42 protein-coding genes and 3 tRNA genes (1 of these 45 only partly in view) are annotated in these 57,671 nt (G+C 49.4%); 24 read left to right on the top strand and 21 right to left on the bottom strand.

The features are described from left to right. Window positions 1-32: 32 nt before the first annotated feature. From argF to B7991_RS04805, 4 genes are all read right to left on the bottom strand, one after another. Complete coding sequence (gene argF, locus B7991_RS04790) at window positions 33-989, bottom strand: ornithine carbamoyltransferase (RefSeq protein WP_088629838.1); 957 nt, start codon at window positions 987-989, stop codon at window positions 33-35. Between the two features lie 593 nt (window positions 990-1,582). Continuing rightward, the gene (dusA, locus tag B7991_RS04795) at window positions 1,583-2,620 is read right to left on the bottom strand and encodes a tRNA dihydrouridine(20/20a) synthase DusA (protein ID WP_088629839.1); all 1,038 of its coding nucleotides are present in this window, start codon (window positions 2,618-2,620) and stop codon (window positions 1,583-1,585) included. 30 nt (window positions 2,621-2,650) lie between these two features. Next, window positions 2,651-4,342, bottom strand: coding sequence for a sensor domain-containing diguanylate cyclase (locus B7991_RS04800; protein ID WP_088629840.1), 1,692 nt, complete (start codon window positions 4,340-4,342; stop codon window positions 2,651-2,653). A gap of 43 nt (window positions 4,343-4,385) precedes the next feature. Then, window positions 4,386-5,939, bottom strand: coding sequence for a sugar ABC transporter substrate-binding protein (locus B7991_RS04805; RefSeq protein ID WP_088629841.1), 1,554 nt, complete (start codon window positions 5,937-5,939; stop codon window positions 4,386-4,388). A gap of 122 nt (window positions 5,940-6,061) precedes the next feature. Here B7991_RS04805 and B7991_RS04810 point away from each other — a divergent pair, with 122 nt between their 5' ends. From B7991_RS04810 to B7991_RS04840, 7 genes are all read left to right on the top strand, one after another. Next, window positions 6,062-6,439, top strand: a complete 378-nt coding sequence (locus B7991_RS04810; protein ID WP_088629842.1) for an NUDIX domain-containing protein — start codon at window positions 6,062-6,064, stop codon at window positions 6,437-6,439. A 100-nt stretch (window positions 6,440-6,539) separates the two neighbouring features. Then, entirely contained in the window at window positions 6,540-6,977 is a 438-nt protein-coding gene (locus B7991_RS04815) for a DUF3332 family protein (RefSeq protein WP_088629843.1), read from the top strand. A gap of 185 nt (window positions 6,978-7,162) precedes the next feature. Then, the gene (locus B7991_RS04820) at window positions 7,163-7,837 is read left to right on the top strand and encodes a lipopolysaccharide assembly protein LapB (protein WP_254917847.1); all 675 of its coding nucleotides are present in this window, start codon (window positions 7,163-7,165) and stop codon (window positions 7,835-7,837) included. Window positions 7,838-7,848: 11 nt separating this feature from the next. Next, complete coding sequence (locus B7991_RS04825; RefSeq protein ID WP_088629987.1) at window positions 7,849-9,018, top strand: protein kinase; 1,170 nt, start codon at window positions 7,849-7,851, stop codon at window positions 9,016-9,018. Window positions 9,019-9,045: 27 nt separating this feature from the next. Next, window positions 9,046-10,500 carry a sigma-54-dependent Fis family transcriptional regulator gene (locus tag B7991_RS04830; protein WP_088629845.1) on the top strand — a complete coding sequence of 485 codons (1,455 nt, stop codon included), beginning with the start codon at window positions 9,046-9,048 and terminating at the stop codon, window positions 10,498-10,500. 43 nt (window positions 10,501-10,543) lie between these two features. After that, window positions 10,544-11,059 (top strand): hypothetical protein, encoded by a 516-nt coding sequence (locus B7991_RS04835; protein WP_088629846.1) that lies wholly within the window; start codon window positions 10,544-10,546, stop codon window positions 11,057-11,059. Window positions 11,060-11,083: 24 nt separating this feature from the next. Continuing rightward, window positions 11,084-12,307 (top strand): hypothetical protein, encoded by a 1,224-nt coding sequence (locus B7991_RS04840; protein WP_254917848.1) that lies wholly within the window; start codon window positions 11,084-11,086, stop codon window positions 12,305-12,307. Window positions 12,308-12,382: 75 nt separating this feature from the next. Here the strand turns inward: B7991_RS04840 and B7991_RS04845 are convergent. The 10 genes from B7991_RS04845 to B7991_RS04890 form a co-directional block, all read right to left on the bottom strand. Further along, window positions 12,383-12,455: transfer RNA gene (locus B7991_RS04845), tRNA-Ala, on the bottom strand. A 94-nt stretch (window positions 12,456-12,549) separates the two neighbouring features. Then, window positions 12,550-13,137, bottom strand: a complete 588-nt coding sequence (locus B7991_RS04850) for a zinc ribbon domain-containing protein (RefSeq protein WP_088629847.1) — start codon at window positions 13,135-13,137, stop codon at window positions 12,550-12,552. A gap of 48 nt (window positions 13,138-13,185) precedes the next feature. Further along, a complete protein-coding gene (locus B7991_RS04855) occupies window positions 13,186-13,818 on the bottom strand; it encodes a GyrI-like domain-containing protein (protein WP_088629848.1) in 633 nt (210 codons plus the stop codon). Window positions 13,819-13,968: 150 nt separating this feature from the next. Next, window positions 13,969-14,334, bottom strand: coding sequence for an ACT domain-containing protein (locus B7991_RS04860; protein WP_088629849.1), 366 nt, complete (start codon window positions 14,332-14,334; stop codon window positions 13,969-13,971). 17 nt (window positions 14,335-14,351) lie between these two features. Then, window positions 14,352-15,536 (bottom strand): hypothetical protein, encoded by a 1,185-nt coding sequence (locus tag B7991_RS04865; protein ID WP_254917849.1) that lies wholly within the window; start codon window positions 15,534-15,536, stop codon window positions 14,352-14,354. Between the two features lie 89 nt (window positions 15,537-15,625). Next, entirely contained in the window at window positions 15,626-16,249 is a 624-nt protein-coding gene (locus tag B7991_RS04870; protein WP_088629851.1) for a CatA-like O-acetyltransferase, family 2, read from the bottom strand. Between the two features lie 31 nt (window positions 16,250-16,280). Further along, a complete protein-coding gene (locus tag B7991_RS04875; RefSeq protein ID WP_088629852.1) occupies window positions 16,281-16,802 on the bottom strand; it encodes a GNAT family N-acetyltransferase in 522 nt (173 codons plus the stop codon). Then, on the bottom strand, window positions 16,789-17,382 hold the full coding sequence (locus B7991_RS04880) for a TetR/AcrR family transcriptional regulator (protein ID WP_088629853.1): 594 nt from the start codon (window positions 17,380-17,382) through the stop codon (window positions 16,789-16,791). Before B7991_RS04880 ends, B7991_RS04875 begins: the two co-directional genes overlap by 14 nt. Before the next feature lie 115 nt (window positions 17,383-17,497). Continuing rightward, window positions 17,498-19,222, bottom strand: a complete 1,725-nt coding sequence (locus tag B7991_RS04885) for a SpoIIE family protein phosphatase (RefSeq protein WP_088629854.1) — start codon at window positions 19,220-19,222, stop codon at window positions 17,498-17,500. Between the two features lie 161 nt (window positions 19,223-19,383). Further along, window positions 19,384-19,459, bottom strand: a tRNA-Asp gene (locus B7991_RS04890). Between the two features lie 172 nt (window positions 19,460-19,631). On the opposite strand from B7991_RS04890, the gene uvrA reads away from it, so the two are divergent. From uvrA to B7991_RS04905, 3 genes are all read left to right on the top strand, one after another. Continuing rightward, a complete protein-coding gene (uvrA, locus tag B7991_RS04895; RefSeq protein WP_088629855.1) occupies window positions 19,632-24,923 on the top strand; it encodes an excinuclease ABC subunit UvrA in 5,292 nt (1,763 codons plus the stop codon). Window positions 24,924-24,990: 67 nt separating this feature from the next. After that, window positions 24,991-27,420, top strand: a complete 2,430-nt coding sequence (locus B7991_RS04900) for an SUMF1/EgtB/PvdO family nonheme iron enzyme (RefSeq protein WP_088629856.1) — start codon at window positions 24,991-24,993, stop codon at window positions 27,418-27,420. Further along, window positions 27,420-28,010, top strand: coding sequence for a hypothetical protein (locus B7991_RS04905; RefSeq protein WP_088629857.1), 591 nt, complete (start codon window positions 27,420-27,422; stop codon window positions 28,008-28,010). Before B7991_RS04900 ends, B7991_RS04905 begins: the two co-directional genes overlap by 1 nt. Window positions 28,011-28,138: 128 nt before the next feature. Here B7991_RS04905 and ychF read toward each other — a convergent pair whose 3' ends face one another. Further along, entirely contained in the window at window positions 28,139-29,236 is a 1,098-nt protein-coding gene (gene ychF / locus B7991_RS04910) for a redox-regulated ATPase YchF (protein ID WP_088629858.1), read from the bottom strand. A gap of 168 nt (window positions 29,237-29,404) precedes the next feature. Here ychF and B7991_RS04915 point away from each other — a divergent pair, with 168 nt between their 5' ends. Beyond that, on the top strand, window positions 29,405-30,727 hold the full coding sequence (locus B7991_RS04915) for an MATE family efflux transporter (RefSeq protein WP_254917850.1): 1,323 nt from the start codon (window positions 29,405-29,407) through the stop codon (window positions 30,725-30,727). 324 nt (window positions 30,728-31,051) lie between these two features. Here B7991_RS04915 and B7991_RS04920 read toward each other — a convergent pair whose 3' ends face one another. Both B7991_RS04920 and B7991_RS04925 read right to left on the bottom strand, forming a co-directional pair. Next, window positions 31,052-32,587 (bottom strand): hypothetical protein, encoded by a 1,536-nt coding sequence (locus B7991_RS04920; protein ID WP_088629860.1) that lies wholly within the window; start codon window positions 32,585-32,587, stop codon window positions 31,052-31,054. A gap of 1 nt (window position 32,588) precedes the next feature. Next, window positions 32,589-33,419 (bottom strand): DUF4423 domain-containing protein, encoded by an 831-nt coding sequence (locus B7991_RS04925; protein ID WP_015731755.1) that lies wholly within the window; start codon window positions 33,417-33,419, stop codon window positions 32,589-32,591. A 297-nt stretch (window positions 33,420-33,716) separates the two neighbouring features. Between B7991_RS04925 and B7991_RS04930 the strand changes: the two genes are divergently transcribed. The 8 genes from B7991_RS04930 to B7991_RS04970 all read left to right on the top strand — a co-directional run bounded on the left by B7991_RS04930 (window position 33,717) and on the right by B7991_RS04970 (window position 40,214). Continuing rightward, window positions 33,717-34,607, top strand: a complete 891-nt coding sequence (locus B7991_RS04930; RefSeq protein ID WP_217898041.1) for a hypothetical protein — start codon at window positions 33,717-33,719, stop codon at window positions 34,605-34,607. After that, window positions 34,604-35,704, top strand: coding sequence for an asparaginase (locus B7991_RS14970; protein WP_254917851.1), 1,101 nt, complete (start codon window positions 34,604-34,606; stop codon window positions 35,702-35,704). Before B7991_RS04930 ends, B7991_RS14970 begins: the two co-directional genes overlap by 4 nt. A 149-nt stretch (window positions 35,705-35,853) precedes the next feature. Then, window positions 35,854-36,291 (top strand): D-aminoacyl-tRNA deacylase, encoded by a 438-nt coding sequence (gene dtd, locus B7991_RS04945; protein ID WP_088629862.1) that lies wholly within the window; start codon window positions 35,854-35,856, stop codon window positions 36,289-36,291. Between the two features lie 154 nt (window positions 36,292-36,445). After that, window positions 36,446-37,273 carry a hypothetical protein gene (locus B7991_RS04950; RefSeq protein WP_088629863.1) on the top strand — a complete coding sequence of 276 codons (828 nt, stop codon included), beginning with the start codon at window positions 36,446-36,448 and terminating at the stop codon, window positions 37,271-37,273. Between the two features lie 21 nt (window positions 37,274-37,294). Beyond that, the gene (gene asd, locus B7991_RS04955; RefSeq protein ID WP_088629864.1) at window positions 37,295-38,152 is read left to right on the top strand and encodes an archaetidylserine decarboxylase; all 858 of its coding nucleotides are present in this window, start codon (window positions 37,295-37,297) and stop codon (window positions 38,150-38,152) included. Next, complete coding sequence (locus B7991_RS04960) at window positions 38,153-38,983, top strand: hypothetical protein (protein WP_088629865.1); 831 nt, start codon at window positions 38,153-38,155, stop codon at window positions 38,981-38,983. Between the two features lie 21 nt (window positions 38,984-39,004). Continuing rightward, a complete protein-coding gene (locus B7991_RS04965) occupies window positions 39,005-39,862 on the top strand; it encodes a hypothetical protein (RefSeq protein ID WP_254917852.1) in 858 nt (285 codons plus the stop codon). A 16-nt stretch (window positions 39,863-39,878) separates the two neighbouring features. After that, complete coding sequence (locus B7991_RS04970; protein WP_088629867.1) at window positions 39,879-40,214, top strand: GerW family sporulation protein; 336 nt, start codon at window positions 39,879-39,881, stop codon at window positions 40,212-40,214. Between the two features lie 905 nt (window positions 40,215-41,119). On the opposite strand, the gene serC is transcribed toward B7991_RS04970, so the two are convergent. Together serC and B7991_RS04985 are read right to left on the bottom strand one after the other, a co-directional pair. Continuing rightward, a complete protein-coding gene (gene serC / locus B7991_RS04980; protein WP_073425102.1) occupies window positions 41,120-42,226 on the bottom strand; it encodes a 3-phosphoserine/phosphohydroxythreonine transaminase in 1,107 nt (368 codons plus the stop codon). Window positions 42,227-42,375: 149 nt separating this feature from the next. After that, complete coding sequence (locus B7991_RS04985) at window positions 42,376-42,900, bottom strand: hypothetical protein (RefSeq protein ID WP_235002840.1); 525 nt, start codon at window positions 42,898-42,900, stop codon at window positions 42,376-42,378. A 304-nt stretch (window positions 42,901-43,204) separates the two neighbouring features. Between B7991_RS04985 and B7991_RS04990 the strand changes: the two genes are divergently transcribed. From B7991_RS04990 to B7991_RS05010, 4 genes are all read left to right on the top strand, one after another. Then, window positions 43,205-47,107: a hypothetical protein gene (locus B7991_RS04990; RefSeq protein WP_088629869.1), complete on the top strand. Its 3,903-nt coding sequence runs from the start codon at window positions 43,205-43,207 to the stop codon at window positions 47,105-47,107. A gap of 21 nt (window positions 47,108-47,128) precedes the next feature. Beyond that, window positions 47,129-49,375: an OmpA family protein gene (locus B7991_RS04995; protein ID WP_088629870.1), complete on the top strand. Its 2,247-nt coding sequence runs from the start codon at window positions 47,129-47,131 to the stop codon at window positions 49,373-49,375. A gap of 241 nt (window positions 49,376-49,616) precedes the next feature. Continuing rightward, window positions 49,617-53,780, top strand: coding sequence for a hypothetical protein (locus tag B7991_RS05000; protein ID WP_254917853.1), 4,164 nt, complete (start codon window positions 49,617-49,619; stop codon window positions 53,778-53,780). Between the two features lie 18 nt (window positions 53,781-53,798). Then, window positions 53,799-56,084, top strand: a complete 2,286-nt coding sequence (locus B7991_RS05010) for an OmpA family protein (protein ID WP_088629872.1) — start codon at window positions 53,799-53,801, stop codon at window positions 56,082-56,084. Window positions 56,085-56,321: 237 nt separating this feature from the next. Here the strand turns inward: B7991_RS05010 and metF are convergent, their stop codons facing one another. Beyond that, window positions 56,322-57,212, bottom strand: a complete 891-nt coding sequence (gene metF / locus B7991_RS05015; RefSeq protein WP_088629873.1) for a methylenetetrahydrofolate reductase [NAD(P)H] — start codon at window positions 57,210-57,212, stop codon at window positions 56,322-56,324. A 185-nt stretch (window positions 57,213-57,397) separates the two neighbouring features. Here metF and B7991_RS05020 point away from each other — a divergent pair. After that, a tRNA-Arg gene (locus tag B7991_RS05020) sits at window positions 57,398-57,471 on the top strand. A 75-nt stretch (window positions 57,472-57,546) separates the two neighbouring features. Here B7991_RS05020 and B7991_RS05025 read toward each other — a convergent pair. Then, a protein-coding gene (locus B7991_RS05025; protein WP_088629874.1) for a TlpA disulfide reductase family protein crosses the window boundary here: on the bottom strand, window positions 57,547-57,671 show its 3' end. 418 nt of this gene lie beyond the right edge of the window; 125 of the gene's 543 nt are visible here — the last part of the coding sequence; its start codon lies beyond the right edge, outside the window — the gene reads right to left on this strand; its stop codon occupies window positions 57,547-57,549.

Raw genomic sequence — 57,671 nt, forward strand, 5'->3', positions numbered from 1 at the left:
AATGCCGGGCGAATTTCATCAAGACTTGACGCTTACTTGTTGAACGGCGTCATCACTTGCCATAGGACTGCTTTGTGAGCGTGCAGGCGATTTTCTGCTTCTTCGAAGCTCATGTTCACGTCGAGATTGTCCATCACGGAGTCCGTGATTTCTTCGCCACGGTGAGCCGGCAAGCAGTGGCTGACCTTGCAATGAGAAGGAGCGAGCTTCAAGAGTTCGTCGTTGATCTGGAACGGCAAGAAGTGGCTCTGCTTTGTAGCCTTTTCGCCTTCCTGACCCATAGAAACCCAAACGTCGCTATAGAGAATGTCGGCGTCCTTGACGGCTTCCTTCGGATCGTGGAATACGCGGTACTGACAGCCGTGCTTCTTCAAGCCGGCCTCCGCTTCTTCGACAACCTTAGCGGGCTGTTCAAAGCCCTTCGGGCAGGCGAGCGTGAAGTTCATACCGACTTTAGAGCAAAGGGCAAGGAAAGAGTTCGCGACGTTGTTGCCGTCACCGATGAAAGCGACCGTTTTCGGCTTGTTGCCGTTCTTGAATCCGCCGAGATTTTCCTTGATCATCTGTGCAAATGCGATAGCCTGGCACGGGTGGTAATCGTCGGTCAATGCATTCACGACCGGGATGGAACCGTATTCAGCGAGTTCTTCGACGAGCTGCTGCTTGAAGCAACGGACCACAATGGCGTTGACCCAGCGGCTGAGGCAGCGGGCGACATCCTTGACGCTTTCGCGCTTGCCAAGACCGATAGAATCTGGGGAGAGGAGCACGGCGTGGCCGCCGAGCTGGTTCATGCCCACCTGGAAAGTCGTAATAGTTCGCAGCGACGGTTTTTCGAAGAACATGGCGATGTTCTGGCCGTGGAGTCGGTCAGAGACCTTACCAGCGTGAACTTCAGCCTTGAGACGCGAGGCAATCTCGATGGTTTCGAGAACTTTTTCTTCACTCCAGTCCATGAGGCGGAGGAAGTGTTTGTTGCGATCTATCATTTGGTTTCCTTTGGGGGTTATCCCTATTTATCGTTTGATTTGTGAATCAACAGATGTCTTTTTGTCGCTAAAATTGGTCACTTTTCTAAATGAAAAACGAAAAAACGGAGCTTTTACACTCCGTCTTTTACAGGAAATCACAAGAAAATGCTAACGGATATTAGCGAAGTTTCTTTTTGTGACGGTCACGACGACGGCGCTTCTTACGCTTGTGAGTCGCAATCTTCCTGCGCTTTCTTTTCTTTCCGCAAGGCATGTTGTATCTCCGTTAAAGGTTAAACTTAAAAATACGCCACCAAATAGAGAAAAATTTTATCCGCTTGTCAAGGGGTGAGTCTTAAGTTTTAACACTAAACTTAAGGCTTTAAAAAGCATTGAAAATGTAATAATGTACGTCATGCGGGCGGGGCCCCAGCTCGGAAAAACTTAAACCCATCCTGGCGCAAGCGCCAACCTTACGGCTCGACCATGACCATACAAGTATGGTCGCGGCACTCGCCTTTTAAGGTTGTGGCCGACGCTTTATTCTCTCAACGATTTTTATAAGACTAAAGTTAAGTCATTAGTCTCGCTATTAACGATATTTATTTTCTCTAGTCTCTAGTCTCACCGACGAGTTCCATTGCTTTTCGGATGAGGGCGGCGGCGCCTCCGTAAAGGTGGGCGCGGGGGCTCTCGTTGCTGAGCGTGGCGCGGAATTTGCGGGCGCCCGGGAGTCCTGCAAAAAGCCCGTAGAGGTGCTTCACGAGAATCGTCGCGGGGCAACCTTCGGCAGTCTGCTTTTCGACGTAGGGGAGGTAGGCTTCGAGGAGCGCTTTTCGCGTGGCGGGGCGTGCATTCCCGGCGATGATTTCTGCCGGGTCGTTGCTTTCAGGGCGGACATCCCCGAAAATTCTTGCATCGGCATCGTGCAAAAACCACGGATTCTCGTATGCTTCGCGACCGACCATCACGCCGTCCAAATCTTTCAGCTGTTCTTCGATCTGGTCGAGTGTCTTGATGCCACCGTTAATGCTCAAGTTCAGCTCCGGCATCTCCGCCTTGAGGCGGTGGACGAACTCGTAATGGAGCGGCGGCACTTCGCGGTTCTCCTTAGGCGAGAGTCCCTTGAGCCACGCCTTGCGCGCATGCACGATGAAAATTTTGCAGCCTGCATCACGCACGGTCTGGATAAAGTCTGTGAAAAATTCCCAGCTGTCCAGATCATCGACTCCAATGCGGCACTTGATAGAAACCGGAATCGAAACGGCGTCCTGCATTGCCTTGAAGCAATCGGCAACGACGTTCTTCTCTTTCATGAGGCATGCGCCGAAGTTTCCGTTCTGCACACGGTCCGATGGGCAGCCGCAATTCAAGTTGACTTCGCTAAAGCCTGCGGCTTCCACAAGTTTCGATGCGGCGGCAAGATCTGCTGGATTGCTGCCGCCGAGCTGTAGCACAGCCGGGTGCTCGAACGGTTCGTGCCCGAGGAACAAGTCCTTGTTCTCGCAATGCAGAAGCCCCGTAGATACGACCATCTCGCTGTACAGCAAAATATGCTTAGAGAGCAAACGCAAAAAATAACGTTCGTGGCGGTCCGTGCAGTCAAGCATCGGAGCGATGGATAGTCTACGGTTGAAGTCGATGTTCATGAACGCAAAAATAGAAATTTTGCGGAGGTGTTACGTTTGCGCGTTTTCCACGGGCTTGTCGTCTGTCCAAAGGATGACCTTGTTTCTGCCGTGTTCCTTGCCTTCGTAAAGAGCCTTGTCGGCAAGCTGGATGCACTTTTCTGCGCCCTGGCTGCTATCGAACTGGGCTACGCCAAGCGTAATGGTGACCTTGATTTCCTGGCCGCCAAAGAAAATCGTCTGGTTTTCGATCTGCTTGCGGAAACGTTCAGCGACGTGTGCAGCATCTTTTAATTCTGTTTCTGGCAAAAGCGTCAAGAATTCTTCGCCGCCATAGCGGGCGAGCACATCGTACTTGCGCAACAGACTGCGGATGGTGCTAGCAACGGACTTGAGCACGGCATCGCCTGCGGCGTGTCCGTATGTATCGTTCACATCCTTGAAATGGTCGATGTCGATAAAGATGATGCTGAATGACTTTCTGAAGCGGTTCGCGCGGTCGACTTCCTTTTCAATCGTCCTGTGCATATCGCGGCGGTTCGGCAACTGCGTGAGCTCATCGGTTCTCGAAATCAAATCCAGCTTCTTGTTAGCTTGTTCGAGCTCGTAGGTGCGTTCTTTGACTTCTTTTTCGAGCAATTCCCTGTGCGCGTTCAGCTCTTGAATCTGTCGCTTGATCGTCGAATGCATTTGGTTGAAGACCTGTGCAAGTCTTCCGATTTCATCCTGGCTGCTTTTGGCCTTGAATTCACCAATGTTGAGGTTCCCTTCGGTAATCTGGGAAATGTGGTCAATCAAGTTGTTGAGCGGTCTACAGACAATCAGAATCTGCCAAAGAGACACGAGCAAGATGGCGATAATCGAACTGAACAAAATGATTTGGCTGACATGGTGAACCGACGAAACCATTGCATCAATTTCTGTCTTTGGCTGTAAGGCGATAAGACCAAGGTCGTAAGTCGGGTTGAAAGTCCTGTTGATGAGGTAGGACTTTCCGTTGTCAAGCGTCAAAAATTTGATGGTGCTGTCTTCGTCCTGCTTGATGTTCATGTCGCCAAGGCCGAGTTCAGAAATCTTGTGGACTCCGTCAAGCCACGTTCTCATATCCGGGTGGTAAAGGATTTCGCCTTGACCATTGCAGGCAATGAGGATGCCGTTCTGCCCTACTTTGTATTCTGAGAAGTACTTCCAGAGACGGCGAATCGAAAAATTCGAAACGAGTCGACCATCGCCCATAGCTCGGTCCGAAACGACAACGCCAAAGGCTCGCTTGGGGGTTCCGTCTGTGTCGCGGTACCATGGGGAAATTGTCGGTCTGTGCGGCGAAATCCTATTGAATTCGATGGGGTAGGTTATCTTTGTTGACCCCAACATAGAGTTGTTGCAAATGAGGTTGTACTTTCTGTCAAAGAGCGATATGGATTCGCCCGAAATGAATAGCGACGATATGTTGAAGCTTTTGAGGTATCCTGCCGCCGTGAGCTTATCCATGCTTTGGATTTCGGAAGTCTTCGCCAAAAGCGAGAGGCGACTGGCGAATTGCTCCATTTCATTGTTGGCGGTGTTAGCGAGCTGCTGTAGCTGGGTTTCGTTGGTATCGTAACTCAGCTTGAGTGTCGTCTTCATCTGTTTTTGGGTAAAGACGTAGGTTCCTATCATCACAATGACAAGCATCGAAACAATCAAGAGCAACAAACTCTTGATGATGATGCTATTCGTGATGCTAGAAATTTTTAAACTCATGACGGACTTTTATTAGAAATATAACTAACGGATTGATAATTGGTTAGCGTTTCTTTCTGCGAGTGAACGCAAAAACGAACCCGAGGAGCACGGCGATGGCAAAAATCCACGGGGTGCGGCTGAAACCAGTGTCGATTTCTTCGGTCGGTTTCGGTTGTTCAGTGATATGTCTGTTCGGACCACCGTCCTTGATGCCCAATGCCTTATGCCAGGTTTCGCGGAATTCTGCGAATGTGAGGTCACCAGAATTGGAGTGGTTCAGGCGCTTATTGATTTCCTTGGAGTAGGTCGTGAGGATTTCATAAATCTTTTCTTCGGAGTAAAGCGCCGGGATTTCGAGATGGTCCCAAATGGCACTGAACATGGATCCGAGAATCTGTTCAATATCGCCCCATTCTGGAATGGCTGTGTAGGCACGCCCTGTGCCGAGCATAGGAACAAGCGTCTTGTAGTCGTCGTCCTTGGACCAGTTGGCAAGAACCTTCTTCGATGCGGGGAGCATGCCTATTTGCTTTGTATATGCATCCAAGTTTTCATCGTTGGTGAGATAAAGTAAAAGATCCAAAGATTCTTGCTTTTTGTTGCCTGTCGGGATGGCGAGGTTACTTCCGCCGATAAAGCTGACAGAACCTTCCGTGCCTGTCGGGATGGGGAGTGCCGTCACGCCGTCCTTGCCAATCTTTGTATTGATGAGGCCTCCCTTCGCACCATCGAAACGTGTCTGCATGATGACTTCGGATGTGTTCACGATAAAGGCTAGTTCACCTGCATTAAAGTGTTGCACAATCTGGGCCGTATTCATCTGCAAAGCATCTGTACTTACAAGCGTATCAAGCACAAAGCTCAAGTACTTTGCGATACCGTAAATGGTCTTTGGGGTGAGGATACTCGCTTTCCATTTGCCATTAGCGTCTTTTTCGATGAAATTGCCGCCATTGCTCCAGATCCACGGGGCGAAGTTGTGCGGGATATTCCAGTCGTTCTTTCCCGGGAATGCAAATGCGCGGACCTTGGTGCCGTCATCGAGTACTTCGTGGGCGTTGTTGACCTTGCGGACTGCTTTGACGAAACCTTCAAATGTTGCGACGTCTTCAGGTTGGATATTGTGTTTTTTGAGAACACGCTTGTTGGCGAGAATCGGGCGGATATCAATAAACCACGGCACGGAATAAATAGTTGTGTCGGAATCGATACGGGTCGTGTTCCAGCTGACAGGGACAAATCGGGAGGAGTCGATTTGCGGAAGCCATTCGTTCAAAGCCTTGATTTCACCACGGGAAGCAAAGTATGGGATCCAGGTGGTGCCGAGCTGCAATACGTCCGGAGCGTCAACGCCGGTGGCAAGTGCCGTCGTGATGCGGTTCCAGGCTTCACCCCAGTCCAAGACGGCGACTCTGGTCTTGATGCCTGTTTTCTTGGTGAAAAGGTTGAGCCTCTGTTCGAGCTTTTCTTGAGGCGATGCGCCGTTTGGCATGATCCAGACGGTCAGTGCTTCTTGTTGTTTGACGGCGGGCTTTGCGACGGGTGCCTTTGCTGCAAAAATGGATGAAACTGCAATAGCTGTAATAATGCTGGTCACTTTAGATATCGCATTCATGGTACACCTCCTTATTCCAAAACTTCAAAATGTATCAAGTATGTATGATATTTGTAGATTTATTAAAAAAATAAAAGAAAATCAAGAGAAAAGTTGTGATTGATATCGCAGGAGGGGGCTAAATGCTGGCTGTTTGTGGGATTGTACGGCGTAAAGGGCGGGTTTTGATGTGTCGTCGATCATCAAGTGTGCCGTTCCCGGGACGGTGGGAACTGCCGACGGAGACGCTGGAGGATGATGAACCCGCTGAAAATGCTCTGGAAAGGGTGTTTTTTGAACGTTTGACGGTTGTTCCAAAGACTTTAACCCCTCTTGGGGCTGTTGATTTTACTTTGGGAGAGGGTGGCCGCATGTTGGCCTACGGGGTGGAGCTTTATAAAGATTTTGTCCATATATATGGATACGATGATTTCCGGTGGGTTAAAGTTCGCGACCTGAAGCGGTTCCGGGCTCTTGAACCGCATGTGACTCTCCTCACGGGGTTAAATGGCGCATTGTAAATTTATGATACACAATGATACGTTCCTCTAGCAAATATTATGGTTCTTTCTTATATTTTTGGCAAAAACAAAAACACTTAAATATAAGGAGTTTGTAAACATGAAAAAAGCAATCCTCGCCCTTCTTTGCGCAGGTATTCTCGTCCTTTCTGGCTGCCATGGTAGCTATGGCCTTACCAAGAAGCTTCTTCGCTGGAACGGCACTTTGGGTAACAAGTGGCTCAATTCCTGCGTCCACTTCTTGCTCTGGGTTGTTCCGGTTTATGAAGTCAGTATCGGTCTTGTGGACTTCCTCGTCCTCAACACGGTTGAATTCTGGACCGGTTCCAATCCGCTTGCTGCAGACGACTCCTACTACCAGAAGGACGAACAGGGTAACTCCGTTGCCGCAGTGAAGAACGAAGACGGCTCCCTCTCTGTGCAGTACACGACATCCAAGGGTGAAACCACGAATCTCACTCTCCAGCGCGATGAAAACGTCGTCCGTGCTCTCGATGCTGAAGGCAACCTCGTTGCTCAGTACGAAATCGAAAAGTAATCAATTTATCGATCTAGTCTTTGGACGCTCTCTGGAAATCCCGGAGGGCGTTTTTTGTTTGGTCTTGACAGATTTACAACAATCTTTCGTCTCTCGTCTTGCGTCTTTCGTTTCAAATTTTATATATACTTACTACCATGTTAAGCCGGGTTGTCCATAATCGTTTGTGTAGCGCTATTGGAGCCTTGTTCGCAATTTTTGTTGCGGCGGTTCTTTGTGCTTGCAACGGGAATGACCTGAAACGTGGTGACGAAGCTCTCCGCATTGGCGATTACGACCGTGCTGTAGCGAACTTCTCGAAAGTACTTGATGCTGAACCTGCAAATCGCGATGCTCGCTATGGCCTTGCTATTGCCTACTATGCCGTTGCCGAAGACAAGGAACGTTTGAAGGAAAGTACGCTTGCGCTCTGGGAACGCACTGTTCGCGAATTCAAAATTTTGTCTGTGGTGGATTCGAGCGAAAAGTCGAAGCCTATGTATTCGACAGCGCTATTTTACCTTGCCCGCGCGATGCTTGCCGAGAATGCCCAGGCGAAGGTGATGGCGCTTTTGGACCAGTCTATTCAGCTGGATCCGGAAAATTACTTTAGCTATAATCTGAAGGCTCTAATCATGGCTGGGCATGGCGATACCAATGGTGCCAAGAAAATTTATGCGTACATCGTGACGAAGGAACCGAAATTTGCATCGGCGTATGTGAACCTCGGAAATCTCTACTGGAACGCTCATGACTACGAATCCGCATGGGATATCTGGTCGATGGGGCATGAGGCATTGCCTCAAGATGCGGTACTTGCCAAGTGGACGCGCATAGCCGAAGACTCGCTCAAGGCGATGGTTTATTCAGGTAAACTGTGAGCGGGCGTGCCATGAAAAAATCTGGAACATCGTTACTGGACTCCGTGAAGGGAGCCGCCTTGCTGCATCGTGGTGGCGAAGCCTCGATTTACCTGTTGAACGTGGGCGGCGCTCCGTATGTGCTCAAGTGGTATAACGATGGATTCTCGTTTGACGAAAGCGTTGTGGAACGTGCCTGCAAGGTGCGTGAGCCGGGGCTCTACCGCATTGAAGAATGGGGTAATCGTGATGGAACTCCCTACCTGATTTATGATTATATAGATGGCGAATCTTCGGAAACGCTTGGACGTATGATGGTGCCGGTGGCGCTTGTGGCGCTGAGGCAAGTGGCATCGGCGCTTGCGGCGTTGCGCAAACAGGGCGTGTCGCATGGCGACTTGAGCCCTGCTAACGTGATCTTTGCAGTGGATGGCGAGGGTCACGGAAACACAGATTTGGGACTGCGCACTGTGTTGATTGATTGCGGCATTGTAGGGCCGGGTGCGCTTGCTTATGCGGCTCCGGAGCGCTTTCAGGGCAAGATTGCGGATGAAAAAAGCGACTTGTTCAGCCTTGGGCTTTTGCTGTATCGCTGGATTGCGGGCGAGGATCTGATTACTGCTGATGGCTATGAGCAGTTTGCCGAGCAGATGGCGAATGTGCAGGACTTGAATATCTCGGAAAAGCTTTATGCGACGGGCGCCTTTGATTCGCCCGAAGGTGCGCAACAGCTTTCGGCGCTGGAGCCGCTTTGGTCAGGACTTCTCTGTGCGGACATCTCGGACCGCGTCGAAGACTTTGACGAGCTTGATGAAATCTTGGAAATTGCACTTGATAAAGTGTCGCATGGGGAAATTGCGCTCGCGGGTTGCGTTACCCAATATATCCAAACCCTAAAAGTCTCGGAATGCAACCTGAATGTGGGGCGAAAAGTTCCGGTGACCCTCGAAAAGGGGCTTCCATTTGTCGTTTGCAAGAAAAATAATTGGCTAAAATGGGCCGTTTTAGGCGTTTCGGGACTTATATTACTCTTGATAGTGCTGTTGCTTACGAGTGGAACAATGAGTTTCGGTATCGATGCGACAGGGGACCGGCTGTTAAAGCGGTCGAGGAACATTGAGCCGTCTGTAGAAAGCGAGAAAGCCCCGAATTTGAAGGTGGATAGCTTGCTCATGGAGCTCCCGGTGCCCTCTGCCGAATAGCAGCGTAAAACGCAAAAGGGCTTTGTTATGAAATCGGAATCCATGCTCGCTACAGAAAAGATGCTTGATGTGGTCAAGACTCTTTTAGATGAGGAACAGCCGGAGGCTCTTTTCCCGAAAATTCTCGAAGTGGCTAAAGGCGTTTTGCATGCCGATGCCGCTGTGTTGGATATTGGTGGCGAAGAACCGCTCCATTTCTCGAATCCGGAAAAGGTCTCGATTTCGATTTCGGCGGTTCGACTTGCGAAAAACGAAAAGCGTGCTGTGGTGTGGAACCAGCTCGATGACGAGTCGGCGGATTTGTCCAAGTCGATTGTGCAAAACCAGCTCACGAGCATTATGGTGTCGCCATTTAGAACGCCGGAATCCGAGGCGGGTTATCTCTATTTGCAGCGTGCCGCCCGCAAGGAACCGTTCACCGATGAAGATAGCGCTCTGTTTGATTCGTTTGTGGCGGTCTGTGAAAAGTTTGCGTTTGCCGCTTACGACCGTTTGCGCGACAAGGAATCGCTCGATACGCTTAAGAATGTTGTCCGCAAGGATGGGATTGTCTATTCTTCGAAGGCGATGGTCGATGTGATTGCGATGGCCGATAAACTTTCGCCGCTCCCGCTTCCGGTGATTATCCGTGGCGAGACGGGGACGGGCAAGGAAGTGATGGCGCGTTACATCCACAAGCATAGTCCGCGTGCCGAGAAGCCGTTTATTGCGGTGAACTGCGGTGCCATTCCGGAACACTTGATGGAATCGCTCATGTTCGGGCATGCCAAGGGTTCGTTTACGGGCGCCATTGAAAACAAGAAGGGTTTTTTCGAAGAAGCCGATGGCGGTACGATTTTCCTCGATGAAATCGGCGAACTCCCGCTCAATATGCAGGTGAAGCTTTTGCGCGTGTTGCAAGAAAAGCACATCACGCGTGTGGGCGACAATCGTGAAATTCCGGTGAACGTGCGCGTGATTAGTGCAACGCATGTGGACTTGGAAGAGGCCGTGCGCGAAAAACGCTTCCGCGAAGATTTGTATTTCCGTATTCAGGTGCTGCCGCTTGAACTCCCGCCGCTGCGCGATCGCGGCCAGGATGTGGTGCTCTTGGCGGAGAATTTTATCCAGCGCTATGGTGCAGAATATGGCCGTGGAAAATTCCACTTGAGCCGTAACGCCGAAAAGGCGCTGCTTGGTTACCACTGGCCGGGCAATGTGCGCGAACTCGAAAACCGCGTGCAGAAAGGCTTGGTGCAGGCCGTGCATGGCGTAATCCAGCCTAAAGATTTAGGACTTGATGACATGCAGGGGCAGGCGAAGGAATCGCCGCGCACGCTCAAGGAAGCCCGCGAAGCGGTCGAACGCGAAGTCATCTCTCGCGCACTCAAGGACACGAATGCAAACCTCACGCTCGCTTCTACGATTCTTGGTATTGACCGCAAGGTGCTCCGTGAAATCATGGAACGCCTGGGCTTGAAAAAAGAAGACTTTAAGGTATAGGGATGTTTTTAAAATGCTGAAGCTCAATTTAAGGAGACTCACCATGAAGAAGATTGTAATGGCATCCGCTGTGATGGCGGCGACCGCCATGGCAGGCGAAATAGATTCTCGCCCAGAAGCAAGCGTCCCGACGCCAGTCGAGGCTCGTGAAACTTTGGACAAAGTTCCGAAAATGTCTGAAAAGGAAAATGTGGACTGGCAGAAAATGCGTGAAGAACGCCGCCTTGCCCGTGAACAGATTCTCAAGGATTTGAGGAACAATTCGGTGGCCGAAAAGAAAGAGTTGCGCAATGAACTTGCAAAGCCCGCTGTTGCGGAATTGCCGCCTGTTGCCGAAAAGCAACAAGAAAAGGATGTCGTAAAGCCCAAGGACGAGCTTGTCCGCGAAAAGAAATTGGACGAAAAGGAACAGCACAAGGGACCGCAGGGTGGTATGAATCCGTTTGTCCCAGGTCGCATGGAACCGATGCGCCCGTTCGGTCCTCGTCCGATTGAACGAAATCCCTGGGAAAAGCAGAACCCGCATGAATGGGAGAAGGGACCTTTCCCGAAAAAGTAGATGATCCGTTGGTTTGGTTTGATAATGTTTGTGCTTGCAACTGCGCTCTATGCTGAGACGCAGGAGGATGCGTATTACCGAGCGATGAAGCTTGAGGAGGCTGGTGATATTACATCGGCTCTCAAGGCTTTTGAAGAGGCGGTTGCGTTGCCAGGTGAGTACACGGATGAAATTCAGGGAATTATCCGCGATTACAAATCGGCACTTGGCTTAGCGGATGGCAAAAATTCTAGTGCTGCAAGTGGGGCAAGTCCGTGGGAATTCCATTTGGCTGGCGAACTTGGGCTTTACGGCATGCACTACAAGGAAACAGGTCTAGAAGATGCCGAAAAAGGCGGTGACCTCTTCTTGAATGTGAACCCGTACTTTGATTATACAACGGCGACCTGGTCGCATACGTTTGCCGCTTCAGTGCAGGGCGATTATTTCTTGAATAACGACGAAATGTCGGTTCTTGATACGAACGACTGGAACCTTGTGCTGGGCTTGGAATACACGCTGATGGGGCATGGAATGCTCCTGGATGCGGGTTACGATTTCAATATCGAGGGCAAGGAACTTTCTTCGGATTTTTATCTCTGGTACGAAAAAGATTTGTTCCGCTTTGAAAAGCAACGTGTCGGTGCGGTGGCTTGGGCGTATTACCAAACGTCAGGTCCGATGTCGCTTGCGGCTTATGCGTCGTGGCACAGGACTGTTTCGGAAGGTTTGAATGGAACGGTTTATGTCGGGGCAAAATTTGAAGCGGATTCCGCTTTTGACTACAAATCGTTTATGGAATCTTATGCGACCTACAAACAATCTGTTAGTGCTTATAATGAATACTGGCAGTATTTGAGTGACCATGGCGCCGAAATGACCGATGATGAATATGAAATGTATGAGGCGAATTCTCCTGCGGAACCTTCTGTAGAAAGTATTGTCTACCGCCAGACGATGGGCAAATGGTTTGGTCCGGTTTTCCGTTCTAGAATTTCGTATAAGTTTAAGAACCGCTTTTCCGTTGAAGCGAAAATGAATTTGTTCTATGGATTCGCTGTTGGCGGACCGGACGAGGATTTCAAAAAAATCAAGAAGTTCAATGGCACTTGGGGCGGTTCAGCTTCGTGGAAATACAAGATGATGACTTTTTATTTAGGGCTCGAACGCAACTACAAACACATGGATTTGCCCAATTTCTACAAGGGATTGTACCGCGAAAGCACTGTGCTCACGCAGCTTAAGCTTGGGGTAAAATGGGATATTTAGGCGGCTTTGACGTTCATTGAATTTGGTAATATGGAGTTAAAAAAAAGAGGCAAGCGAAAGCTTGCCTCTTTTACGTGGAGATAGTGGGAGTCGAACCCATGACCTACAGATTGCGAACCTGTCGCTCTACCAACTGAGCTATATCCCCATAATTGGATGGTGGGCTGAATATAGCTAAAGTAAGACTATTTGGCAAGTGAATGGGCTAGGATGGGCGGACTTCTACTGGAGGTGGATGGCCTTTACCTCTTCTTGAACACGATGATTTCTGCATCGGCACCGTTCTTGCCGTATTCGCTCACGAGAATGTAATGTTCGTCGCAGGCGATACCGAAGCATCGGCCTTCGGCTCCCAGCTTTTCGACTTGGTTGCCCCAGTAGCTAGCGTTATCGTCCAAGAGCTTGACGCTATTGCCGTTGATCTTGTATTCCTGATTGATGAATGAACCTTGCAGAACGAAGAGATTGTCGATGGTTGGCATGTCTTTGATGTTAAGAGCATTGACTTCTTCAATGAACTTCTGCTTCATGGGCGAGGTGGCGTGCGGAAGTTGGTCCGCGGGGAGGCGCCAGCGCTTGAGTGTCGGGAAATACTTGCGAAGCTCCGCCTTATATTCTTCGCGGGTGAGGCTCTTGCCGGTGTTCTTGTTGAATTCATCGACGAACTGCGAGCAGAATTCGACCATCTGTTCCATGTTGAAGTCGCCGGTGAACGCGCCGTCCTTGTAGCAGTAGATGCAGTATTCCTCGTTCTTGCTACCGTCGGCGTTTGTGCCGAGGATTTCCGGTGTGAGCGGCATTCCGCAGCTCTGACAAAATTTCATTTCCATGATTTCTCCTTTTAGATTGTTATGCCCGTTGGACGGGCGTCATTTGTATTAGATCTTTTTAATTGGGTGGCGGATGACGGTCTTTAACTTTTCTGGGGCGACTTTGCGTGCGTCGGAAAGGTAAATCTCGTGGTGGCGCCTTGTGTCCGAAATGTCGTTTTCGTAGCCGTTGTCGGCGATAAATTTGTCCATTGCAGCGACAGTTGCAGGCTCATCGTCGTATGAGCCGGAATGCATGCATTGCACGCAAAGCCCTTCTTCAAGTGATAAAAATTCCACTTTCGAAAAGTCCATTTTCTTTTTGCGGGTCGCTTCTTCAGTTGCCCATTCGAAATCGGCTTTGGTGACGAAGTCTGGGAGCCGAATGACGGAAATCCACTGGAAGTTTTCCTTGTGGCTGTAATCGATTCCGTCAACATTTTCTTGCCACCAGAATCCTTCAAGCGGCGGAACCACGTAATCAAAGTAACCTTCAATTTTATGATCCCCTTTTTTGCTCATCTTGATGGTGTAGGCTATGCCGTACAGAAGTTCGATGGATTTTTTGTATTCGCCCTCTTCTTCATTCGGGTTGCCTTTGCCACGTACTGCGATGTAGTTCATCTTTGGGACTGTGACGATTTCGGGTTTGCCTTTCGGCATGTAGAATTCTTTATATTCTTTTTTAAAGTCAAAAGGCATGAAATCTCCTTCTTATAACACGTGTACAAATGTACACTATTTAGTGATTCTCGTCAAGTCCTATTCGCTCTTTTTTTTCAGAATTTGTTAGTATCGGTTTCCATATTCCTTTCGTGCTTCTGTTATGCGCTACAAGGAAGATTCTGGTAATCACACTACATCATACCCCGCATCTGACAACACTTTCAGCGCCTTCTCAAAATTCTCCGCTTTCACAAGAATATAATCCGTATTGAAAGTGGATATCGCAAAAATTCCGATGTCATTTTCAGCAAGAATAGCTGACAACTTTGAAAGAATGCCTATAAGAGAAAAATCAAGTACTCCCTGAATGCGGAAACCTCGCCATCCATCATCTCGTTCAGTTGTATTTGGGGGAGTATCATCTGTTTTGCATACGAGGGATATTTCTTCGTCGGTTTTTCCAATGAAATAGAAATCCTTGCCCGTATCAATATCTTTAATGTCCGCTACTTTACAGACGGTTAGTTTGTATTCCAATTTTTTTAGTTTCATTAAGTTGATCCTTTGTTTTAATATGGTTTACGGTCTAGCGGTTCTGTGCAGCCCCATTCCTGCGCGATCCGCTCGAAATTCTTTTTGACGATGCGCTTGAAAATGAGGTTGAAAAGCAGGATTCCTATTTTTGGATTTTTTTCGAAGCCTGTAAATTTCTTTGCTTCTGAACTTGAGAAGCTTCCGTTGCGGGCGAAAGATTGTCCCATGGCTGTGTAAGAGGCGAGCATCTTGTCGGTCATCTTTTTGATGTAGCTGTTTTCGCGATTGCGTAGCAAGAAACTGCCGCCTTTCACGAGGACGCCACCGCTGGTGCATCCGAGCTGAGCCGGGAGCGACTGCAAGAATTTTTCACCGAGTCGCAGCTGGTGACCTTCGTCAAAACCGCCGTGGAGAATGAACGAGAGTTTTGCTGGTTGCTTGCGTTCCGTGGGGAGTGTACTTAAGAATTCAAGCGACAAACTCGGCAGACATTCTACAAAGAGCGGCACGGCAATGATGATGTTGTCATTCGTCATGAATGCTTCGCGGGCTTCGTCCCATTCGGCATGGTTCGAGAGTGAATAAAGCTTGTGCGTGAATCCCGCTTGTTCGAGCCCTTCGGCAAAAGCTTGGATAATCTTATTCGTGTTGCTGTTCTTTTTGACGCGCGGGCTTCCGTTAATTATGATGATTTGTTCGGCTGAAGTGGGCGCGACGCATTTTGCAGAAGGAACTGCGGCGTTTTCGCAAGCCTCATCCTTGTCTAGCGAGATTACGCCGAGCGAATGCCCTGCCATATTTCTGGCGACTCTCATGCTCCACTCTTCGAGCAGTTCTCGGTTGCCGTCGCCCTTGTAAATGAAACCGAAATTCAGCGGGTGATATCGCAACTGATGACGTTCCCAACCGTCGCGGATTTCGATGTACATATTTAGCATCGGGACGATGCGATCCAAGACTCGCTTGCCGCGATAGTCAATAAAACCAAATTTTGTGTCTGCCACAACCCAGAAGTTCTCGGCAGCGACCAATTTTTTGAGGATGATTTCGTAATCGTCTTTGATGCTGCAAATGCCGGGAGTTTTCAGCCAGCAGTTGTTGCAGCCCATGCAATGCATAATTTTTAAATCAGCAGTATTGATGATTTCTATTTCTTCGTTCTTGCCCGCAAAAAGTGCTTTAATCTGTTCCGAGCAATCGCCTGATTCCAATGTATTCAAAACTAAAGTCATTTTAATGTTGTTCTCGCGACGGCGAGAATCTCCTTTTTATATATAACACTTAAGGTCTTTAAAAGTGTTACCGAATTTTATCGAAGTTCCTCAATTGCTTGTTGCAAGTTCGCGAGGAACTTCCCGGCGTGAGCCCCGTCCATTTGTGTGTGGTGGAATTGGAACGAAACTGGCAATTCATAGCGGAAAAGACGTTTCCTGTAACGTCCCCAAATCATAAACGGGTTGTTGAAAATGCCGGAATTCATGCCGACAGCTCCATCGATTTCCGTATCGATAATAGCCGATGTTCCGATGACCATACTGTTTTCGGACAAGTCCCAATCTTGGCAACTTTCCGCCACGATTTTTGTGTACTTGAGGTAGTCACGATTGAATGTCGCCAAATCTTCGGAATACGGGATATCGCAAGAGCTGACTTCGCCTTCGTCGTTTTTCACGATTGTGTTCACCGCAATCGAATCGTATTGCATGAGCTTGCCGTTGACCGGGAGCATGTAAAATTCCTTAACGCCTGCCGCAGCCTTGCCGATGCAGTAATCCATAAGCATATTGAATTTCAAGCCGCGCTTTTTGCTCACCTTCACGAGTCTTGTGACGTTCAGCGTTTTGAAAAATGTCACCATCGGATTCGGAGCTTGCATCCAAAACTCAAATGCTTTTGCTCTGGTTGTGCTTTTCGGATCAATTTCTTTTGCCATTTTTTGCCTTTAAATATGTTCACCGATGACTTTATCCGTTTCGACAGAGTCTCATCACTTTCACGGGGCACTTGCTGCCGCCATAAAGATTTTCGCAGTAGCGCATTTCGCCGGTTTCGCGGAATCCGCATTTTTCCATCACGCGTCCGGAGGCGGGATTGTCGATGAAAAAGTCGCTCCAGAGAACATCAATGTGTTTTTCGTTGAAGCAATAGTCTATCATCAACTTCAATACTTCAGTACAAATTCCTTTGTTCCAGTAAGGCTTTGCAATCCAGTAACCAGCTTCAGCTTCGTTCTCGCCGATGTCGATGTTGCTTTCGCCTTTGAGCAGGTAGCCGATGCAACCGATGGGTTCTCCCGTCTCTTTCAGCTCGATGGCCCACATGTGATCACCGCCGAAAATCGTGCGGATGATTTGCAGGCTTTCTTCTACGGATTTGTGCGGTTCCCAACCGGCGCGTGGCCCGACATCTGGATCGGATGCGTACTTGAACAAAGCTTCGGCATCACATTCGCGCCACGGGCGCAGTAAAAATCTATCGGTTTCCATTTGCGTATGTCTTGAAAAAATGTTGTAAGTGTTTCTCGATAAATTTGAGTGCTTCTTTTTCGCATTTTGGTTGGCGATCGACTTTAGAAATCCATAGTGCCACGGGCGCGGTGATTTCTGTTGCGAGCATTTCCGGGTCGTCCTTGACGATTACGCCTGCGGCCATCAAAGTCTCGAGAATCCTCTGGTACATTTGCAGAAGCCCGTCCACCTGATGCCTTGTCGTGATTTCGGCGAGGCGCTCGCTGCGGAACTGTTCCTGCACCAAGAAAATACGCATTTTCTTTATGATTGGGTCGCTCATTGTAAAGCGGATTTTTTTCATCGTCTCGTGGATGAATCCGTCGATGTTTTCGGGGATTGTGCCGACTTTTTTCGCGGAGCCGAACGATTCCTCGTAACGTGCTTCGGCGATGTCGATTAGCGAATTCAGAATGTCTTCTTTGCCCTTGAAATGCTTGTAAAGCGACGGCGCCTTGATGCCGACATCCTGGGCGATTTGCTCCACGCTTGTGCCGTCGTAACCGTTTTGGGCAAATAGCGTTAATGCGGTTTCTAGAATTTTTTCTTTTGTGGACATGACGCCTCTTGTTTTTGGAGTTCGCGACTTTTGCGATATTTTACAGTGGCTAATATCTGTTAGCTAAAATAGCTAATAGATGTTAGCCTGTCAAGAGGGCCTAAAACTTATCCCTTTACTTCATCTTGAACGCAAGCATCGTGATGTCGTCGAATTGCGGGGCGTTCCCGCTAAATTCCTTGACCGCCATGCGGACTTTACGGCACAGGAGGCGGATAGAATCGTCCTTGGATTCGTTCAGGACTTTTTGCAAACGTTCCATGCCGAATTCTTCGTCCTTTTCGTTTGTTGCTTCGGGGACTCCATCGGTGTAGGTGAAAATCGTGTCGCCTGGCTGAAGCTGTACTTCGAATTCCTGGTACTTGTAGCCTTCCATGCCGGCGAGGACAAAACCGCTTTTGAGGGTGGCGACTTCGAAATCCCCGTTAGCATGCTTAATGAACGGCTTTTCGTGGCCGGCGTTGGCGTAGATTAGGTGGCCGGTCTTGATATTCAACACACCGCAAAGGCATGTGACGAACATGTCGTGGACGTTGTGCTCGGCTAGTTCATCGTTTGCGCGGCTTAACGCTTCGGCTGGCGAGAGGCCGTGTTGCAAGTTGTGCCTCAACACGATCTTGGAAACCATCATAAAGAGCGCGGCAGGGACGCCCTTACCCGAGACGTCTGCAATCACGAGTGCCAAATGGTCGTCGTCAATCATGAGGTTGTCGTAAAAGTCACCACCCACTTCAAGTGCTGGGCGCATCATGGCGTAATTGTCGAAACCATCCACTTCTACGGGCTTCGATAGCGATGCTCGCTGGATAGTCGTTGCAATGGAAAGTTCGGTATGGACCTTCTGCTGCTTGGCGGTGGCTTCGGTCAAGTTCTTCACGTAATCGTCCAGTTCCTTGGCCATTTCTTCGTAGGAACGTGCGAGTTTCCCGACTTCGGAGGTGAAGTAGATGTACTGGTGGCATTTTTGCAGCGTATTGTGGATTCTTTCGTAAATATCCTTGTTCTGCCCAAAAGTCTTTGCGATTTCACTCATGCTTTCGATGGGCTTTGTGACGGTGCGTTCCATGTAGTAGAGGAACCCGAGTGAAACCCAGATGCCGATGTTCAGCAATGTGCCGATGTAAAAGTAAACGTAATTCCAGAGGTAAAGATTGTTCTCGCCGTATTTAAGTGCGATGCTTGGGTAGCTTGTAATCCCAAATGCTACTGAAATGATGATGCTTGTGGCGAGGAAAAACAAAATGAATTTTTCGTTGAGCGAAAAAGAAAAGATGAACTTTGTGGATTTTTTTTGCATTTTGCGCATTTTTCGCTGGCAAATGAGCGAGGCGCAGATTAGATACGGAAACCCTATAATCACCATCGTGATAAATTGATTGAAGAAAATGTTTGCCGAGAGCATCGAAAAATAGTGTTCGTCAAATTTTAGTTTGATGACGCTTACGACCATGAACGCTGCCGCAAGCGAATCTAGGATGACGATGAGCATGTACTGCACGTTCTTGTAAATCTTGTCGAGCTTGAACTTGTTCTTGTCATTGCGGCGGAGATAGTTCCAAATCACGGCAGGGACGTAACCGTAAATAATCTGAACGAAAAATCCTGGAATGAAAATAATCGCGTCATAACCCGACATGATATCTGCAACGAGGTTCGCGATGGCACAGCCGAGGACGCCTGCAAATCCAAAGGAAATACCGAAAAGCAGGGGGAGGGCCGCCACAATGCGGACTTCGGTCGTGTCGGAAATCCTGAAAAGTTCTCGACAGGGGTAGCCGAGAATAAAGAAAATAAGCCCGCAGATTAAAACGATAAGTATGTATTTATGAATGTTCTTCATAAAAAACTCCTTCTTAATTTTTAATATAAACATTTTTCTTGTAAGGAGTTGAAATGCCATCTTCCAATTGCGACTATGATTTAAGATGGCTTTAGGAGGGCGAAAACGGCAAAAAATGCGAAAAAAACGAAAAGCACTTCTCAGAGAGAAGTGCTTTATCGCGGGATAGACGAGGCTTGAACTCGCAACCTCCGGCGTGACAGGCCGGTGCTCTAACCAAAATTGAGCTACCACCCCAAGTGGTTCGACTGATTTCTCAATCGGTGAACCATATTTAAAAACTTGTTTTGATTCAGTCAAGGCCTTTTTGCAAAAAAAAGTGAAATTTCTTTTTAAAATGGGAATGTTTTCTATCCAAATGTTCACTATTTTTTAGACAATTTGGCGGTCTTTTCCTATATTTGCGGTCATGACGAAATCTATTGAAATCCGCGATGCTCATGAACACAACCTCCGCCATGTCGATTTGACGATTCCCCGCGACTCGATTGTCGTGGTGACTGGCGTTTCGGGCTCGGGCAAGTCGAGTTTGGCGTTTGATACGGTGTTCCAGGAAGGGCAGCGTCGCTTTGTGGAGTCGCTTTCGGCGTACGCACGCCAGTTTATTGGGCGCATGAAGCATCCGGATGTGGAAAGCGTTCGCGGGATTTCTCCGACGATTTCGATAGACCAGAAAACGGTGAACCGTAACCCTCGCAGCACGGTGGGTACGGTGGTCGAGATTTTGGACCATTACCGCTTGATGTTTGCTCGCCTCGGCGTTCCGCATTGCCCCAAGTGCGGCAAGGTAATTCAGGCGCAGTCGGTGGATCAGATTGTCGATAATTTGTACGCTAGCGACGAGAACAAAAAGATTTTGGTGATGGCGCCGATTGTGCAGGAGCGCAAGGGCGAATACCGCAAGGAACTCGCGGAGCTCAAGGAAAATGGATTTGTCCGCGTGCGTGTGGACGGAACGATTTACAGACTCGAAGACGTGCCGCTGTTGGTGCGTTACGAGAAGCACACGATTGAAGTGGTGATTGACCGCTTGACGCTGGAACGTAAGAACATGAGCCGCCTGCGCGAGGCGATTGAAGGTGCGCTCAAGCTCACAGACGGAAAGCTCGTGTCGTTCTTGTTGACTGCTTCGGAGGTGGACTCGGATGGTGCTGCGAAGGAAGAATACCGCTTGCAGGGTACGCAGCTTGCTTGCCCAAAGTGCGGAATTTCTATCCCGGAACTTGAACCGCGATTCTTTAGCTTTAATGACCCGAAGGGTCAATGCCCCGCCTGCAAGGGTCTTGGCGAAAGTTGTGAATTTGACGTTAACTTGATTGTGCCAAATCCGAATTTGTCACTGAAAGAGGGCTGCCTTGCCCCGCAAAAGAAGGATGACGGCTGCATCATCTTTAGCGATTTTGGTTGGCGCAATTTGCGCACGATTGCAAACGAAATGCACTTTTCGCTTGATACGCCGTGGAACAAACTCAAGAAGGCGCAACAGGATGCCGTGCTGTATGGAACTCCGAGCGGGAGCGAACGCGGCGTGGTGACAATCATGCAGGAACTTTGGGACATGTGGCATATTTATCACTTCCGAAAGTACATGCAGATTGGCGTTTGCCCGGAATGCCACGGCACGCGAATCAACCGCATTGCCGCCGCTGTCGATTTCCACGGTCATAACATTTGCGAAATGACGGAATGGTCCGTCGAAAAGTCCGTTGAGTTTTTTGACAAGCTCAAGCTGAGCCCCAAGGAACAGCGCATCGGTCGCGAAGTGCTGAAGGAAATTCGCGGGCGTCTTGGATTCTTGAAGGCGGTGGGCCTTGGTTATTTGGACATTAGTCGTAAGGCTTCGACTTTGAGCGGTGGCGAGGCGCAGCGTATCAGGCTCGCAAGCGCCGTGGGGGCGGGGCTCCAGGGCGTGCTTTACGTGCTTGATGAACCGAGTATCGGGCTGCACCCACGCGACAACGATAAGTTGCTCGAAATGCTCGAACGCTTGCGAGCCCAAGGCAACAGCCTTCTCATCGTGGAACACGACGAGGATACGATGCGTCATGCGGACTGCGTGATTGACGTGGGCCCTGGCGCGGGTGTCGAAGGCGGTCGCATTTTGGCGGCAGGCACGGTCGAAGAGCTGGAAAAGAACAAGTCTTCGCTCACGGGCGCGTACTTGAGTGGTCGCAAGTCGATTGAAATTCCGTCGCAGCGCTTGAAGATTGATGCAAAGACGCCGAAGCTTAAGATTTGTGGTGCTTGCGAAAACAATCTCAAGAATGTCGATGTCGAAATTCCGCTTGGCGGGGCGTTTACCGTAGTCACGGGCGTTTCGGGCTCGGGCAAGAGTACTCTCATCAACCAGATTTTGCGCCGTGAACTGGCTCGCGTGTTCTACAATTCCGAAGAACCGGTCGGTAAGTTTGACCATTTAGAAGGTCTAGAAAACATCGACAAGGTCATTGAAATTGATCAAACGCCGATTGGACGCACTCCGCGTAGTAACCCTGCTACTTACACGAAAATTTGGGACGATATCCGTGACCTCTTTGCAGGCATGGAAGAAAGTAAAGTGCGTGGCTACACGAAGAGCCGCTTCAGCTTTAATGTGAAGGGTGGCCGCTGTGATGCTTGCGAAGGCGCTGGCGTGAAGGTCATCGACATGCATATTTTGCCGAGCGTGCAAGTCACTTGCGATGTGTGCGACGGCAAGCGCTTTAACGAAGCGACTAGAGAAGTTTATTTCAAGGGTAAGAACATTTCTGAAGTTCTTGACATGAGCATCAGCGAAGCTGCCGAATTTTTCAAGGACATTCCGAAAATTGCAGAACCGCTCAAGCTCCTTTGCGAAGTGGGTCTTGGATACCTAACGCTCGGTCAGCCTTCGACGACTTTGAGCGGTGGCGAAGCGCAACGCGTGAAAATTGCATCGGAATTGCGTCGCCCGGGTACGGGCAAAACGCTTTACTTGCTCGATGAACCGACAACTGGTTTGCATTTTGAAGATATCCGTCGATTGCTCGAATGCTTGAATCGCTTGCGCAGTCTCGGCAACAGCGTTGTGGTGATTGAACACAACCTTGATGTGATCAAGTGTGCGGACTGGATTATCGATTTGGGTCCGGATGCGGGCGTGAATGGCGGCCGCATTATCGCGACGGGAACACCCGAACAAATTGCCAAATGCAAAAAGTCGGAGACGGGGCGTTACTTGGCTCCGGTCTTGGCGAAAAAGCATGGCGAAAACAAACATTTTGAACGCACGGATGAAAAGGGCGAAGATTACTCGCTCGATATCGAAGTTCACGGTGCTCGCAAGCATAACCTCAAGAACATCGATGTCACGATTCCGCGCCATAAGCTTACGGTGATTACGGGCGTTTCGGGCTCGGGCAAGTCGAGCCTTGCATTCCATACGCTCTTTAGCGAAGGCCAGCGTCGCTTTGTTGAAACACTCAGCACTTACGCTCGCCGATTCTTGGGACGCCCTGACCGCGGTAGCATTGATTCTATTTCGGGCTTGGCTCCTGCGATTGCAATTGACCAAAAGAGCGCAAGCAAGAGCCCGCGCAGTACGGTCGCAACACTCACGGAAATTTACGATTACTTCCGCATTTTGTGGGCTCGCGTGGGTACGGCTCATTGCTTGCATTGCGGAAAGCCCATCAGCTCTTATGCCACTGGCGACTTGATGCAATTTGCATTTGATCGTGATTTGAACAAGATGGTGACGGTTCTTGCTCCGTTCGAAATCAAGGACGAAATTAAGTTGTCCAAGATTTTGACGGAGAAGGGTTACCGCAAGGCATATCTCGGCAAAAAGCTCGTAGAACTCCCGCTGCCGAAAATGCCCACGCGTGAAAAGCAGTTGCTCGCCGTGGTCGATTCTGTAGTGGTCAAGGAAGAAAACCGTGCTCGCCTCGTCGAAGCGTTTGAACGCGGCTACCGCGATGGTAACGGAATCCTTTACGTGGATTGCGATGGCGAAGAACGCCTTTCTGCTAGTGAAAAGCCGGGTTGCCCGGAATGTGGCTGGTACATGGATTCTGCACTCAACCCGAAACATTTCAGTTTCAATACGCATTGGGGCGCTTGCGAAACTTGCCTTGGCCTTGGTCATTTTAAGGATGGCGAAGAATGCCCCGATTGCCATGGCGAACGCTTGAAACCTGAATATCTTGCGGTGCGCATCTTAGGCAAGAACATCATGGATGTGCATCACATGAGCATTGCCGAAGCCCGCGACTGGTTTGCGAAAGTCGATTTTGCAAACGAAGAAAATGCAACTTCTGCATCCATCCAAAGCAAGACGACAATTGCCGCTCCGCTCCTCCGTGAAATCATTGGCCGCTTGGACTTCTTGATTAGTGTGGGACTTGGCTACATTGGCCTTGACCGTGCGGGCGATACGCTTTCGGGCGGTGAATCCCAGCGCATCCGTTTGGCTAGCCAAATTGGTAGCGGCCTTGAAGGCGTCTTGTACGTGCTTGATGAACCGACCGTCGGCCTCCACGAAAGTGATACTGCAAAGCTTTTGGATACGCTTTACCGCTTGCGTGATTTGGGCAATACGCTTGTGGTTGTGGAACACGACATCAAGATGATGCAGGCTGCAGACCACATTATCGATATGGGCCCGGGTGCTGGCGATTTTGGTGGTGAAGTCGTTGCCGAAGGAAGCCCGGCAGAACTTGCAAAACCGTATGCGTTGCAACAGTTCCCGCGTAGCGAAACGGTCAAGTTCCTCACGTATTCCACTCCGGTGGCAAACCAGCTGGAACCCGTGCGTATTACGGACGATACGGAATTCTATGAATTCAAGAACCTCAAGGCAAATAATCTTAAAAACTTGTCTGTAAGGTTCCCGAAAAAGGCGGTCAGTGTTGTCTGTGGCGTTTCGGGATCGGGCAAGAGTTCTCTCGTTGTCGATGAGATTTTCCCGGCGCTCAAAAAGCAGTTCCAGGCCCGTGGTCGCAAAAAGCAGAGCGGCGAAGTCTTGTTGGTGGACCAGAGCCCGATTTCGGGAACGCCACGCAGTACGCCGGCGAGCTTTACAGGCGTCTTTGATGATATCCGCAAGCTGTTTGCCAAACTCGAACAGTCCAAGATGAAGGGCTTCGATTACGGTCGCTTTAGCTATAACCTTGCGCGAGGCCGTTGCCCCGCTTGCGAAGGCCGTGGTGCCGTCGCTGTCGAGATGCACTTCCTTTCGGATATTTGGGAAACTTGCGAAGTCTGCGGTGGCAAGCGTTACAATCAGGAAACGCTTACCGTCACGTTCAAGGGCAAGAACATTGCCGATGTGCTTGACATGCGCATTGTCGAAGCCTGCGAGTTCTTCAAGGACCAGCCGAAGATTTTGCCGAAGCTCGAATGCCTCCGCGATGTGGGCCTCCCGTATGTGAAACTCGGTCAACCTGTGACGACGCTTTCGGGTGGTGAATCCCAGCGCTTGAAGCTTGCCGCGGAACTTTGCCGCCGTCCGGCGACGGAAATGGTCTACTTGCTCGACGAACCGACAACAGGCCTCCATTTGAAGGATATCCAGATTCTTTGGAACCTCTTGCGTAGGCTTTCTGCCCGTGGCGATACGGTCATTGTCATCGAACACCATCCCGATATTATCCGATTGGCCGACTGGAAGGTGGAATTGGGTCCTGTGGGCGGTGCAAATGGCGGTTATTTGCTCGAAATGGGGGCAAATTCGTCAAAATAATAGAACTACTTTTCATGGAAGAAATTATTTTTCTAGAAAAGAAGGTTCTTTAAAGACAGGAGAGCTTATGACATTTTCCCGACTGCTTCCGCTTTTGTTGCTTGTTCCGGCACTTTCCATGGCCGACGAAGACCGCAACTTTAAATTGAATCCGGATAATTTTAAAGTCGGCAATGTTTTGGAGCATGCGGTAAACTTTGCTATCGTACTCGATAGCTCTGTTGCGATTTCGCAGGAACCAGTTTTCCCGTTGCAGCCCAACCGCCTCTATCTCCGCCACAAAAAATCGGCGAAGGAATATTTGTGGTTCTCGGGCGAAGCCAAGCCGGAAGAATATAAAAAGCTCCATGCCTTTAGCCTTAAGGATAATCACTTAGGTGCTCGCGAAGTACTTGGAATGCGTCTGTACGCCTCTCGTCAGTACAAGGCCTTCCAGGACGAAGCCGACATCTATTTTGATGCCGAATACGTTTATTCTCCCCGTGTTGCAAAGCTCCTGTTCATGAAGAATGGCAAGTGGCAATTTTTGAAGGAAAGCAATCATCCGGGCTTGGTACAAATCCAGTCGGACGAAAAGAACCTTGAAATTGTGTCGCTGAATTCGACGATTAAGCCGGGGACTAGGGCTCTCTACCCAGTAAATAACGGCGTTTATGTATTCTCGTTTAGTGCTCCGGACAAGCTGCCTTATGTGGATGCTGGAGTGCTCAAGCCGGGTGATGTACTCGTTTTCAATGTGAACTTCCCAAATCCGGATTCTGTTGTGGCTGCATCTAGCTCAAGTGAAGCGGCTCCGATTGCTGTTGTCGCTAGCTCAAGTTCTAGCGAAGCCGCTCCGGTTGCAGTTGCCTCAAGCTCAAGTTCAAGTGATGCCGCTTCGGCCGTCGCTATTGCGGGCTCTAGCTCTAGCTCGGGAGTCGTTATCCCTGATTTCGATGCTGGCGTTTCTAGCTCAAGTGCCGTTCCGGTTTCTAGCGCCGCCTCTTCTGATTCGAAAGTTTCGACTCCGGCAAAACAGTCTGTCACGCTTGAACAAGTGCTGGCTCTTAAGACGCTCGAAGAAACTGAATCCCTTTATGATGCATTCTCTGCAGATGTCGATAAGAATGTGAACCGTGTGGATACGACGGAATTCTCGAATTTCTATCCGGCAATCAAACCTGCGGATTCTCTTGGACTTGCCGAAACGGATAAGGACTATCGTGGCTACGTTTCTCACTACAATCTCAAGCGCAAAGAAGCCCAGACGTTGTGGCGCAACAAAAAGCTTGGTGCCATTAGCGAGATGTATAAGGCATTCCACGCAAAACTCGATAGCTTGCAGTCGTTGCCAGCTCAGGTTAATGTGCGCCCTGTTGCAATTGAAAAGATTATGAAAGCCTCCGATTCGAGCAAGGTTGATTCCTTGAACATCCGTTTTGGTGCGGATCATCAGCGAATTGAAGTGTCTTGGAAGGGCGTTGTTGATAGTGTCTCTATGGATACACTTGTGAAAAAGATGGCTGAGGGGGATTCCTCTTTGGTGACGACACTTTTCCTTGTGAACGATAAGCCTGTGTGGGTCTTTAAGGAAGGAGCCCTTGTTGGGCGTTATCATTATCGCTATGACAAGCTTGGCTTCCGTATGGGCGAAAAGCTCTATTTCGGAAAGGGCGAATTTACTTTGCCAAAGCACATTGCCATCGAACCGGAAGTTGTGGAGTGGCTTAGGAATCGAGTTCCTGCATCATCCTCTTCTTCTGTTATTGCAAGTTCTTCTTCTGTGGAACCTGCTAAGACGGTGGCTGGCGCCAAAATTATTGAACATGCTACCCGCGGGACTGTCGCTATCATTGATTCTGGAACGTTCCGTTATCGCGGCAAGGTTGTTTCCATGTCGCCGTATGCCATCCAGACGACTGAAGTGACTCAGGAATTTTACCATAAGATTATGGGACTTCTGGATTCTGCAAAACGCCATGAGGATAGGTCCGTATTTAAGAACCCGAAAAAACCGGTTCACAATATCACTTGGGAACATGCTCAGTATGCTTGCAAGGTTCTTGGTGGTGATCTGCCGACCGAAGCCCAGTGGGAATTTGCCGGCCGCGCAGGGAGCAACGAAGGTGTTCTTTGGACATCGGACGATGTGATGAGTGTTGGCAAGTATGCCGTCTTTGCAGAGAACTCGCTGAAGACGGGTAAGAAGGACGCCGCCTATGGTCCGCATGAAGTGGCAACTAAATCGCCAAATGCATGGGGCCTTTACGACATGTCGGGTAATGTTGCCGAATGGACTCGCGACAATTACTTTGCCATTACGTTTACAATCGAAAGCTCTAACCCGACGGGATCTTTCTGGGGCACAAGTAAAGTGCTGAAGGGCGGTTCCTGGAAGGATAAGGTAAAGAAGCTGAACATGACGTATCGCGATGATGAAGATCCGCGTTACTGGTCTGACGGAATTGGTTTCCGTTGCGTGTTCCCTCTTGATAGAATTATTCAGGATAATAAATAATGAGTAGTAAATCCGATAAGGAAAAGAATCTTTTCAAGAAACTGACGGCATTGCCGTATTTGCTGGTTTTGCTTGCATTGCTAATGCCTTTGGCTAATGTCTCGTGCTCGGCGAAAGACGATAGCAAGCCGATTGCCCAAATGACGTTATATCAGATTGCATCGGGTGTTAACTTGGATGATGCCATTGAGTCTTCTGCGCTGAAACAGATGAATCGCATGGTCAAGGAAAACCCGAAAGTCTTGGACCACTTCAAGACGCAAATGCCGAATTTCCCAAAGATGGAACCTGTTCATCATTTGTACGGCATCATTGCTGCTGTCGTTTTGGCCGCTGTGTTTGCTTGGATTGTTCCGCTTGCATCAACGGTGATGGGGCTGTTGTCCATGGTCTCGTTGTGGTCGCTGTTGATGAAGCTTTCGCAAATCGGTGGAACTCTTGGAATCCCGCTACTGAAAGTTGAAGGTGGCGTTGGGCTTTACTGTGCAAGCTTCCTGATTTTAATTGGAACGGCGATGAACATCGCAACGCTTGTGCGGCCGATGGTGATTGCCCGCCGCGAACGGAAGAAAGCTAAAGCGTCATCTTGAGTGAAACGTAGTGAAGTTTAAAAAAGAAGGTCGCGATTGCTCGCGATCTTTTCTCTTACATACGCTAGACTTGACTGGATCCTTCGACTACGAGGCTTCGCCTCTCCGCTCAGGATGACAATGCTGTTTTACACGTTGAACAGGAAGTACATGATGTCGCCGTCCTGTACGAGGTATTCCTTGCCTTCCGTACGGACGAGACCTGCTTCCTTGGCGGCGTTCCAGCTGCCGTGCTTGAGGAAGTCGGCGTAGCTCAAAGTTTCAGCGCGGATAAAGCCACGTTCGAAGTCCGTGTGGATGACGCCTGCGCACTGCGGTGCCTTGAAACCTGCGTGGAACGTCCAGGCGCGGCATTCCTTTTCGCCTGCGGTGAAGAACGTGCGGAGACCGAGGATTTCGTAACCCTTGCGGACAACGGAATCGAGTCCGGATTCCTTCATGCCGAGTTCCTTGAGGAATTCGATCTTGTCAGCCGGTTCCATGGCGGAAAGTTCTTCTTCAATCTTGCCGCTGATGACAATCACGTCGTGGCCATGCTTGGAGGCATATTCCTTGAGCTGGTCCACGTAAGCGTTACCGGTGAGGATGTCGTCTTCTTTGACGTTTGCGCAGTAGAAGAGCGGCTTTGCGGTGAGGAGGCCGAGGTCTTTGACGATGAGTTCCATTTCTTCACTGTCGTGCATCACAGTGCGGGCGGCGCGGCCTTCTTCCATCGTCGTCTTCAAAAGTTCGCAAGCGGCGAGGCGAGCCTTGGCTTCGGCGTTGCCGGTACGAGCACTCTTAGCTTCGGTAGCGAGGCGCTTTTCGACAGTGTCCAAGTCCTTGAGGATGAGTTCCGTTTCAATCACTTCGACGTCGCGGATCGGATCCACAGAACCGTTCACGTGAATGATGTTTTCGTCGTCAAAGCAGCGCACCACTTCCATGATGGCTTCGCATTCGCGGATGTGGGTGAGGAACTGGTTGCCGAGACCTTCGCCCTTAGAAGCACCCTTTACAAGGCCTGCAATGTCCACGAATTCTGTAACAGCCGGGACGATGGATTTCGGGTTGTAGACCTTCACAAGTTCATCGAGGCGGGCATCCGGGACATTGACCATGCCGACGTTCGGATCGATGGTGCAGAACGGATAGTTGGCGGATTCTGCGCCTGCGTTAGTGATTGCGTTGAAGATTGTGCTCTTGCCTACGTTCGGGAGGCCTACGATGCCGCATTTAAAACCCATGATAATCTCCGATTTGTGGCGCTTGTAATCGCTTTATCCTATAGCGATTCTAGTCACCTGATTTTTGCGATGTAAAGGTAGAAAATTGCCCTTTAAGCTTAAACGTAAAAATCTAAATTTGCCGCGGTTTTAAGGTGCTGTATGGCAACGGATGCGTTAAAGACGAATATGGATATGTTGAACGGGCCTCTCGGTCGTAAGATTCTGAGGTTTGCCGTTCCGCTTGCGGCGACAAGCATTTTGCAACAGCTGTTCAATGCGGCCGACATTGCCGTGGTCGGACAGTTTGCGGGCGATAAGGCTCTGGCGGCTGTCGGTGCAAATACGTTCGTGATTAATTTGCTGATAAACTTGTTCGTTGGCATCTCTGTTGGCGCAAATGTTGTCGTCGCCAATTCCATCGGCGCCCAAAGTTACCGTGCTGTTACTCGCAGTGTCCATACGTCGGTGATGGTCTCGTTCTTTAGCGGAATTCTGCTTTCGTTTATCGGTGTCTTTTTTGCAAGGCAAATCCTTTCGGCGATTTCAACACCTGAGGATATCTTGGACATGGCGGTGCGCTATCTCCAGGTTTATTTTGCGGGGATTCCGTTTGTCATGCTGTACAATTTTGTAGCGGCGATTTTACGCGGTAAAGGCGATACAAAACGCCCGCTTTATGTGCTCCTTGCGACGGGTGCTATAAATGTTGCCTTGAATGTTCTTTTTGTTGCGGGCTTTGGCTGGGGTGTGACGGGTGTCGCTATTGCAACTGTAATTGCAAATGCGTTGAGTGCCGGTACCTTGTTCTACTTTATGCTCCACGAGGTCGGACCGTTCAAACTTGAATTCTGGAAGTTGAGAATCACGCCTGTATTTCTCGGGCGCATCATGCGCGTGGGGCTCCCGGCGGGGCTTCAGGGCGTTGTGTTCTCGTTTAGCAATGTGTGCCTCCAGTCGGCCATTAACAGTCTCGGTTCTGCGACCGTTGCGGCTTCTGCGGCTGCACTCAATTATGAGTTCATTGTTTATTACTGGCTCAATTCCTTCTCGCATGCATGCGTGACGTTCGTGGGGCAGAACTACGGTGCGAAAAACATAGCGCGTTGCCGTAGTGCGGTCCGTTGGACCATTTTGCTTGCGACAACTTCGACGTTTGCGTTGAGCCTGCTCTGCTGTCTCTTTGCCAATCAATTGCTTTCTGTGTTTACGTCTGATCCCGAAATTATCGCGACTGGTTCTATCCGCATGAATGTCGTAGTCGGCGTGCTGTTCATCAATGTCTTCTTGGATGTGTTCTCTGGCGCGTTGCGTGGCATGGGGCAATCTTTGGCTCCGGCGCTCACTTGTGTGGTAGGTGTTTGCGGTATCCGAATCCTCTGGGTGATTTTTGTATTCCCGATGTACCAGAACTTTACCTCGTTGATGGTGGTTTACCCAGTGAGCTGGATTGTCACCATAATGGTCCTTGCCGGAATTTACATTTACAGGGTAAAACACACCCATTTTTAATGTAAATGTTTATTATCTGATTCGCCCATACGGGCGCTATTGCCAATTATTTGACATTTTGTCAACGGATGTAAAAAGGCCTTTTGAGAAAAAGGCCTTAAATAAAGATAATTTACGGGTATCCTAAAACTGCCGATTTGGGATTGGATTCAAAGGCATCAATTAGTGTTGGAGAATTGGTGCTTCTGTATCGGATGGAGACTCGGATCACTATTCTTCATGATACAAAACGTAGTGACCTTGACCGAACAGAGTTTTCAATCCCAAACGGCCTTTTTTTTGCCCCCTTTGAGGGGGCTTTTTAATTGCCTTGGTGAATGCTATTTACAGCAAGTCGTCTAAATTGATTCCGTACATTCTGACGTTATCAATCCAGATATCCGTGCCGTTGTACACAAAGATGGTAAAGCGCGTAATCTTGTTGCGAGTCACGTCCCAGCCGTGGTAGCTTTTTTTGTCCGGATTTGTGAAATCGGATGGCTTGATGGCGACACGAGTCCATTCTTCGTTGACACTTCCTTTATACGAGGTCTTGTAGTTTGTATCGGATTCTACAATCGTCTCGAGGAATACTTCGAAATCCCCGCTGCCCTTGAGCCAAACTTCCACGGAGTCGAGTCTGCTCAAGTCGTGCTGGTGCGCGGCTATGCGCGTCCCGATGACAACGTAGCGTCCGAGCTTGTTCGCCTGGTACTGCACATGCAGCATGTTCTTGCCGAAGATGGTGCTGTCTGCCTTTTCGATGCCGTTGGTCGGCTTCTGGTCAAGGTTGTTCTTGACCGTTGCACTATCGTGCGGTTGTACGTACCAGTTGTAGTTAAGTGGCGCGGGCAGTGCGTTTAAGTCGGTGCCTGCTTCGAAATTCAAAACCTCGACGCTGTTGAGAGCCTTCACGAGTGAATCGCTGAGCCCTTCCCAGACATCGACGTCTTCAATCTTTTTGGCCTTCTTGTCGCCCCACATGAGCATCCACGGCCTGACTGTATCGGCGGCGCTTTCGACGCGGATGTTGATCGTTGCGCTATTGATGGTCGTGTCCCAGCCGTCGATTTCAAACGGAATGAGGTTGTTGCTTCCGTCGTAGAGGCGAATGTCACTTCCGTCCTTTTCGGCCTTCGAGAAGTCGAAGTTCTCTTCAGTCAGGCGCAGGACGAGTACGGTCGGGAAGCTGAGCGGACGCATCCAGTCCGAAATCAAGTCGGAAGGCATAAAGCGGATGGCGTTCTCCGGAACAACCTTGTTCGGGTTCTCGATGAGGCCGAGATCCGTCGTGTCGTTCGAGATGACGCTTGCCGAGGTCTGGCCGATGGCTTCGAGGTCTTCGGAATCCCAGGCGCTCACGGTAAGGTTACCGCACGGAGCCTTCTGGATGACGAACTGTCCAAGCGTGTCGGTCTTGACAATCGTGTTCACGCCCTGAACGGCAACCCAGGCGTAATTGGCTGAGTCCGGCAAATCGACGAGACCCTTGACCGTGCCTACAGCTTCGAGCGATGCGCTGTCGAGCGTGTATTCGTGGTTCAGGTTGTTGAGCGTGTACTGCAAGACGATGGAAGAATCGCCCTTAGTAAAGTTGATGGTGTAAGAACCGTTCTGATGACCTTCGATATGCACCCAACCGTTTATATCGGTTTCGCCTTCGTAGGTGTATTTTACTGCACCCGTTTCGGCGGTGTCGGCGACATACCAAGAGGGGAGCACCTGGTAGCGCACTTTGGCAGCCGGTGTTCCGTCGTCAAAGACTCGAATAGCGATGGCGTTTTCGATTTCCGTCGTATTCCCTGCGGTGTCGCTGTTTGTACCGCAAGCAGCGAGGAGTCCAAAGGGAACTAAATAAAGAAGCTTGTTAAAATTTTTCATTTTATTTTTCCTTCTTTTTATTGAGTGCGACGGGGAATAGAGCGAGGTTCAACTGCATGACGCGATCGGGGACGATGCACTTATCGACACGGATCTGAATTTCTTTGCGGAATTCCTTGAGCATCTTCTTGAGGTCTTCGAAGCCCTTGGAATCAACAGCCATGGTGATGGTCGAAATGTCGCGGTTTTCAGGCGGAATTTCATTGAGCGAGCGGATGCCAAACTGCATGACCTTCGAATGGAAACTGCGGATGGCTTCGGCCTTCTCGGCGCCTTGGACCGTGATGTGCGGGTCGGCGAGGCGGACTTTGCTGTTATTGTTGATCGGCTGGATAAAGCCGAGCGACTTCAAAATCTCAATGCTTTCTTGCGCTTGCTCTTCGGTGATGGGCGGAATCACGCTACTTGCGATTTCCGGGATATCCACGTTGCCGTGTTTCACTTCGATAAGCGCTCTTACGACGATAGTCCACCAGGCGCTGAGATACTTGAGCTCGTTGTCCTTGAGCAAGTGGCGCTTCACGTCGCGCAGCTGGAATGCCTTTTGCAAAATTTCAGCTTTTGTCTTTTCGGACTTCGTGCGTGATGCGACTATCAACAAGTCGAAGTATGCGGCTCCACGACCGTCCAGTCCGAGCATCTTTTTTGCGGCGGGGACTGCATGAACGGGGAGATTTCGCTTTTTCTGAACTATATAATACGCATGACTTGAATCCAAGCCAAGCGTTTTGCCGAGTGTACTGAAGGAATACAAGGAGTTGTGTTTCTTATGCTCCAAGTAATAATCCTTGATCATATCCCGGTAGTCATCGTAATCAAAGATTTCTGCCATAACCAAACCTATACTAAATATACTTTAAAAATTGTTGGAGCGTGAATAGTGAGTAATTCGTAAGTAGGTGTTTGGCCGTTTAAAGCCTTTTATGTCGTTCCCGACTTAATAGGGGATCTCTCTGAGTGTATAATTACTAGAATTATAGAGGACTTATTTAATGGAATTTGTATTGTGGAAAGAAAAAAAAAGAATTGGATCGGGCGTGTTGTTTGCCTTTTGCTGATCTATGTTTTTATGTTCGTGGGGTACCAGTTTTACGAAAGAAAAGTCGAAGAACGCTTTCGATATGAAGACATGATTCATGAAACGAACGAGTGTCTCCGTATTGGTGACTGGAAGTGCGCCGAGAAAAATGTTCGGGAACTTTTAAAGTCAGAACCGAACGATACGAATTTGCAGATGCACATGGCTGGCATTCTCTTTGAACAGGAACGTTATAAAGAGTGCATCAATTACATTGAAACGTTAAGTTTCAAACATCAGGATTTAGATTACCTTGTTAAAAAGTCAAATGCTTTGGAACAGGAATTAAAAAATCTCGGCGTTGAAAAGTCCATGCATTTCCGCCTGGAATTTGACGGCGGCCCTTCGAAAAAGGACGTGATGGAAGCGCTTGCCGTTTTGGAAGTTGCCTACGATTCGATTAGTAATTTGTTCGACTATTTGCCCGAAAACAAGATGAGCCTCGTACTGTATGAGGATAAGGAGTATCAGGGAACGGGACCGCGTCCAGACTGGGTAGCGGCTGTATTTGATGGTAAGTTGCGTGTGCCGGTGAACTTGATGGCGTATCGTGATGTTTACCGCCCGGTACTATTCCATGAACTGACGCATTCGTTTGTTCGTGCGATGACGCATGCGAATGTGCCCTGCTGGATGAACGAGGGAATTGCGCAGGTGATTGATGGCTCGCATAACAATGAAGAGCGCCCATTGGGGGCTTACCCGAGCGTTGAATCGTTGAGAAAACCTTTTGTGAAAGAGAAGGATTCGGCAACGGTGAAAATGCTTTACTGGTTCTCGAGACGGATGGTCGAAGAACTTTTGTGGCGTGATGGCGGTGGCCCGGATGCCTTCCGCAAGTTTGCCAAGTGCTTGCAGGATCTTCGTGAGCTTGGAATGGAAGGCTCCTTGAAAAAACATTATGAAACAACCGCTCAGGATTTGTTGGAGTCTGTAAGATGAAAAATATCGTGATTTTAGCGACAGGCGGCACTATTGCAGGCGCGGGCGAGCAAGGTAAGGATATAGGGTACAAGTCAGGCTCAATTAAGGCGCAAACGCTGATTGATGCGATTCCGGAATTGAAGAATGTGGCAAATATCTGCGTCGAGCAGTTTTGCAATATCAATTCGGACGATGTTACTTCTGAAATCTGGATTGCTTTGGCGAAGCGGATTGAGGAACTCTTGCAGCGAAGCGATGTTGACGGCGTCGTGATCATGCACGGGACCGATACGATGGAAGAAACCGCTTTCTTCTTGAATTTGACGCTGGATGGTTCTGCTCCAAGTGCCGCCGGGAATGTCGCGAAACCCGTGATTATGACAGGCTCGATGCGGCCCGCAACAGCAGCGGAACCAGACGGCCCCGCAAACCTCCTCTTTGCCGTGAAAACCGCAGTGGACTTGTGTGAACGTAGTGTGCGAGAATCGCCGAATTCAGCATTGTCATGCCCGCCTGAAATGTCATCCCGCCCTGATTGTCACCCCGGATTTATTCCGGGGTCGCCATCTCGTGTTGCGTCATCCTGGAGCAACGCGACGGGATCCAGTGTGGTATATGTTGCCTTTGCAGGCAAATTGATGAACGCCCGCTCGGTGCAAAAGATTCATGCGAACGATTTGGATGCATTTGCTGAAATTCCCGCGTCATGTCACCCCGGATTTATTCCGGGGTCGCCATCTTGTTCTGCATTTGACGTTTCCTCCTTGCATTCCCTCCCGCGCGTCTCCATTCTTTACTTTAACGCAGATGCTGATGCAGAACTGGTGCGTTTTGCGGCAGAGCGCTCGGCAGGGCTTGTTATTGCAGGCGCTGGCGCCGGAGAATTTTCTCGCGCATGGGCGGATGCAATTGCTGATGTTATTTCTAAAAATAAAATCCCCGTCGTGATTTCCACGCGAATCAATCGCGGTCGCATTGTCCCGGAACAGCTTCTTGTGCCAGGAACGATTGCCGCTTACGATTTGCCCCCCGCCAAAGCTGCCGTCCTCTTGCGCCTTGCATTAACCGTCACGAATGATTCTGCAACTATTCAGGAGATGTTTTCTTCGCAGTAGCGTGCAAAACGAGTGTTGCGACGGGCTGCTTGCAGACCGGCATAACCGAGTGAAGCCGCTGACGCCGTAGGCGTCAACTCCGAGCTGGGGCCCCGCCCGCATGACGTACTTTTGCGTTTCAAAAACAATTAATTTTAGAGTAATTAAAAATGAAATTTTTAATACAGCGAGTCACTAAGGCTCAAGTCGATATTGAAGGTCAAACCGTCGGTAAAATTGATAACAAGGGATTCCTTGTGTTGATTGGCGTAGGTGAGGGCGATACCCGCGAAATCGCTGACCGCTTCATCAAGAAAATGCTTGCGCTCCGCATCTTTGCCGATGAAAACGGAAAGACGAACCTTTCCATCAAGGATGTTGGCGGTTCGCTTTTGCTCGTATCCCAATTTACGTTGTATGCCAATTGCAATAAGGGCAATCGCCCGACATTCAATGGTGCTGGCAACCCGACGCTCGCTAATGGACTTTACGAGTATATTATTGAACAGTGCAAAAAAGAAGTTGCCGTTGTCGAAACCGGAAAATTCGGTGCCGATATGCAAGTGAGCCTCGTCAACGACGGCCCATTTACTATAATGCTAGAATAAAGCCTTCTACGTCATTCTGACGCCGAAGGCGGAAGACTACTCTGAAGGCGAGTGTTGCAAAAATGAGTGATCTCATTTTTATAACCGAGCCAAGGAGTAGGGGCGTAGCCCCATCCAGTTAAGTCTTGTTCTGCAAAATGTTTTGGAGCTTATTATGAAGTTTTGTCAATTTATGTTCTTGTGCGCCTCAACGCTTTTCATCGCTTGTGCAGGTTCGCGCGATAGCGCTCCCGAAGGCGGCGACATGGCCGATGCTCCGTGCACGGAATGTGGCACGCAAGGCGATATCGTGCTGAAAATCACGGACGAAAAATTCTACCGCGAATGGAACCAGGTCGCGTTTAGTCGTATCGATTCCAATGCGGTTGTGGGTGTATTCCCTGCGCTTAAGGTGACGGCTACCCGTCCCGAAGATTGCAAAATGTGCCACAGCTTTAGTGCTGACGCTCTCGACTTTGACCTTGCACGTGTCGAAGATTCCTTGTTTGCCAAAGCGTTCCCGAAAATGCAGCGAGACTTGATGATTGTCGGCATGCGTGTGCCGGATGCAGATTCCGCTTACGTCGATTCTTTGTCTGCAAAGATTCTAGCTGAAAAATTCGTGGAAGGCAAGCGTCTGGATGACGTGACGCCGTGGGAAGAGCGCGATGGCGTGGAACAGACGATTGCACGCCAGTTGCCGTTTAAACTTAAAGAATTGCTGAATGGCATTGCTAGCCGTTATGAACTGCGCTACTTGACGATTCCGCTTGTGCTGAATGTGGAAATGGATCCGGATTTAGGCAAGAAAGGCGGATTCACATGGCAAATCGTGTGGAGCATGTGGGATGCTCGCTACGGTGAACTTGTCGCCCTCACTTACTCCAAATTCACCGCTGCAACGACAACTCGCGTGGCGCCCGAAAAGGAATGGGCGACGCCGTTTGCCTCTAGACTCTGGAAACTGCTCAACACCGATGTCGCGCATTTCGAAAACCACTGACCAATTACTAACTTTAAAATCATGAACACTCCTTTCTACGTTTTTATGAAGCTTTTGCCGAAGAATGCCGCAAGCCGCATTTTCGGTGCCTTTACGCGTTTACGCATCCCGTTCCTGAGCAAAATCGCTCGCAACGCCTTTGCTAGCTATTACAAGCTCGACATGTCTGAATCGGAATACCCGCTCAGCCATTACAAGAACATCGGTGAACTTTTTATCCGCAAGCTCAAGCCGGGTATGCGCCCGGTTGCCGACGGTGCCGAAATCGTGAGCCCGGTCGATGGTGTGCTTTCGCAGACGGGAACGTTCGATGGCGATGACCAGAACTTGATCCAGGCGAAGGGCAAGACTTACACGCTCAAGAGCCTTTTGCGTAGCGAAGAACTTGCAGAACGTTTCAAGGGCGGCGCCTTTGCAACGATTTACTTGGCTCCGTTCAACTACCACCGCATCCACAGCCCCGTCAAGGGCGACCTCGTGCTTTCGAGCTATTGCCCGGGCACGCTCTGGCCGGTCAACGCAGGTAGTGTAGAACGTGTCGAAGGTCTTTTCAGCATCAACGAACGCTTGACGAGTGAACTCCGCTTGGCGGACGGTTCCGAAGTGCTCGTGGTCAAGGTCGGTGCGACAAACGTTGGCCGCATTGGCGTCGTGTATAACGATTCCATTTTGACGAATGCAGGCAAGCTCCCGCGCGACAAAAAGCGCTTGGACTGGATTCCGAATCAGCAGTTCTCTTTTGACCGTGGCGATGAACTTGGCCGCTTTGAAATGGGCAGCACCGTGATTCTCGTGGTCGACAAGAAAATTCGCGAACGCCATCCGGACCTGTTCAAGGCACGTCTCGGACAGGCGGTGAAGGTGGGCGAGGCTCTCTAGTTGGTCTCGGTAAAGCGTTTTATTCACGATGAACCAGCGCTATTCAAGGCTTCGAAAGCTTTTGTAGCGCTCCTTTTCAAGTGCGCTGATCCCGTAGTTTATGTTGCTCAAAAAATGCCCACGGCAAATGAACAAATTGCGTGGACGTTGCTTGGTACGGTCTTATTCCAGGATCGTTCTTACCCCGATATCTTGCGCCTCCTCGTGAAGTTGCACGAACGTTTCCCGGGCGATAAGCTTTGGTCGCTCCCCGTGCCGAAGGGCGGTGAAATTGAAGAGGTCGTGGAACAGACGTTCAATAGCCGCAACTGGACTGTCTTTGAACATGTCTCCGGGATTTTCTGGAGTGTCGGGCTTTTTGTACGCCATCATCCGGATTTGGTCGCTTGGATGCGTGAACGGACTCCCGAAGAGATGTGGCGGGACTTGGGCGAAATCTATTTTATGGGCCGTTCGAATCCGCGCCCTAAAGCTTGTGCCGCAATTTACCGCTTGCTTGCCCCGCAACCGCTTGGCCTTGGCTTTGCGTGTCGTGACAGTTCTAGAATGCCGCCGCTCCCGCTTACGATGGGCGCTCGCCGTTTCCTCGCGATGCTCGGCCCCGCGAAGGAATCTAGCTTTGCGGAACTTGAACCATCACAAAAACAAAAACTTGCGAATGAGTATTTTGTGGCGCTTGCTCCGGAGAATCCGTATTTTGCGGCGCATTCCCTCCAGTTCTTTTTGGAGAACGGTAGCGAATGCTTCATTTGCCGCGAGCTCACGTCGCATTGTTCCAAGTGCCCGCTTTATGAGTATTGTAACTATGCCGAAGTCCGCAAACGTGATTGATGTATGCTAAATTTTATGAGTATGAATCGTTTCCTTTCGGTGTTGCCTAAGTTTGTTTGCGCTTGTGCTTGTGCGGCCACGTTTGTTTTGTGTGCTTGCGAACCGAAAGAAGAGGAATCTGTTGATTATACGGAGCTGTGCTACAACGACAGGTGGCCGATGGATGATATCCGTATCGATGAACATCCGAACGATGATATTAAAGCTCTTGTGAAGCGCGTCGATTTGCGTTATCCGATGGGGATGACGGGTGATACGCTTGATGTGACGATTCTGGAATTCAAGAGCGACGTCTATGCGCTTGATTATTACATGAACAGTGGGCGTTTTCAGGGAATTGTCCCGATCTTGCGAGGCTCGTTCTTGGAACAGAGTATTCGATCTGCGGCGCGAATCTTCATCTTCAAGCACGATAGCTTCCGCCGTTATGAACGCAGCGATCTTGAAAACTACGTCCGTCAGTTCCCGAATGCCCGTCATGGCGGTTTCCCGCAGGAATTCCTGAGTCTCCCGTTTGAACATCGTGAACCGGGGCACACATCGATCCTGACAAAGTATTTTATTGGCGTCAAGGCTTATTTCCCGGTGCTTGCCCAAAGCTATCGCGACTCCGACTTGCAGTGGAATGTCGCCCGCAGTTGGGAACAGGTTGAAGAAAACGATTTTATCGCCTGGGGCCGTCAGTTGAATATTGTACACCCCAAAGGCATTTACCGCGAAACCTCGACGCTTTATTTTACCGCAGGAGAGGGGGTGAACGGCATGGCGACGAGACTCCCCGGTGGACGTGTCGTGGCGGCTTGGGGCTATCTTGACTGGTCCGATTTGGAGCGTAAATTCTTTACCGCGAGCGATCGCGTCTACAGCGCGCGATACTAATTACTATATTCAGAATATGGCTATTGAAAAACTTGCAGAAACTCTTTTAGAAAAACTCCGCTTCATCACGAAGGCGGAAACTGTCATTGGTGAACCGATTCAGGCCGGTGATACGACTGTGGTGCCTGTGAGTCGCGTTTCCGTAGGCTTTGGCTTTGGCGGCCATCAGGGCAAGGGCGATACGTCTGCGTCTGGCGGTGGTGCTTCGGTCGATCCGGTGGCGTTCCTTGTTATCAAGGGCGATGACGTGCGCGTCATGCCGATTACCAAGGATAGCTCCCTCGTTTCGAAAATTATGGATATCGTTCCCGATATTACAAATAAATTTGCAAAGAAGCCCGCTGACAATTAAGCTGTTGTCGTTGAGCTCTCCTGAGTTTGTTGTGTCCGCCTTTGTGCGGGCATTTTTTTTTGCGCCTGTTTTTTCTGCATCGCTCGGCTCCTTGTCATTCCCCTAACGGGGCTTGACAGCTGCGGCTCGGCAATAAGAATGAGTATACTCATTCTTGCTGCACTCGCCTTGCGTGTCATTCCCGCCTTGAGCGGGAATCTCCGTCTTGTATTTTTTTTGGTTTAAAACGTGTATTTATTGGTCTTTTTCTCTGTTTTAACCTTTTTAAGAACTTTGTTAGATTTTTGAGAACATTTTGGGAGCGTGTTTAGGTGATGTATTTGCAAAATAATATTTAAAAATGCGTTTTTCTATTGACATTCGCTATTTAATAGAGTATCTTTATTCATGTAAAAACGAGAAAGTGAAAGCCTTTGGGTGAATATGGGTTAGTAATTTTGAGAACAAAAAGAAGGTTCTAAACTTATCTCGCGAGTTTTGCAAGGCCGTGTTTGGTTGTTGGGGCCTTGCAAAATACCCGGCACGGGGACATACGTGCCACGAAATCCTCCTCCAAGGCGCCGTAATGGCGTACTCCTAACACAAAAAATAGGACCTCCTCATGCTCCATGAGGAGGTTCTTCGTTTATGCACCCGGGCCTTCTGCCGGCACGCTCTGTCATGCCCGTCTTTGTTTTTTTTTGTCATGCCCCACTTGATGTCTTTGACTACTTGCAGCTATGCTGCTTAGTAGTCATGATCCGCGTATGGGGAGGGCATCTCCATTAAATGAGGTAAACGAAAAAGCCCCGGCACTAGGCCGAGGCTTTCTCAAATGCGTTACACCGCGCGGGGCGCGGCGCATTCCTAATTAACCTTAAAACATTGGACTTTCGCTTTCGCTCAAGTCCAAGTTCTTGGGCTAATTAGCCCAACACTTTCTTTTCGAAGTCGCCGAGGCAGTCAACGAGAGCCTGCACGCCTTCGACCGGCATGGCGTTGTAGATAGAAGCGCGGAAGCCGCCGACAGAACGGTGACCCTTGAGCTGCTGGAGGCCACGAGCCTTAGCGAATTCAAGGAATTCCTTGGCGAGATCGTCAGCCTTGTCAGCTGCAACGACATCCTTGTTGAATACGAACGGAACGTTCATGATAGAACGGTCTTCCTTAGCAGCCGTACCGACGAACACCTTGGAGTTGTCGAGGGCGCTGTAAAGGAGAGCGGCCTTGGAGCGGTTCACCTTTTCGATAGCGTCCACGCCACCGAAATCCTTGAGCCACTTGAGGGTGCGGTTCATCACGTACACGGCGAATACCGGAGGAGTGTTGAACATGTTGGCAGCGTCGATGTGGGTCTGGAAGTTGAGCATCGTCGGGATGGTGCGGTTCACCTTGCCGAGAAGGCCCTTCTTGATGATCGTGACAGTCACGCCAGCGCAGCTGATGTTCTTCTGAGCGCCGCCATAGACGACACCGAAGTCAGACACGTTGATCTTGCGGGCGAGGAAGTCGGAGCTCACGTCAGCCATGAGGAAGCCGGACTTCGGCTTCGGGAAGTTGTGCCATTCCGTACCGTAGATCGTGTTGTTGGCGGTCACGTGGAGGTAGCTTGCGTTGTCGCTGAGCTTCAAGTTTTTGTCGATGCGGCTGTAAGTTTCAGACTTGGTGTCGCAAGCGGCGAGAGCGTTACCGAACTGCTTAGCTTCCTTGTAAGCCTTGTTTGCCCAAACGCCGGTCAAAGCATAGTCGGCCGTAGCGTTCTGGTCCAAGAAGTTCATCGGGAGCATGCAGAACAAAAGTGAGCAACCACCACCGAGGAACACGATGTCGTAATCTTCCGGGATGCCCATCAATTCACGGAGGTACTGTTCCGTCTGGGCGAACATGTTTTCAATCGGCTTTGAACGGTGACTCATGGAGAGGATACTGATGCCGCTGTTTTCGAAGTCGATGCATGCAGCAGATGCTTCCTTGAGTGCCTGTTCCGGCAAGACCGACGGTCCTGCGCTAAAGTTATAGACTTTATTTGCCATTGTTGTGTTCCTTTTTAGGGGTTGGGCCCTTTTAGGGGCTAAAAAAATACGGTGTAAAATTAGTAAATAGGCGGTGGAGTGGCAATAGAATATATTGCTCCAAAAAACGAGAAACCCGCCGTAAATGGCGGGTTCTTCCTAATTTTGAATTAAACTCCAAGTGCCTGAATTGCGGCCTTGTACTTCTTGAGACGGAACTTCGTCTTGAGTTCGCGGCGTTCCTGACGGTGGATGTACTTGTCGTCCATGAGCACGTTCAAGATAGCGCTCTTTGCCTTTGCTGCAGTCGGATTGTCCTTGAGTGTTTCGACAAATCGGACAAAGTCCTTTTCGCGGGCGTCGTAGGTGGCGTCTTCGGCCGGCACACCCTTTTCCATGAGGTGGCAGCTGTATTCGTCAATCCATGCCTGGTTCTTGTGGTAGGTCATCTTCTGGATGAGGTCGACCATATCGGCAGGAACACCCATCTGGATCATGTCGTCCGGAGTCTTTTTAGTGGCGGATGTAATGGAATCCTGCAAAATGGCGAGAACCTGGACATCTTCGGATTCGCCTTTGTTCTTGAGATAATCGGCGACGTTCTGGAGGAAATCGATGTATGGGCCACCGGCCTTGTCTTGCTGGCCTTTGTGTACGGATTCTGCAATTTTGTAGGCGTCTTGATAAGAAAGCATTATTAACCTTTTTTTAAAAACTTCGAGCATCGACGATGCCCATGCCATGAATATACATAAAGCTTGGATAAAAATGTGCCTGTTTTTTCGACAATTCGAGAGAAAAAGCGAGATAACCCCGCTTTATGCCGATTTGTAACTGAAAATTTACGAAGTAAGCTTTAAATAATTAAAAAGTGAGACAAACTTTACAAATTAACTTATAAAAACTATATTTTGACAGAATTTTGTAACAAGCGGGTGTGCGGTCGATCACAGGAAACTGTTGAACGGAAGCACGCCTTTTTTTTATTGAAGGAAAAAAATGAAAAAAAATACCCTGAAACTTGCCGTTGCAGCTTCTGCGATGACAATGATTTTTGCCGGTTGCGGTGACGACGTTCTCGTGTCTGAGGAAGTCGCGCAGTCTTTCACGACTGTTAAATCAATCAATCCTAAAGATTGTAATGATAAGACTGAAGGCTCGATGGCCTTTGTGAAAGATGAATCTACGATGTACGTCTGTACCGATGGCGAATGGATTGCTTTGAATGACCAGGACGCTATCGAATATCGTTGCGAAACCAAGTCTTTTTCCGAAGGTGAAAAGTCCGGCGTTAAAATCATTTGCGATGGTGATACGATCGGCACTGTCTATAATGGTGAAAAAGGCGACAAGGGCAAACAGGGAAATCCCGGCGAGAATGGCAAGAATGGTAAAAATGGCGATAATGCCGACATGGACGCTGTCGAAAAGGCCATCAAGGATGGCTTGAAGGATGCTTCCGAGGAATTGGGCAAGGAAGTCGACAAGAAGCTGAGCAGCGCTTCTGCCAAGAGCGAACTGGATAACGACGAACTTGACAAGAAGTTGAGCAGCCTCGCCGAAGAATACGACAAGTCCTGTAAGCTCAACGCCGAACCGGAGTATAGCAAAGACGGCAAGACCGTCACGATCTCGGTGAAGTGCGGTGAAGTCGAAAAGAAATTCGTCGCCAATCTCGATGACGAAAACCTTAAAAAAGTCTATAAGAAGCACATCGTCGTGCGTTTCCCGGTGTATGCCGAAAAGACGACGAGTTCCGAAGATGTGTACGAAGAAATCTGGAAGAACATCAAGGGCGGTAACCACACCGAACTTACCGTGGTGGATCTTGACGAAAAGCTCAATGCGACCGGCAAGATGTTCGTGACGGACCTGTTTGCAGATGCTACCAAGAGCGGTGCGTTTGTGACGGTCGAAGAGACGAACAAGAAAAAAGTGGAATACAAGGTTGCACGTCTTGAAGGCGATATTGAAGTGACGAACTTGAGCAATCCGCTTGCTCAGCTCCGCATCAAGATGAACATGACGAATGCTTATGGTGGGTTTACGTTTGGCGGCAATGGTTCCTCTTCGACAGAGGTAATCTACAAGGCCTTCACGGACCTTTCCGATGAATCCGAAACGGTCGTAATCGACTTCCTTACGGACTACAAGGCCGAACGTGTGAAAAAACTGGTCCAGAAGGGCGATGAAACATTTGCTAAGGCCGGCGCTCAGGCTAACATAGAACTTGCTAAGGCTCTCTCCTTGGTTAAGGATCCGTCAACGCTTGCTGCCTTTGAACACTACCTGCCGGGTAGCGGCGATGGTGTTGGCCTTACCGAATACTTCAATGGCGTTGTCTGGGTGATGGCTCTTATCGATCAGGGCAACAAGGTCCCGGACTTCAATAAGGTTTACAATGAATACCGCAAGGTCTTTGCCGAAAATGGTGACTTTAACCAAGCTATCGAAACGACTTACGCAGGCAAAAAGCAGAGCATGTTCTTTGTGGATTACCTTGCTTTGCTTATCAATGCAAACTTCTTCAAGTGGAATTGCGCATTGGATGCAGATGGCAATGTGAGACCGATGATGCTTTATAATGGCGAATGCGAAACGGATGATTATCTCGGTCATGATGAAATCTATTACAAGATCCTTCAGGATGGCTTTGTTAGCGCCTACAAGCTCGATACGACCAAGGCTGTTGAATTTGATAAGGACTCCAAGATACAGAAGCCCGAAGTCGAAGGTGGCCATTTCCGTTATTTCGAATACTATCGCCGCGATAGGATTTGGTATCCGGCAAATAATCTTGACCAAATTGCTTTTGCTGAAACTGGAAAGTGCGATGCAACTGCTGCAAATGCAGGAATACGTGCTGTATTCACGGTTGATAAAGCTGATTTCAGCATGCTGTGCCAGTGCGAAAGGGGTGAGTGCCGCTATGGAATGGTGGATCCTTGCCAGGGACGCGATGAGGGTTATGAAGGTTTCGCTTATTTCGGTACGGATCCTGATTTGAGCGCTTACGTGTGTAAGAAGGAATGCTATGATAGCGATGGCAATTTGACGGACGGTCAGTCTGGTACTTGCAACATTGTAAGTTATGATCCTTCTAGCCCTTCTCTTGAAGATGTTGTTCGGAACGGCAAGACTATTGACGAAATCCTGAATCCGGCTGAAGGCGAAGGCCCGCTCGGCAAGTGTACTGCAGCTAACAAGGATGTAGTGAAGTCCTTTGACGAAAAGGATGCTGAACGCTCTACCACGACTGGTTATGGCGATTATATATGCAATGGCGCAAAGTGGGTCAAGGCAAGCCCGGTGGACCTTTATTGCGTCGGTGACAATGTTAAGGCAACCGAACAGAAAGTTGCAGATGAAGATCTCGCTGCTTTGGGCTTGAAATACGACCAGAAGTGCGAATTTGAAGATGTACTTTATGTCAGGAATAGTGAAGAAGCTGGTAGCGAATGGGCCGATGCTACGGGCTACATTCGCAGAGCCGGTAGAGGATTCGTTCCTCGCGCCATCAACGGAGCTCGTATCATCGACATTCCTGTTGGTTATGAAACTCTTGTTACCAAATTGGGTATTAGAGATTCCGTGTACGTATTCATGAACGGTTACAAGGAAAATGCTATCTATAAGTGCATCGATGACGAATGCTCGGAACTTTCTGATGATAATGCTATTACGAAATTCGTTGATCAATTCCGTGATGAAAAAGGAAAAAATTCTTTCACTTCGACGGACAGCTTGAGCATCTTCTGCAACAAGGCTGAATACAAGAAGGCTGCTAGCGGCTATGTGGCAGGAATTGCATATGAAGTTGAACTGGGTAATGCTGCTAGCAAGACGAAGTATGTCGCTTCTGCCAATAGAAAAAACTGGCACGAAGTTGGACCGTCTGACTTGTATGGCGAGTGCATTGAGACCGTGATGAAAAATGCCGATGCAAACTGGGTTACGGTCGGTGGCCAAAAGTATGCGTGCGACTGTAATCAGAATGGTGATAAATTAGAATGTGATTGGCGTAAGGGTACCGCTACAGAAACTGCGGTGGACAAACCCTGTACTAAGAACATTGCCGATGCTGAAACAGTTACTTTGTTTAATGGCCCGAATAGCAAGGTTTACCTTTGCAAGTATACTCCTATTCCGGGTAATCTTGGTGCTCATGACCTTGTTGAAGCTACTAGGGAAGCATGGTGCGCTGAAAATCGTAAACTTCTTGCAGGCCATGATGAAGAATGCCTAGCTGGCGAAGAAGTTTGCACTATATGTGATAATATTCCTGAAGGTATTGAAGGAAGTGGTAAAACCTATATTAAACGTTCTACTTCTGGAGAAGTTGAAACAGTAACTGCTGAATCTTTCTTTAATGTTGACTGCGCTGAAGAACCGCACTTTATTGGTGATCTCGCATCGTACCAATTTGGATACTACAATGAATACAGCGAAGACCAGTATAAGTACACGGATAATTCTTTGGTTCATGACTTTATTTGCAATGAGAAAGGCAATGTTGCTGAAGCGGCTGACGAACAAGAAGCATGTAACGCGGCCTTCGCAAAGACTGATATTTGTAAGTACATGAAGGAATATTATCGTTATGAAGGTACTGCTACAGAAGGCGAGTGGAAAAAGATTACTATAACTACTGCGGAACAATACTGTGATTTGATGCTGGAAATCAGATATGGTGTTGCAAGTTGTAGTACTAGTGATTTTACGTCTTTCTGTGAAAGTCATTCTACCGAAGAGGTCTGTGACGCTAATGGATGGGTAGACTTCTCTTGCGTGCCTCCATCGAATTTGGAGTATACTACGGATGGATGTTCTTCTGACGGACAGTATCGTTGTGAAGGTTCAGTTGGCAGTTCTGATTTTAACTGGACCTGTAGTGGAGTCTAATCGCTGAGATAATCTAGCAGTATGAAAAAACTTACCCTGATTCTTGCACTTGCGCAGGCGGCTGTCTTTGCTCAGACCGGCCTCCTGGGGGGTAAAACAGGCCTTCACCAGCAAGATGCAAATACGCTTGGCTTTTTCCATTTCCGCGTGGGGACGGGCGGTACGATTGCGACCGACAACTGGGGCTATACTCGTGGCGCCCAGTTCACAGACCGCAAGGGCCGTGTCCAGCAGTTCGACGTGTGGGATGCCCGAATGGAAAAGGGCCGTATTGATGGTGCCCTTACCGGCAACTTTAACTTTGCGTTTGGTCTCCGCGATGACTTGGACATCGGCGTGAGCCTCCCGATTTACTATGACCACGCCAAGGACTACTCTGGCGAAGCAATCCGTGCCCATATGGGCGAGGGTGGTCTCGGCGACTTGCAGTTCTATGGCAAGTATCGTACACCGCACTTGTTCGGCCCGGACTACATGACGACTGCTGCCGTTGTCGATCTCACGATCCCGACTGGTTGGAGGGGCGTGGGTATGCGTCCGCGTCACGCCTGGTTCCTCGATAACGAAGGTGGCCCGACGTACGCCTACACGGCAAACAGCGTGATGCTTGGCCTTACGGGAATCGTCTCTGTCGATTACACCAAGAAGGGTGTTCCGCTTGTCTGGAATTCTTCTCTTGGCCTTATGCTCGGCTTTGGCGATGCCTCGAACACGCTTGTGTATAGCACGGGTGTGAACTGGCTCGTGAATGATTACATCCAGCCGTTCCTTGAATTCAGTGGCGAAATGCGCTTTGGCAACGATGCGTATCCGTTCAGCCCGATTACCGACCCGATGGTACTCACGCCGGGTATCAATGTGAAGATTCCGTTCTTCAACATTGACTTTGCTGCAGGTCTCGATATCGGTATCGGAAACCTTGTCGATGGCTACGACAATAAGGACGCCATGGACAACTGCAAGGATTTCCAGATCAAGTACAAGGGCGAGACTGGTTACCGTGCCAAGTATTGCTATGTGTCCCAGCCGCTTATTGCCGGTATTGCAAAGCTGACCTGGACGTTTGGCTTTGACGGTGACGACGACAACGACGGTGTAAAGAACCGCAAGGACAAGTGCCCGGATACGTTCCCGCCGATCGTCGTGGACGAAGATGGCTGCGGCATCGATACGGACGAAGACAAGGTCTTTGACGGTCTCGACAAGTGCCCGGATACGCCGAAGGGTGTGTCTGTGGATAGCGTCGGTTGCCCGCTGGATACGGACGAAGATGGCGTCTATGACTACAAGGATATGTGCCCGGATACGCCGAAGGGCGTGCCTGTCGACTCTGTCGGTTGCCCGTTTGATACGGACGAAGACGGTGTCTTGGATTACAAGGACCAGTGCCCGAATACGCCGAAGGGTGCCGTTGTGGATAGCGTGGGTTGCCCGCTCGACAGTGACAAGGACGGTGTGTTTGACGGCTTCGACAAGTGCCCGGATACGCCGGAAGGTGTCGCCGTGGATGCTGACGGTTGTCCGCTCGATACCGACAAGGACGGCGTGCCGGATTACTTGGATCAGTGCCCGAATACGCTCCCGGGAATCAAGGTGAACAAGCGTGGCTGCCCGCTGCGCCGCAAGGAAGACTTGGATTACCTCAAGAAGGGCATCCAGTTCGAATTCGGTTCTGCAAAGCTCTTGCAATCCAGTTACCCGACTTTGGACGACATCATTGCGCTCCTTGTGAAGATTCCGGAGGTGAAACTTGAAGTCCAGGGCCATACGGATATCGTGGGTACCGAAGACTACAACCAGAAGCTTTCTGAAGACCGTGCCCACTCCGTGACGGATTACTTCGAGTCTAAGGGAATCCCTGCGGAACGCCTCCGCGCTATTGGCTTCGGTACTCGTATGCCGCTTGCTGATAACGTAACGGATGCTGGCCGCGCCAAGAACCGCCGTGTGGAACTCATCCCGTTCGGCTACTACACCGAAGGTGATGGGACTGTGGCTGCTCCGTCTGACTCGCTCTTGCAGGATAGCACCCTTGCTCCGCCGAAGCCGAAGGTCGCACCGGAAGCTAAGCCCGAAGTAAAGGGCAAGCAGAAGGGCGATGTGCAGAAGAAGGTGAAGTCTACGACCTCGAAGGCTGCTTCTAAAAAGAAGAAGGATATCGAGGCGAAGGCAGCCAAGGCTGTTGAAGAGCTGGACGCCGAAGTAAAGGCTAAAGCTGCTCCGGTTGCCGAAAAGGTGAAGAACGCTGTAAAGAAGCTCGCGCAGTAGAAGCGCTCCCTTCTCGATGAATGTAAAAAGACCTAGCAAATTCGCTAGGTCTTTTTGTCTTATTAAGAAATAGGAAAAGTGATAAAAATTTTATATAGGTCAAAAAGTCGTAATTTGATGTGAAAAATTCCTTTTTTTGCGTTAGCTTAACCCAAATGGGCTATGCATTTAGTCTTTACTTTTTTGCAAAAAAAACTAAATTCCGCCACGATTTTACAATTGTAAAAAAATGGGAACGAAAATGAATAACAAATATATTAAGCTAGGCTTTGCAATTTCTGCAATGTCTCTTTATTTCGCTGGTTGCGGCGATGATGTCCTCGTTTCTGAGGAAGCTTCTCAATTTTCTACGGTTAACTCTCTCGATGCAAAAGATTGTAGCGATTCGACCGAAGGCTCCATGGCCTTTGTGAAGTCCAAGGCTACGATGTACGTGTGCTCTGATGGCGAATGGGTTGCCATGAGCGATCACGAAGCAGTCCAGTATCGATGCGAATCCAAGGAACTCAAGGACAAGTCCGGATTTGCGATTATTTGCGATGGCGATACGATTGGCGTTGTGAAAAACGGTAAAGATGGTAAGGACGGTTCTGACGGTAAAAATGGTACCAATGGTACTGACGGTAAAGACGGCAAGAATGGTTCCAATGGTACAAACGGGTCTAACGGCTCTGACGGTCAAAATGGCGCAAGTGTCGATTCTGCTGCAATCAACAAGGCTATCAAGGATGCCTTGAGCAGCGCCTCTGCCAAGAGCCAGAGCGAAATTGACGAAGCTCTCAAGAATTTGAGCAGCGCTTCTGCCAAGAACCAGAAGGATGTCGATGACGCTCTCAAGAACTTGAGTTCTGCAACGGACAAGTTCGGCGAAGATATCGACAACAAGTTCAGTGATGCTTACAGCAGCTGGAATGCAGAACTAGAAGACAAGTCTTGCGCCATCGTCGATACGGTTCGTGACAACGAAAAGGCTATTATCACCGTGACCATCAAGTGCGGCGACGCCGAGACCAAGATGGAAATCCCGTTCACAGTCGTGAACGAGAACCTCGCCAAGGTGTACAAAAAGCATGTTGTCGTGCGTTTCCCGGTGCAGGCCAATAAGGAAACAAAAACCAACGACATCTACGAAGAAATCTGGAAGAACCTCAAGGGTGGCGATAATGCAGAACTTACCGTGACGGACCTTGACGAAAAGTTCGCCCCGAGCGGCAAGGTGTTTATGCAGGACTTGTTCGCCTCTGCCAATAAATCCTTTGTGACAATCGAAGAAACTAACGAAAAGGCGGTGGAATACAAGGTTGCACGCCTCGAAGGAGATCTCGACATCACGAACCTTACGACCCCGGTTGTGAAGCTCCGCGTCAAGCTGAACTTGAGTAACAACGCTTTCGGCGCCTTTGGCGGATATGGCTCGAACGCAACGGATGTCATTTACAACGCCTATGCAGACTTGTCCGATGCGTCCGATACGGTTGTCATCGACTTCTTGACCGACTACAAGGCCGCCCGCGTAAAGAAGTTGGTTGACGATGGTAACGGTTTTGATGTTGCAAACGTGCAGGCAAACAAGGACCTTGCCCACGCCCTTTATTTGGAAAACAGCGAAGAATATCCGTCTTTCGAACATTATGCCCCCGATCAGATTGGCCTGGCCGAAAACTTCAACAGCATCGTGTGGGTAATGGCCCTCATTGACCAAAAGGACAAGACTCCGGGTTTTAACTCGGTCTATAACGCTTTCCGCAATGTCTTTGCCGAAAACGGCAACTTTAACACCGCCGTCAATACGACTTACGCAGGCAAGGAACACAGCATGTTCTTTGTTGATTACCTCGCTTTGCTTATCGACGCGAACTTCTTCAAGTGGAACCAAATGCAGCATGGCGACTATACTGCTGAAACGAATGTCTGGAGTGGTACGGATGCCGTCTATTACAAGATTTTGCAGAATGGATTTGTGGAAGCCTATAAGCTTAAAGTCGAAGACGCAAAGGTTTTCAATGATCCGTTTGGCTATAGCAGCAAGGTGTATAAGTCTGATGTCGAAGGGGGATATTTCCGTTACTTTGAATATATCGAAAACGAACAAGTTTGGTATCCTGTAACACTTTGGGCTGTAGGTGTTGCAACGGTGGAACAAGTTTGCGATGCTGACGCAGTTAATTCGACCTTCTTCTATAGCTTTGAAGGTCTTGATGAAAATGCCGTTTGTGTATGCGACAATGGAAAATGCTACTGGCAAGATACTGAAAATGTATGCTTGGGCCGTAATAAAGGAGATAAGGGATCGGCGTTCTTTGACGGGGAAATTCAAGAGTATGAGTGCGAATGTGATCTATCAGCTTCTTCTACTTGCGATGCTCTTGTGCCTGGTATTCCGAACTCTTCGAGCTCTGTTGCATCCTCTTCTAGCGCTGCAAGTGGCAAGACTCCAGAAGAACTTGCAAATGATCCGTCTTCTAAGCTTTACCTCGGTGAATGCAGCGCTACAGTAAACGAAGGCAAAGAAAAGCTGTTCGACACCAAGAATGCGGAACTTGCCACGGCAACGAGCAAAACAACCTTTGTATGCGATGGCTCCAAATGGAGACAGAAAGATTATCATGATGAGAAATATGGAATATGCACAAAAACCGTGATGGGAAAGGGAGTCGTCAAGGAAGAAAATGGTTCCGCTTGGTACAAATGCGATTACCTTGATAAACAGGAAAAATACGAATGGATCGCTACTGATTGGCTTGACTCGTATTTAGATAAAGCTTGCCATTATGGCTATGTCAATGAAAAAGTGGTTACTGAATCCGGTTATGAATATGTTTGTGAAACAGTAGAGGATTTAGACAACAACGGTAACCATACCCATGAATGGCGTGAAACGACTGCTGATGAATATTGCGTGGGTGACCGCGTCAAGGCTACAGTGCAGAAGCTTGAAGACGAAGACCTCGGCGAATCGACCTTCAACGAAAAGTGTAGCTACCACGGTTCTACCTATGCGAGAAACAATACTGCTAGCGGGGCCAAGGAATGGGTGTACTACGGTAATTTTATCAACGAAAGCACAAGAAACAGCGTTTTCTTGTTCTTGAATGGTTATAAGGATAATGTAATTTACACTTGTAACAGTTGGGACTGTGATTCTGTTTCTGTAGAAGTCGTGCAGGGTGCAATTGCCTCGAATATGCCAGAAGTCGAAAAACAGAAATGGATTAATGTCCTTTGCAACTATGGCGATTACAAGCAAGCTAGTGACTACGCCGACGGCATTGCCTTTGAAGTCAACGTAACGTTAAAGAGTGGCGAAAATCCGAAGACGTTTGTCGCTAGTGCCAAGAGAAATGATTGGCACGAACCTACCTTTGAGGATATTGGCAAGTGCGATGAAGATAAGATGAAAAATCAAACCAAAGTAGCTGTTTACGGAGGGGAAAAATACAAGTGTAACTACATTTCTGGAGTTTCCAGCGGATACTCTTGGGTTAAAGCAAGTGTTTTGGATGAAGACGCTACGCTTGGAATTTGCACGAGAAATCGAATAAAAGATGTCGCTATAGTCGGTAACGCATACTATGAATGTCTTAGTAATGGTGACGTAGAAGGAATCCCCGAAAGTTCTTCCTCCACAGATTGGAAAGAAATTGGTGAAAATGAGTACCTTAACGAGTCCCTTAACGCCAAGTTTGATAATTGCGATACCGATAGAGGTGATACTAAAAACATTGCAGACATTAAGAGTGAATCCCTCAAGGATGGTGAAAGCCACAGTTTCAAGTGCTCTATAGCTAAAGAAGTCGAAAATGGCAATGGTAAGTGGGTTGACGCCTCCACAGACATTGCTCTCGACCAGATTTGCAACAGAGATAACGAAGATTCAACTGTTACCAAAGAAAGCGTAATCTATGTCTGTGCGTACAAGGATGAATCATCCATGTATCAGTGGATTACTTCTGATGAGTACTGCGAAACTCATGGTGAAAATTTGACTTACGGTGGGTATCATAACAATCCGCGTAGTTCTTCTAGTATGTCTCACTGTGGTGGATATTATAGTGATTGTCAAACGGAAACCGACAAGAAAATCTGCCATGTCGGTACCGAGTCTTTCGTCAAATTGGAGAGCATGTGGCAATCTGTGGCAGAATATTGCGAAGACCATTCTACAGGTTCCGCCTGTGAATTTGTCAATCATGTAGGTGAAGATATAACTGAGCCTACTCTTAGGTATTACGAACAAACGGAATACTACGTAAAGACAAATCAAGTTTATAAGAAAGCAGAAACTGTGGAAGAATATTGCGAAGCGTTTAATCCGGAACATAATGAGACCTGCATATTTAATTTTGCAGTTTACATTTATTGCGAAGGTTTAAGTAAATGGGCTGGGTGGTGCCCGAACAGCTGATAGAAATTGTACTAGAATATGAAAAAACTTACCCTTATACTTGCTCTTGCGCAGGCGGCGGTCTTTGCACAGACCGGCCTCCTGGGGGGTAAAACCGGCCTCCACCAGCAAGATGCGAATACGCTTGGATTTTTTCACTTCCGTTTAGGGACGGGCGGTACAATTGCGACCGATAACTGGGGCTACACCCGTGGCGCCTTGTTTACGGACCAGTATGGTCGTACCCAGGAACTCGATGTGTGGGATGCCCGTATGGAAAAGGGCCGCATTGACGGCGCTTTGGCCGGTAACTTCAACTTTGCGTTTGGCCTCCGTGATGACTTGGATATCGGCGTGAGCCTCCCGATTTACTACGACCACGCAAAGGATTACTCTGGCGAAGCGATTCGCGCTCACATGGGCAAGGGAGGCCTCGGCGACTTGCAGTTTTACGCCAAGTACCGCACGCCGCATTTGTTTGGCCCGGATTACATGACAACTGCCGCCGTTGTGGATTTGACGGTCCCGACTGGCTGGAGGGGCGTGGGTATCCGCCCGCGTCACGCCTGGTTCCTCGATAACGAAGGTGGCCCGACGTATGCCTACACGGCAAACAGCGTGATGCTCGGCCTTACGGGGGTTGTCTCTGTCGATTACTCCAAGAAGGGAGTTCCTCTTACTTGGAATTCTTCTCTTGGCCTGATGCTCGGTTTTGGCGATGCTTCGAATACGCTCGTGTATAGCACTGGCGTGAACTGGCTCGTGAACGATTATTTCCAGCCGTTCCTCGAATTCAGTGGCGAAATGCGCTTCGGTAACGATGCGTATCCGTTCAGCCCGATTACCGACCCGATGGTACTCACGCCGGGTATCAATGTGAAGATTCCGTTCTTCAACATTGACTTTGCTGCGGGTATCGATATCGGTATCGGAAACCTCGTGGATGGCTATGATCGCAAAGACGCCATGGACAACTGCAAGGATTTCCAGATCAAGTACAAGGGCGAAAATGGCTACCGCGCAAGCTACTGCTATGTGGCTCAGCCGCTTATTGCCGGTATCGCAAAGCTCACGTGGACGTTTGGCTTTGACGGCGACGACGATAACGATGGCGTAAAGAACCGCAAGGACAAGTGCCCGGAAACGTTCCCGCCGATAGTCGTGGACGAAGACGGCTGCGGCATCGATACTGACGAAGACAAGGTCTTTGACGGTCTCGACAAGTGCCCAGATACGCCGAAGGGTGTCGCCGTGGATTCTGTCGGTTGCCCGTTCGATACGGACGAAGATGGCGTCTATGACTACAAGGATATGTGCCCGGATACTCCGAAGGGTGTGCCTGTGGATAGCGTCGGTTGCCCGTTTGATACGGACGAAGACGGCGTGTTGGATTACAAGGACCAGTGCCCGAATACGCCGAAGGGTGTCAAGGTTGATTCTGTTGGTTGCCCGCTCGACAGCGACAAGGACGGAGTCTTTGATGGGCCGGACAAGTGCCCGGATACGCCGGAAGGTGTCGCCGTGGATGCTGACGGCTGCCCGCTCGATACCGATAAGGATGGCGTGCCCGATTACAAGGACAAGTGCCCGAATACGCTCCCGGGAATTCAGGTGAACAAGCGTGGCTGCCCGCTGCGCCGCAAGGAAGACCTGGACTACCTCAAGAAGGGCATCCAGTTCGAATTCGACTCGGCAAAGCTCCTCAAGTCCAGTTACCCGACTTTGGATGACATCATCGCGCTTTTGGAAAAGATTCCGGAAGTGAAGCTTGAAGTCCAGGGCCATACGGATATCGTGGGTACCGAAGACTACAACCAGAAGCTTTCTGAAGACCGTGCCCACTCCGTGACGGATTACTTCGAGTCTAAGGGAATCCCTGCGGAACGCCTCCGCGCTATTGGCTTCGGTACTCGCGTGCCTGTTGCTGATAACGTAACGGATGCTGGCCGTGCGAAGAACCGCCGCGTGGAACTCATCCCGTTCGGTTACTACACCGAAGGCGATAGCACTGCTGCCGCTCCGTCTGATTCGCTTTTGAAGGATAGCACCTTGGTGCCTCCGGCAAAAGCAGATGTGAAGCCGAACGTAAAGCCCGAAGTGAAGGTGAAGCTCAAGGCCAATGCCGAAAAGAAGGTGAGGTCTGCTTCTAAGGCTGGCCTGAAGCGCTTGAAGAACATGCGCGACAGAGCTGAAAAGGCTGTTGTCGAAATGAAGTCGGAAGCTGCTGCCGCTGCAAAGCCTGCTGAAACGCCGAAGCCGGTTGAAACGCCGAAACCGGTCGAGACTGCTCCGGCAAAGGCAAGTGCGCCTGCTCCGGCTCCGTAGGGTGATTGTCATGCCCGCCACCGAGCGGGCATCTCCCTATTAGAAATTCAAAAGACCTGGCTTATCGTCAGGTCTTTTTTTGATGTCAATCTGAGTCTTTTTGCATCTCGTCATTCTGAGTCCGTGAGGACGAAGAATCCAGTTAAATCTTGTTATGCGAGAAATTACTGGATGTTTCGAGGCTTTGCCTCTCAACATGACGCCGTTGAGAATGGCGTCATAATGACGACGCGTTAATTACCCTGCAAAGTTCTTGCCGAGGATGGCAGAGACGTTCTTGAGGATACCTTCGGCGACGTCCGGCTTGTTCATGGAATAAACGTGGACGTTCGTGATGCCGTTCGCGTAGAGGTCGATGATCTGGTCGGTGGCGTAGATGATGCCAGCCTGCTTCATGGCTTCCGGATCGCTACCGAACTTGTCCACGAGCGACTTGAAACGCTGCGGCATGAACGAACCCGAAAGCTTAATGGCGCGTTCGACCTGGTTTGCGTTCGTGATGGGCATAATGCCGGGGAGCACCGGGCAGTTCACGCCTGCATCGCGGAGCTTGTAAAGGAAGCTGAAGAAAAGGTTGTTGTCGAAGACCATCTGCGTCGTGAGGAAGTCGGCGCCTGCATCGACCTTTTCCTTGAGGTGCTTGATATCTTCGGCTTGGTTTGGACTTTCCGGGTGTTTTTCCGGGTAGCAGGCGGCGCCAATGCAAAAATCGGCATCAGCGGCTTTGAGTTCGCGGATAAGCTCGACGGCGTGGTGGTAGTCGCAGTCGCCACGGCCATTTGCAATGAGTTCCGGCGTGAGGTCGCCACGGAGGGCCATCACGTTCTTGATGCCGGCGGCCTTCATGTCTTCGATGCGCTGGTGGATGGTTTCCTTGGTGCTCGAAATGCAGGTGAGGTGGGCGAGCATCGGAATGTTGAAATTGTACTTGAGATTCTTCGCAATTTCGAGCGTGTACTGGCTCACGCCGCCGCCTGCGCCGTATGTGACGCTCATAAATGCGGGGTTAAGCTTTGCAATTGCTTCGGTAGCTGCTTTAACGTTTTCAAAACTCGTTTCTTTTTTAGGCGGGAACACCTCGAAGGAGAGGCTCATCTTGTCTTGCTTCAGGATGTCGATAATCTTCATTGTATCTCCGTGCGATTGTATATCGCGCTTTTGATTTATGCAAATATTTAAATTCATGCATAAATGTAGATAAAATTCCCGATAATGGCAATGGGGATTACGTAATTTTTTAGAGAGATTGTGGGACGGACTGTGCGAGAATTGACGAAAAATCAAATTATTTACTATATTGTGTGCTCACAAACGCCGTCGTAGCTCAGTTGGATAGAGCAGTTGCCTTCTAAGCAACGGGTCGTGGGTTCGACTCCCGCCGACGGTATGAAAAAAGCCCCCTTGTGGGGCTTTTTTCATACCGTCTGGCGCCCAGGGGCGCCAGGTTCGACGGCCGTTTTTATTACTTCTTCAAAATCTTGTTCAGCGTAGCGCGCAAATGGTTCATGTTCGCTTCGTTGAGTGTTTCGTAGCGGTAGAACGTGCCGTCCTTCTGCACGAGGTAGACCACCGGGATGTAACCCGTGC

The organism is Fibrobacter sp. UWB3 (assembly GCF_002210405.1).
Taxonomy (GTDB): Bacteria; Fibrobacterota; Fibrobacteria; order Fibrobacterales; family Fibrobacteraceae; genus Fibrobacter.

Excerpts from the sequence above, each read along its gene's own strand:
- argF (WP_088629838.1), bottom strand. The coding sequence starts at position 989 with ATGATAGATCGCAACAAACACTTCCTCCGCCTCATGGACTGGAGTGAA.
- dusA (WP_088629839.1), bottom strand. The coding sequence starts at position 2,620 with ATGAACATCGACTTCAACCGTAGACTATCCATCGCTCCGATGCTTGAC.
- B7991_RS04800 (WP_088629840.1), bottom strand. The coding sequence starts at position 4,342 with ATGAGTTTAAAAATTTCTAGCATCACGAATAGCATCATCATCAAGAGT.
- B7991_RS04805 (WP_088629841.1), bottom strand. The coding sequence starts at position 5,939 with ATGAATGCGATATCTAAAGTGACCAGCATTATTACAGCTATTGCAGTT.
- B7991_RS04810 (WP_088629842.1), top strand. The coding sequence starts at position 6,062 with ATGCTGGCTGTTTGTGGGATTGTACGGCGTAAAGGGCGGGTTTTGATG.
- B7991_RS04815 (WP_088629843.1), top strand. The coding sequence starts at position 6,540 with ATGAAAAAAGCAATCCTCGCCCTTCTTTGCGCAGGTATTCTCGTCCTT.
- B7991_RS04825 (WP_088629987.1), top strand. The coding sequence starts at position 7,849 with ATGAAAAAATCTGGAACATCGTTACTGGACTCCGTGAAGGGAGCCGCC.
- B7991_RS04830 (WP_088629845.1), top strand. The coding sequence starts at position 9,046 with ATGAAATCGGAATCCATGCTCGCTACAGAAAAGATGCTTGATGTGGTC.
- B7991_RS04835 (WP_088629846.1), top strand. The coding sequence starts at position 10,544 with ATGAAGAAGATTGTAATGGCATCCGCTGTGATGGCGGCGACCGCCATG.
- B7991_RS04840 (WP_254917848.1), top strand. The coding sequence starts at position 11,084 with ATGTTTGTGCTTGCAACTGCGCTCTATGCTGAGACGCAGGAGGATGCG.
- B7991_RS04850 (WP_088629847.1), bottom strand. The coding sequence starts at position 13,137 with ATGGAAATGAAATTTTGTCAGAGCTGCGGAATGCCGCTCACACCGGAA.
- B7991_RS04855 (WP_088629848.1), bottom strand. The coding sequence starts at position 13,818 with ATGCCTTTTGACTTTAAAAAAGAATATAAAGAATTCTACATGCCGAAA.
- B7991_RS04860 (WP_088629849.1), bottom strand. The coding sequence starts at position 14,334 with ATGAAACTAAAAAAATTGGAATACAAACTAACCGTCTGTAAAGTAGCG.
- B7991_RS04870 (WP_088629851.1), bottom strand. The coding sequence starts at position 16,249 with ATGGCAAAAGAAATTGATCCGAAAAGCACAACCAGAGCAAAAGCATTT.
- B7991_RS04875 (WP_088629852.1), bottom strand. The coding sequence starts at position 16,802 with ATGGAAACCGATAGATTTTTACTGCGCCCGTGGCGCGAATGTGATGCC.
- B7991_RS04880 (WP_088629853.1), bottom strand. The coding sequence starts at position 17,382 with ATGTCCACAAAAGAAAAAATTCTAGAAACCGCATTAACGCTATTTGCC.
- B7991_RS04885 (WP_088629854.1), bottom strand. The coding sequence starts at position 19,222 with ATGAAGAACATTCATAAATACATACTTATCGTTTTAATCTGCGGGCTT.
- uvrA (WP_088629855.1), top strand. The coding sequence starts at position 19,632 with ATGACGAAATCTATTGAAATCCGCGATGCTCATGAACACAACCTCCGC.
- B7991_RS04900 (WP_088629856.1), top strand. The coding sequence starts at position 24,991 with ATGACATTTTCCCGACTGCTTCCGCTTTTGTTGCTTGTTCCGGCACTT.
- B7991_RS04905 (WP_088629857.1), top strand. The coding sequence starts at position 27,420 with ATGAGTAGTAAATCCGATAAGGAAAAGAATCTTTTCAAGAAACTGACG.
- ychF (WP_088629858.1), bottom strand. The coding sequence starts at position 29,236 with ATGGGTTTTAAATGCGGCATCGTAGGCCTCCCGAACGTAGGCAAGAGC.
- B7991_RS04915 (WP_254917850.1), top strand. The coding sequence starts at position 29,405 with ATGGATATGTTGAACGGGCCTCTCGGTCGTAAGATTCTGAGGTTTGCC.
- B7991_RS04920 (WP_088629860.1), bottom strand. The coding sequence starts at position 32,587 with ATGAAAAATTTTAACAAGCTTCTTTATTTAGTTCCCTTTGGACTCCTC.
- B7991_RS04925 (WP_015731755.1), bottom strand. The coding sequence starts at position 33,419 with ATGGCAGAAATCTTTGATTACGATGACTACCGGGATATGATCAAGGAT.
- B7991_RS04930 (WP_217898041.1), top strand. The coding sequence starts at position 33,717 with ATGATTCATGAAACGAACGAGTGTCTCCGTATTGGTGACTGGAAGTGC.
- B7991_RS14970 (WP_254917851.1), top strand. The coding sequence starts at position 34,604 with ATGAAAAATATCGTGATTTTAGCGACAGGCGGCACTATTGCAGGCGCG.
- dtd (WP_088629862.1), top strand. The coding sequence starts at position 35,854 with ATGAAATTTTTAATACAGCGAGTCACTAAGGCTCAAGTCGATATTGAA.
- B7991_RS04950 (WP_088629863.1), top strand. The coding sequence starts at position 36,446 with ATGAAGTTTTGTCAATTTATGTTCTTGTGCGCCTCAACGCTTTTCATC.
- asd (WP_088629864.1), top strand. The coding sequence starts at position 37,295 with ATGAACACTCCTTTCTACGTTTTTATGAAGCTTTTGCCGAAGAATGCC.
- B7991_RS04965 (WP_254917852.1), top strand. The coding sequence starts at position 39,005 with ATGAATCGTTTCCTTTCGGTGTTGCCTAAGTTTGTTTGCGCTTGTGCT.
- B7991_RS04970 (WP_088629867.1), top strand. The coding sequence starts at position 39,879 with ATGGCTATTGAAAAACTTGCAGAAACTCTTTTAGAAAAACTCCGCTTC.
- serC (WP_073425102.1), bottom strand. The coding sequence starts at position 42,226 with ATGGCAAATAAAGTCTATAACTTTAGCGCAGGACCGTCGGTCTTGCCG.
- B7991_RS04985 (WP_235002840.1), bottom strand. The coding sequence starts at position 42,900 with ATGCTTTCTTATCAAGACGCCTACAAAATTGCAGAATCCGTACACAAA.
- B7991_RS04990 (WP_088629869.1), top strand. The coding sequence starts at position 43,205 with ATGAAAAAAAATACCCTGAAACTTGCCGTTGCAGCTTCTGCGATGACA.
- B7991_RS04995 (WP_088629870.1), top strand. The coding sequence starts at position 47,129 with ATGAAAAAACTTACCCTGATTCTTGCACTTGCGCAGGCGGCTGTCTTT.
- B7991_RS05000 (WP_254917853.1), top strand. The coding sequence starts at position 49,617 with ATGAATAACAAATATATTAAGCTAGGCTTTGCAATTTCTGCAATGTCT.
- B7991_RS05010 (WP_088629872.1), top strand. The coding sequence starts at position 53,799 with ATGAAAAAACTTACCCTTATACTTGCTCTTGCGCAGGCGGCGGTCTTT.
- metF (WP_088629873.1), bottom strand. The coding sequence starts at position 57,212 with ATGAAGATTATCGACATCCTGAAGCAAGACAAGATGAGCCTCTCCTTC.